The organism is Rhizobium sp. SRDI943, from assembly GCF_057653695.1.
In genome coordinates, this window is sequence record NZ_CM172787.1 from 1,775,292 (window position 1) to 1,831,322 (window position 56,031).

At 60.9% G+C, this 56,031-nt stretch carries 56 protein-coding genes and 1 pseudogene (1 of these 57 cut by a window edge); 42 read left to right on the forward strand and 15 right to left on the reverse strand.

The genetic code is table 11. The features are described from left to right. Positions 1–133: 133 nt before the first annotated feature. Positions 134–784, forward strand: a complete 651-nt coding sequence (locus AC245Y_RS09370; RefSeq protein WP_026157340.1) for a hypothetical protein — start codon at positions 134–136, stop codon at positions 782–784. Between the two features lie 58 nt (positions 785–842). On the opposite strand, the gene AC245Y_RS09375 is transcribed toward AC245Y_RS09370, so the two are convergent. The 4 genes from AC245Y_RS09375 to AC245Y_RS09390 all read right to left on the reverse strand — a co-directional run bounded on the left by AC245Y_RS09375 (position 843) and on the right by AC245Y_RS09390 (position 5,139). Further along, entirely contained in the window at positions 843–1,616 is a 774-nt protein-coding gene (locus AC245Y_RS09375) for an amino acid ABC transporter ATP-binding protein (RefSeq protein ID WP_012757299.1), read from the reverse strand. A gap of 35 nt (positions 1,617–1,651) precedes the next feature. Beyond that, entirely contained in the window at positions 1,652–2,806 is a 1,155-nt protein-coding gene (locus AC245Y_RS09380; protein ID WP_487762866.1) for an amino acid ABC transporter permease, read from the reverse strand. Between the two features lies 1 nt (position 2,807). After that, positions 2,808–4,010: an amino acid ABC transporter permease gene (locus tag AC245Y_RS09385; protein ID WP_017993972.1), complete on the reverse strand. Its 1,203-nt coding sequence runs from the start codon at positions 4,008–4,010 to the stop codon at positions 2,808–2,810. A gap of 103 nt (positions 4,011–4,113) precedes the next feature. Then, positions 4,114–5,139 carry an amino acid ABC transporter substrate-binding protein gene (locus AC245Y_RS09390; protein ID WP_003559026.1) on the reverse strand — a complete coding sequence of 342 codons (1,026 nt, stop codon included), beginning with the start codon at positions 5,137–5,139 and terminating at the stop codon, positions 4,114–4,116. A gap of 361 nt (positions 5,140–5,500) precedes the next feature. On the opposite strand from AC245Y_RS09390, the gene AC245Y_RS09395 reads away from it, so the two are divergent. Beyond that, positions 5,501–6,691: a cystathionine beta-lyase gene (locus AC245Y_RS09395; RefSeq protein ID WP_026157341.1), complete on the forward strand. Its 1,191-nt coding sequence runs from the start codon at positions 5,501–5,503 to the stop codon at positions 6,689–6,691. Positions 6,692–6,722: 31 nt separating this feature from the next. Here the strand turns inward: AC245Y_RS09395 and AC245Y_RS09400 are convergent, their stop codons facing one another. Together AC245Y_RS09400 and AC245Y_RS09405 are read right to left on the reverse strand one after the other, a co-directional pair. Further along, positions 6,723–7,877 (reverse strand): FAD-dependent monooxygenase, encoded by a 1,155-nt coding sequence (locus AC245Y_RS09400; RefSeq protein WP_012757303.1) that lies wholly within the window; start codon positions 7,875–7,877, stop codon positions 6,723–6,725. A gap of 27 nt (positions 7,878–7,904) precedes the next feature. Continuing rightward, entirely contained in the window at positions 7,905–8,150 is a 246-nt protein-coding gene (locus tag AC245Y_RS09405; protein WP_003539274.1) for a zinc-finger domain-containing protein, read from the reverse strand. A 145-nt stretch (positions 8,151–8,295) separates the two neighbouring features. Between AC245Y_RS09405 and AC245Y_RS09410 the strand changes: the two genes are divergently transcribed. The 6 genes from AC245Y_RS09410 (at position 8,296) to clpA (ending at position 14,162) form a co-directional block, all read left to right on the forward strand. Continuing rightward, positions 8,296–9,081, forward strand: a complete 786-nt coding sequence (locus tag AC245Y_RS09410) for an alpha/beta fold hydrolase (protein ID WP_017993974.1) — start codon at positions 8,296–8,298, stop codon at positions 9,079–9,081. 128 nt (positions 9,082–9,209) lie between these two features. Beyond that, on the forward strand, positions 9,210–10,043 hold the full coding sequence (gene cysE / locus AC245Y_RS09415; RefSeq protein ID WP_003539276.1) for a serine O-acetyltransferase: 834 nt from the start codon (positions 9,210–9,212) through the stop codon (positions 10,041–10,043). A gap of 139 nt (positions 10,044–10,182) precedes the next feature. Next, on the forward strand, positions 10,183–10,386 hold the full coding sequence (locus AC245Y_RS09420; protein ID WP_003539277.1) for a DUF3126 family protein: 204 nt from the start codon (positions 10,183–10,185) through the stop codon (positions 10,384–10,386). 274 nt (positions 10,387–10,660) lie between these two features. Then, positions 10,661–11,032 (forward strand): phasin family protein, encoded by a 372-nt coding sequence (locus AC245Y_RS09425; RefSeq protein WP_017993975.1) that lies wholly within the window; start codon positions 10,661–10,663, stop codon positions 11,030–11,032. Between the two features lie 276 nt (positions 11,033–11,308). After that, the gene (gene clpS / locus AC245Y_RS09430) at positions 11,309–11,659 is read left to right on the forward strand and encodes an ATP-dependent Clp protease adapter ClpS (protein WP_017988219.1); all 351 of its coding nucleotides are present in this window, start codon (positions 11,309–11,311) and stop codon (positions 11,657–11,659) included. 10 nt (positions 11,660–11,669) lie between these two features. After that, positions 11,670–14,162 (forward strand): ATP-dependent Clp protease ATP-binding subunit ClpA, encoded by a 2,493-nt coding sequence (clpA, locus tag AC245Y_RS09435; protein WP_017993976.1) that lies wholly within the window; start codon positions 11,670–11,672, stop codon positions 14,160–14,162. Between the two features lie 72 nt (positions 14,163–14,234). On the opposite strand, the gene AC245Y_RS09440 is transcribed toward clpA, so the two are convergent. From AC245Y_RS09440 to AC245Y_RS09460, 5 genes are all read right to left on the reverse strand, one after another. Beyond that, a complete protein-coding gene (locus AC245Y_RS09440) occupies positions 14,235–14,525 on the reverse strand; it encodes a Dabb family protein (protein WP_017993977.1) in 291 nt (96 codons plus the stop codon). 57 nt (positions 14,526–14,582) lie between these two features. Beyond that, on the reverse strand, positions 14,583–15,014 hold the full coding sequence (locus AC245Y_RS09445; protein WP_012757308.1) for an HIT family protein: 432 nt from the start codon (positions 15,012–15,014) through the stop codon (positions 14,583–14,585). Positions 15,015–15,068: 54 nt separating this feature from the next. Beyond that, positions 15,069–16,259, reverse strand: coding sequence for a GNAT family N-acetyltransferase (locus tag AC245Y_RS09450; protein WP_017993979.1), 1,191 nt, complete (start codon positions 16,257–16,259; stop codon positions 15,069–15,071). Positions 16,260–16,438: 179 nt separating this feature from the next. Beyond that, complete coding sequence (locus tag AC245Y_RS09455) at positions 16,439–17,158, reverse strand: glycerophosphodiester phosphodiesterase (protein WP_017993980.1); 720 nt, start codon at positions 17,156–17,158, stop codon at positions 16,439–16,441. Then, entirely contained in the window at positions 17,155–17,625 is a 471-nt protein-coding gene (locus AC245Y_RS09460) for a RidA family protein (RefSeq protein ID WP_012757311.1), read from the reverse strand. The genes AC245Y_RS09455 and AC245Y_RS09460 overlap by 4 nt, the downstream gene beginning before the upstream one ends. Positions 17,626–17,761: 136 nt before the next feature. On the opposite strand from AC245Y_RS09460, the gene AC245Y_RS09465 reads away from it, so the two are divergent. The 14 genes from AC245Y_RS09465 to lpxB all read left to right on the forward strand — a co-directional run bounded on the left by AC245Y_RS09465 (position 17,762) and on the right by lpxB (position 32,158). Further along, a complete protein-coding gene (locus tag AC245Y_RS09465; RefSeq protein ID WP_012757312.1) occupies positions 17,762–18,598 on the forward strand; it encodes a cell envelope integrity EipB family protein in 837 nt (278 codons plus the stop codon). A 324-nt stretch (positions 18,599–18,922) separates the two neighbouring features. After that, on the forward strand, positions 18,923–19,690 hold the full coding sequence (gene rpsB, locus AC245Y_RS09470) for a 30S ribosomal protein S2 (RefSeq protein ID WP_003539287.1): 768 nt from the start codon (positions 18,923–18,925) through the stop codon (positions 19,688–19,690). Positions 19,691–19,931: 241 nt separating this feature from the next. After that, positions 19,932–20,858 carry a translation elongation factor Ts gene (tsf, locus tag AC245Y_RS09475; RefSeq protein ID WP_012757313.1) on the forward strand — a complete coding sequence of 309 codons (927 nt, stop codon included), beginning with the start codon at positions 19,932–19,934 and terminating at the stop codon, positions 20,856–20,858. 96 nt (positions 20,859–20,954) lie between these two features. Then, positions 20,955–21,677 (forward strand): UMP kinase, encoded by a 723-nt coding sequence (pyrH, locus tag AC245Y_RS09480; RefSeq protein WP_003539289.1) that lies wholly within the window; start codon positions 20,955–20,957, stop codon positions 21,675–21,677. A 164-nt stretch (positions 21,678–21,841) separates the two neighbouring features. Then, on the forward strand, positions 21,842–22,402 hold the full coding sequence (gene frr, locus AC245Y_RS09485) for a ribosome recycling factor (RefSeq protein ID WP_011651816.1): 561 nt from the start codon (positions 21,842–21,844) through the stop codon (positions 22,400–22,402). 37 nt (positions 22,403–22,439) lie between these two features. Beyond that, positions 22,440–23,183: an isoprenyl transferase gene (locus AC245Y_RS09490; RefSeq protein ID WP_012757314.1), complete on the forward strand. Its 744-nt coding sequence runs from the start codon at positions 22,440–22,442 to the stop codon at positions 23,181–23,183. Further along, positions 23,183–24,013: a phosphatidate cytidylyltransferase gene (locus AC245Y_RS09495; RefSeq protein ID WP_017993981.1), complete on the forward strand. Its 831-nt coding sequence runs from the start codon at positions 23,183–23,185 to the stop codon at positions 24,011–24,013. Before AC245Y_RS09490 ends, AC245Y_RS09495 begins: the two co-directional genes overlap by 1 nt. A 28-nt stretch (positions 24,014–24,041) precedes the next feature. Then, the gene (gene rseP, locus AC245Y_RS09500; protein ID WP_017993982.1) at positions 24,042–25,175 is read left to right on the forward strand and encodes an RIP metalloprotease RseP; all 1,134 of its coding nucleotides are present in this window, start codon (positions 24,042–24,044) and stop codon (positions 25,173–25,175) included. A gap of 199 nt (positions 25,176–25,374) precedes the next feature. After that, entirely contained in the window at positions 25,375–27,708 is a 2,334-nt protein-coding gene (gene bamA, locus AC245Y_RS09505) for an outer membrane protein assembly factor BamA (protein ID WP_032996633.1), read from the forward strand. Between the two features lie 50 nt (positions 27,709–27,758). Then, positions 27,759–28,823 (forward strand): UDP-3-O-(3-hydroxymyristoyl)glucosamine N-acyltransferase, encoded by a 1,065-nt coding sequence (gene lpxD / locus AC245Y_RS09510; protein WP_017993983.1) that lies wholly within the window; start codon positions 27,759–27,761, stop codon positions 28,821–28,823. Beyond that, positions 28,816–29,283 carry a 3-hydroxyacyl-ACP dehydratase FabZ gene (gene fabZ, locus AC245Y_RS09515; protein WP_003539296.1) on the forward strand — a complete coding sequence of 156 codons (468 nt, stop codon included), beginning with the start codon at positions 28,816–28,818 and terminating at the stop codon, positions 29,281–29,283. Before lpxD ends, fabZ begins: the two co-directional genes overlap by 8 nt. Further along, positions 29,280–30,098, forward strand: coding sequence for an acyl-ACP--UDP-N-acetylglucosamine O-acyltransferase (lpxA, locus tag AC245Y_RS09520; RefSeq protein WP_003559078.1), 819 nt, complete (start codon positions 29,280–29,282; stop codon positions 30,096–30,098). The genes fabZ and lpxA overlap by 4 nt, the downstream gene beginning before the upstream one ends. 3 nt (positions 30,099–30,101) lie before the next feature. After that, entirely contained in the window at positions 30,102–30,983 is an 882-nt protein-coding gene (locus AC245Y_RS09525; protein WP_003559080.1) for an LpxI family protein, read from the forward strand. Then, positions 30,980–32,158 (forward strand): lipid-A-disaccharide synthase, encoded by a 1,179-nt coding sequence (lpxB, locus tag AC245Y_RS09530; protein ID WP_017993984.1) that lies wholly within the window; start codon positions 30,980–30,982, stop codon positions 32,156–32,158. Before AC245Y_RS09525 ends, lpxB begins: the two co-directional genes overlap by 4 nt. 32 nt (positions 32,159–32,190) lie before the next feature. Here the strand turns inward: lpxB and gltA are convergent, their stop codons facing one another. Continuing rightward, a complete protein-coding gene (gene gltA, locus AC245Y_RS09535; protein WP_012757320.1) occupies positions 32,191–33,480 on the reverse strand; it encodes a citrate synthase in 1,290 nt (429 codons plus the stop codon). Between the two features lie 290 nt (positions 33,481–33,770). Here gltA and AC245Y_RS09540 point away from each other — a divergent pair, with 290 nt between their 5' ends. Beyond that, a complete protein-coding gene (locus AC245Y_RS09540) occupies positions 33,771–36,203 on the forward strand; it encodes a ComEC/Rec2 family competence protein (RefSeq protein WP_032996345.1) in 2,433 nt (810 codons plus the stop codon). Here AC245Y_RS09540 and lexA read toward each other — a convergent pair. Further along, positions 36,184–36,903: a transcriptional repressor LexA gene (gene lexA / locus AC245Y_RS09545; protein ID WP_012757322.1), complete on the reverse strand. Its 720-nt coding sequence runs from the start codon at positions 36,901–36,903 to the stop codon at positions 36,184–36,186. The genes AC245Y_RS09540 and lexA overlap by 20 nt on opposite strands. Positions 36,904–37,101: 198 nt before the next feature. Here lexA and AC245Y_RS09550 point away from each other — a divergent pair, with 198 nt between their 5' ends. The 16 genes and pseudogenes from AC245Y_RS09550 (at position 37,102) to AC245Y_RS09625 (ending at position 50,754) form a co-directional block, all read left to right on the forward strand. After that, positions 37,102–37,998, forward strand: coding sequence for a VOC family protein (locus AC245Y_RS09550; RefSeq protein ID WP_026157343.1), 897 nt, complete (start codon positions 37,102–37,104; stop codon positions 37,996–37,998). Further along, positions 37,995–38,840, forward strand: a complete 846-nt coding sequence (gene kdsA, locus AC245Y_RS09555) for a 3-deoxy-8-phosphooctulonate synthase (protein WP_017993987.1) — start codon at positions 37,995–37,997, stop codon at positions 38,838–38,840. The genes AC245Y_RS09550 and kdsA overlap by 4 nt, the downstream gene beginning before the upstream one ends. Positions 38,841–38,977: 137 nt before the next feature. After that, positions 38,978–40,252 carry a phosphopyruvate hydratase gene (eno, locus tag AC245Y_RS09560; RefSeq protein WP_017993988.1) on the forward strand — a complete coding sequence of 425 codons (1,275 nt, stop codon included), beginning with the start codon at positions 38,978–38,980 and terminating at the stop codon, positions 40,250–40,252. A gap of 137 nt (positions 40,253–40,389) precedes the next feature. Then, on the forward strand, positions 40,390–40,710 hold the full coding sequence (locus AC245Y_RS09565; protein WP_012757326.1) for an FtsB family cell division protein: 321 nt from the start codon (positions 40,390–40,392) through the stop codon (positions 40,708–40,710). A 145-nt stretch (positions 40,711–40,855) separates the two neighbouring features. Continuing rightward, positions 40,856–41,902 (forward strand): pyruvate dehydrogenase (acetyl-transferring) E1 component subunit alpha, encoded by a 1,047-nt coding sequence (gene pdhA / locus AC245Y_RS09570; RefSeq protein ID WP_012757327.1) that lies wholly within the window; start codon positions 40,856–40,858, stop codon positions 41,900–41,902. 15 nt (positions 41,903–41,917) lie between these two features. Then, the gene (locus AC245Y_RS09575) at positions 41,918–43,309 is read left to right on the forward strand and encodes a pyruvate dehydrogenase complex E1 component subunit beta (RefSeq protein WP_017993989.1); all 1,392 of its coding nucleotides are present in this window, start codon (positions 41,918–41,920) and stop codon (positions 43,307–43,309) included. A gap of 15 nt (positions 43,310–43,324) precedes the next feature. After that, positions 43,325–44,689, forward strand: coding sequence for a pyruvate dehydrogenase complex dihydrolipoamide acetyltransferase (locus AC245Y_RS09580; protein ID WP_017993990.1), 1,365 nt, complete (start codon positions 43,325–43,327; stop codon positions 44,687–44,689). Between the two features lie 19 nt (positions 44,690–44,708). Next, positions 44,709–45,350, forward strand: coding sequence for an SGNH/GDSL hydrolase family protein (locus tag AC245Y_RS09585; protein ID WP_017993991.1), 642 nt, complete (start codon positions 44,709–44,711; stop codon positions 45,348–45,350). 2 nt (positions 45,351–45,352) lie between these two features. Next, positions 45,353–45,934: a GNAT family N-acetyltransferase gene (locus AC245Y_RS09590; protein WP_017993992.1), complete on the forward strand. Its 582-nt coding sequence runs from the start codon at positions 45,353–45,355 to the stop codon at positions 45,932–45,934. A 16-nt stretch (positions 45,935–45,950) separates the two neighbouring features. Next, the gene (gene lpdA / locus AC245Y_RS09595) at positions 45,951–47,417 is read left to right on the forward strand and encodes a dihydrolipoyl dehydrogenase (RefSeq protein WP_017993993.1); all 1,467 of its coding nucleotides are present in this window, start codon (positions 45,951–45,953) and stop codon (positions 47,415–47,417) included. 119 nt (positions 47,418–47,536) lie between these two features. Then, entirely contained in the window at positions 47,537–47,791 is a 255-nt protein-coding gene (locus tag AC245Y_RS09600) for a GlsB/YeaQ/YmgE family stress response membrane protein (RefSeq protein WP_003539329.1), read from the forward strand. 37 nt (positions 47,792–47,828) lie between these two features. Next, entirely contained in the window at positions 47,829–48,077 is a 249-nt protein-coding gene (locus tag AC245Y_RS09605) for a GlsB/YeaQ/YmgE family stress response membrane protein (RefSeq protein ID WP_003539331.1), read from the forward strand. A 47-nt stretch (positions 48,078–48,124) separates the two neighbouring features. Further along, complete coding sequence (gene lipA, locus AC245Y_RS09610) at positions 48,125–49,096, forward strand: lipoyl synthase (RefSeq protein WP_012757334.1); 972 nt, start codon at positions 48,125–48,127, stop codon at positions 49,094–49,096. Positions 49,097–49,325: 229 nt separating this feature from the next. Next, positions 49,326–49,865: a P-loop NTPase family protein gene (locus tag AC245Y_RS09615; protein ID WP_017993994.1), complete on the forward strand. Its 540-nt coding sequence runs from the start codon at positions 49,326–49,328 to the stop codon at positions 49,863–49,865. Positions 49,866–49,901: 36 nt separating this feature from the next. Beyond that, positions 49,902–50,289: pseudogene (locus AC245Y_RS09620) on the forward strand (P-loop NTPase family protein); the annotation flags it as partial. Positions 50,290–50,298: 9 nt separating this feature from the next. Beyond that, the gene (locus AC245Y_RS09625) at positions 50,299–50,754 is read left to right on the forward strand and encodes a type II toxin-antitoxin system RatA family toxin (protein ID WP_017993995.1); all 456 of its coding nucleotides are present in this window, start codon (positions 50,299–50,301) and stop codon (positions 50,752–50,754) included. A gap of 11 nt (positions 50,755–50,765) precedes the next feature. Here AC245Y_RS09625 and AC245Y_RS09630 read toward each other — a convergent pair whose 3' ends face one another. Then, positions 50,766–51,269: a CinA family protein gene (locus AC245Y_RS09630; RefSeq protein WP_017993996.1), complete on the reverse strand. Its 504-nt coding sequence runs from the start codon at positions 51,267–51,269 to the stop codon at positions 50,766–50,768. After that, the gene (locus AC245Y_RS09635) at positions 51,266–52,483 is read right to left on the reverse strand and encodes a bifunctional 2-C-methyl-D-erythritol 4-phosphate cytidylyltransferase/2-C-methyl-D-erythritol 2,4-cyclodiphosphate synthase (protein WP_017993997.1); all 1,218 of its coding nucleotides are present in this window, start codon (positions 52,481–52,483) and stop codon (positions 51,266–51,268) included. Before AC245Y_RS09635 ends, AC245Y_RS09630 begins: the two co-directional genes overlap by 4 nt. 137 nt (positions 52,484–52,620) lie before the next feature. On the opposite strand from AC245Y_RS09635, the gene dusB reads away from it, so the two are divergent. The 3 genes in view from dusB to ntrC are tightly spaced (each overlapping or abutting the next) and all read left to right on the forward strand, a layout consistent with a single transcriptional unit that may run on beyond the window. Beyond that, complete coding sequence (gene dusB, locus AC245Y_RS09640; protein WP_017993998.1) at positions 52,621–53,637, forward strand: tRNA dihydrouridine synthase DusB; 1,017 nt, start codon at positions 52,621–52,623, stop codon at positions 53,635–53,637. Beyond that, positions 53,634–54,788, forward strand: a complete 1,155-nt coding sequence (locus AC245Y_RS09645; RefSeq protein ID WP_017993999.1) for a two-component system sensor histidine kinase NtrB — start codon at positions 53,634–53,636, stop codon at positions 54,786–54,788. The genes dusB and AC245Y_RS09645 overlap by 4 nt, the downstream gene beginning before the upstream one ends. Next, positions 54,785–56,031 carry the 5' portion of a nitrogen regulation protein NR(I) gene (gene ntrC / locus AC245Y_RS09650; RefSeq protein WP_012757342.1) on the forward strand. It continues 205 nt past the right edge of the window, so only the first 1,247 of its 1,452 coding nucleotides appear in the window; the start codon lies at positions 54,785–54,787; its stop codon lies off the right edge, out of view. The genes AC245Y_RS09645 and ntrC overlap by 4 nt, the downstream gene beginning before the upstream one ends.

Here is a 56,031-nt window from a genome sequence, read left to right on the forward strand (position 1 = left end):
CTTCGTCATCTCTCCACGTTGCCTTGCCATGGAAGTCCTGTAGTTGCAGGCGTCCGATCGATCGAAGGTACGCGCGTTCCTCGATTTTCGACTGCCGGGCAGATCGCTCGGCGGAATGGAAACGGAGGAAAACATGACCCATAACCACAATAGACTCTCCTTTGCAGTGCTCGCATCCGCCTGCGCCCTCCTTGCCATGCCGGCAGGCGATGCGCGTGCGCTCGATGTCGGTGTGTCGGTAAATGCAGGCAATGCCGTCAGCGCCGATGTCGGGGCTTCGATTGGCGGCGGGAGCGGCATCAGCGCCGATGCCAATGTTTCCGCTGGCGGCTCGAATGGCGTCAATGCCGATGCGACCGCCAATGCCGGTAGTGGCCGAGGCATCGATGCCGCTGTCAATGCCAGCGCCGGCGGCAGCAATGGTCTCGACGCAGACGCCAACGCCAGGATCGGTGGTGGGCGCGGCGTCAATGCCGATCTCAATGCACGCGCCGGCGGTTCTGATGGGCTCGATGCCAACGCCACGGCCTCGGTCGGCAGCGGTAATGGCGTCGATGCCGATCTCGCCATCGGCAGGGTAGATGGGGCAGGCAGCAACGGCAGACCCGCGGCTGAGCGCAGCCTCAGCGCGTCGCAGATCCGCACCCTGGAGGCCTTCCGGGCGAGGCCCGTCAATGAGCAGCGCAAGATGCTCGTCCGTTGCGCTGATATCTCCGGTTCAGGCGGCTCCGATTCCGGTCTTGCCGGTCTCTGCAGTCTGCTGCAGGCAACAGCTTCCCGCTGAACGCAAAAGACCCGCCGAACCGGAAGGTGCGGCGGGTCTTTTCAAAGGACGCTTCGATTTAATGCAGGATCTGGCTGAGGAACAGCTTTGTGCGTTCGTGCTGCGGATTGTCGAAGAACTCGGCCGGCGAATTCTGCTCGACGATCTGGCCCTGGTCCATGAAGATAACGCGGTTGGCGACCTGGCGGGCAAAGCCCATTTCATGCGTGACGCAGAGCATGGTCATGCCTTCCTCGGCAAGACCCACCATGGTGTCGAGCACTTCCTTGATCATTTCGGGATCGAGTGCCGAGGTCGGCTCGTCGAACAACATGATCTTCGGGTTCATGCACAGCGACCGGGCGATCGCCACGCGCTGCTGCTGGCCGCCGGAAAGCTGTCCCGGATATTTATTGGCCTGCTCCGGAATCTTGACCCGCTTCAGAAAATGCATGGCCACTTCCTCGGCCTGCTTCTTCGGCATCTTGCGCACCCAGATCGGCGCCAGTGTGCAGTTTTCGAGGATCGTCAGATGCGGGAAGAGGTTGAAGTGCTGGAACACCATGCCGACTTCGCGCCGCACCTCGTCGATCTTTTTCAGATCGTTGGTGAGTTCGGTGCCGTCGACGACGATCTTGCCTTTCTGATGCTCTTCAAGGCGGTTGATGCAGCGGATCATCGTTGACTTGCCCGAACCCGACGGGCCGGCAATGACGATGCGCTCGCCGCGCATGACCTTCAGGTTGATGTCGCGCAGCACGTGGAAATCGCCGTACCACTTGTTCATGTTGACGATCTCGACCGCCACTTCCGTTGCGGAAACGGTAAGCTTTTTCGCTGGAGCTTCAGCCATGACTATTTTCCCTCATTCTTATCGTTGTAGCGTTCTTATCGTTTGTGGCCGGTATCGAGATGGCGTTCCGTGAAACCTGAATAGCGCGACATGCCGAAGCAGAACAGCCAGAAGATGAAGCCCGCGAAGATCAGGCCCGTGATCGGCGTGACGGCGCTTGCCCAGTTGGCATCGGAGAAGTTCAGCTTGACGATGCCAAGCAGATCGAACATGCCGATAATGGTGACCAGCGACGTGTCCTTGAACGTTCCGATGAAGGTGTTCACGATGCTCGGGATGACCAGCTTGATGGCCTGCGGCATGATGATCAGCCGGGTCTTCTGCCAATAGCCGAGGCCGAGCGAATCGGCGCCTTCGAACTGTCCCTTCGGGATCGCCTGAAGGCCGCCGCGGATCACTTCAGCCATATAGGCCGACGTGAAGATCGACACACCGATCAGCGCCCGCAGCAGTTTGTCCACGTTCCAGCCTGTGGGAAGGAAGAGCGGCAGCATGACACTTGCCATGAACAGAACGGTGATCAGCGGAACGCCTCGAATGACCTCGATGAAGGTAACGCAGAGCATCCGGATGACCGGCATCTTCGAGCGGCGTCCCAGCGCAAGCAGAATGCCGACGGGTAGGGAGACGGCAATACCGACAAAGGACAGCACGAGCGTCACCATCAACCCGCCCCAGAGCGGAGTCTCCACCACTTCGAGGCCGAAGCCGCCGTGAAGAAGCCAGAAGGCGATGACCGGCAGGACGGCGAAGAGAAGAATGGCGTTCAGGCCCTTGCGTGGCGCCGACGGGATCAACATCGGAACCAGCAGCAGAATGAACAGGATCCCGACGATCGCCGGCCTCCAACGCTCACCGAGCGGATAGCGGCCGAAGATGAACTGATCGTACTTGGCGCTGATGAAAGCCCAGCATGCGCCACTCCAGCCGTCCGGCTGGATGCCGCCCTGGATCGTCGTCGCGCAGAATGTGCGGTCCGGCCCGGACCATACGGCCTGGATGAACAGCCAGTTGACGAGATGCGGCACGGCCCATGTGATCAGCGCAAGAGCCAGGATCGTCAGGATCACGTCCTTCGGAGTTGCCAGGAGATTGCGACGTATCCAGGCGACGGCTCCCCTCTCGCCGGGGGGCGGCGGTTCGGCGGCTAGGATGGACGTTCTGACGAAGGGTTTATCGGCGACCGACATCTTATCTCTCCACCAGTGCCATCTTGGCATTGAACCAATTCATGAACAGCGACGTGAGAATACTCAAGCTGAGATAGACGATACCCCAGATGCAGACGATCTCGATCGCTTGACCGCTCTGATTGAGGATCGTGCCACCGACGGCAACGAGATCCGAGAAACCGATCGCGATGGCGAGCGAGGAGTTCTTGGTCAGGTTCAGGTACTGGCTCGTCAGCGGCGGGATAATGATGCGCAGCGCCTGCGGCACCACGACAAGTCTCGTCACGCTCGACGGATGCAGCCCCAGCGCGCCGGCGGCCTCGGATTGTCCCTTTGCAACGCCGCGAATGCCGCCACGAACGATCTCGGCGATGAACGAGGCGGTATAGAAGGACAGAGCGAGAAACAGCGACATGAATTCGGGGCCGACGACGGAGCCGCCCGTGAGGTTGAATTTTCCGGCAACCGGAACGTCGAAGGTGAGCGGAAAGCCAGAGACAACGAAGACCAGCAATGGCAAGCCGACGATCAGCGCGATCGCCGTCCATACGGTGTGGAACGGCTGGCCGGTTGCGGCTTGGCGTTTGTGGGCCCAGCGCGCGATGATGATGGTCGCGACAATCGCAATCAGCAGGGCGATGCCGACCGCTATCATGCCTGTCTCGAAGATTGGCTTCGGGAAGGCTAGTCCTCTATTGTTGAGGTACATGCTGAACGGCAGCCCCACCGACTCGCGCGGCTGCGGCAAGACGGAGAGAACGCCGAGATACCAGAAAAAGATGACGAGCAGCGGCGGAATGTTGCGGAAAACCTCGACATAGACCGTGCAGAGCTTGGCAATCAGCCAATTGCGCGACAGCCGGCCGATCCCGATCAGGAAGCCGATGATGGTCGCCGTGAAAATACCGGTCACCGCCACCAGCAAGGTATTCAGAATGCCGACGACAAGTGCGCGCGCATAAGTCGAGTCACTTGAAAAGCCGATCAGCGACTGGCCGATTTCGAAACCGGCGCGACCGCGAAGAAAGCCGAAACCCGATGCCGTATTGCTGCGGGCAAGGTTCACGGCCGTGTTGTGGGCCACCCACCACACAAAGCCCACGAGAATAACAATTGTTAGAACCTGGAAAAATATGCTCCGGTATTTCGGGTCGTACATTGCCGACCGGAAACTCCAGCCGGTGCCATGCAAAGGTGTCGTATCCACAGCCTCATGCGTCATGCCGCGCCAATCCCCTTGTGCCCGTTTTCGGGCTTTCTTTTTGCTTTTTGGAAGATGGGAGGGCGGCTTGGCCGCCTTCCCGGGATTTCATGTCAAAGCTCGATTAACGAACCGGCGGTGCGTACTGGATGCCGCCCTTGTTCCAGAGAGCATTCAAGCCGCGTGCGATCTTGAGCGGGCTACCCTGGCCGATGTTGCGCTCGAAGATTTCGCCATAATTGCCGACGCCCTTGATGACGTTGGCGGCCCAATCATTGGTCAGGCCGAGATCAGTACCAATCTTGGTGTCGGTCTCGCTGCCGAGGAAGCGCTTGATATCCGGGTTCGGCGAGTTTTTCATCTCGTCGACATTTGCCTGGGTGATGCCGAACTCTTCGGCATTGATCAGCGCATAAGCTGTCCAGGAAACGATATCGAACCACTGATCATCACCCTGACGGACGGCCGGGCCAAGCGGCTCCTTGGAGATGATCTCGGGAAGGATGACGTGTTCGTCGGGATTTTTCAGCGTCAGACGCAACGAATAGAGACCGGATTGGTCGGTCGTGTAAACGTCGCAACGACCGGCGTCGTAGGCCGCGTTGACCTCAGGAAGATTTTCGAAGACGACCGGATTGTACTGCAGATTGTTCGTCTTGAAGTAATCGGCGAGGTTCAGCTCCGTGGTCGTGCCCGACTGCACGCAGATTGCGGCGCCGGAGAGTTCGAGAGCCGACTTCACATTCAGGCCCTTGCGAACCATGAACCCCTGGCCGTCATAATAGGTGACAGGACGGAAGTTGAAGCCGAGTGCGGTGTCGCGATTTATCGTCCAGGTCGTATTGCGCGAGAGGACGTCGATTTCGCCGGACTGCAGAGCGGTGAAGCGTTCCTTCGCATTTGTCGGCGTGTACTTGACCTTGGTGGGGTCGCCGAACACGGCCGAAGCGACGGCCTTGCAGAAGTCGACGTCGAAGCCGGCCCAATTGCCGGAAGCGTCAGGTGCGGCAAAGCCGGTAAGGCCGGTATTGACGCCGCACTGAACGAAACCCTTTGCCTTGACGTCTGAGAGAGTGGTGGCGGAGGCAGCCGAGGCGCCAACTGCCAAAACTGCTGCGCCGATGGCGGCGGACAGGAGCTTATTTTTCATTTTCCCAACCTTTTCCGTTGTCTTATCTTTTCTTGTGGAGAGTGCGTGCCGACAATCCGTGCCGCCTCCCCATTTGTCTCGACACCCTCCCGGCGCGAGTGACCCTATCACAGTCGCAAATGTCACTATGGTCAAGTGTCGCGCCTAATAATTGCGGCGAAATGCAACATTTTGGCAGATAGCGCTGCATTCATGGGCGGTTGGCTAGGAAATAGGCGTCCAGTTGCGGAAAAATAACGCGAAAAACGAAATTTCCATCATTTCGGACCGTCGCCTGCAACCGATCTTCAAGGGGTTGACCCGAAACGGCCGGGCGTCCAAAAGTCAGGTTTCGCGACCCCTCGCAAAGGCTATTCCCGACATGAAAGACAAAGACAGCTTGCTACAGAATGCCGGCATCAACACCCGCCTGACCCATATTGGCAACGATCCTTTCGACTATCACGGCTTCATCAATCCGCCGGTCGTGCATGCCTCGACGGTGTTGTTTCCGAACGCCCGGGCGATGGAGACGCGCACGCAGAAATACACCTACGGAACGCGCGGCACCCCGACGACGGATGCGCTCTGCGAGGCGATCGACGCACTCGAAGGCTCGGCCGGAACGATCCTCGTGCCCTCGGGCCTTGCGGCCGTCACCATTCCGTTCCTAGGTTTCGTCGCGGTCGGCGATCATGCGCTGGTGGTCGACTCGGTCTATGGCCCGACGCGCCATTTCTGCGACACGATGCTGAAGCGCCTCGGCGTCGAGGTGGAATATTACGATCCGGCGATCGGCGCCGGCATCGAGACGCTGTTCCGGCCGAACACGAAGCTCGTTCACACCGAGGCTCCCGGCTCCAACACCTTCGAGATGCAGGATATTCCGGCGATCTCGGCGGTCGCGCACCGCCACGGCGCCGTCGTCATGATGGATAATACCTGGGCGACGCCGCTCTATTTCAGGCCGCTCGATCACGGCGTCGACATCTCGATCCATGCATCGACGAAATATCCGTCCGGCCATTCCGACATCCTGCTCGGAACGGTTTCGGCCAATGCCGAGCACTGGGAGCGGCTGAAGGAGGCAAACGGCGTGCTCGGCATCTGCGGCGCACCCGATGATGCCTATCAGATTCTGCGCGGATTGCGCACCATGGGCCTGCGCCTCGAGCGGCATTATGAAAGCGCGCTTGATATTGCGGAATGGCTGCAGGGCAGGGAGGATGTCGCCCGCGTGCTGCATCCGGCTCTGCCGAGTTTTCCCTCTCATCATCTCTGGAAGCGCGATTTCAAAGGCGCCAGCGGCATCTTTTCTTTCGTGCTGGCCGCCGACGGCCCGGAGAAATCAAGAGCAAAGGCGCATGCCTTCCTCGACGCCCTCAGGATTTTCGGTCTCGGCTATTCCTGGGGTGGCTTTGAAAGCCTCGCTTTGCATGCCTATCTCAACGATCGCAAGGTCGCTAAGGCGCCGACGGATGGTCCGGTCATCCGCCTGCAGATCGGCATCGAGGACGTGGTCGATCTGAAGGCCGATATCGAACGGGGTTTTGCGGCGGCAAGCGCGGTCTGATCAGACAAGCTTTGTCGTCGCTTGTGAAACCTCAAGGCAGATCTGCAGCCCGATAGCCGTAGATCCAGTCGAGATCGGCCGCCAGGCTTAGCGGCGGCTTGAGGCCGAGCACGAGATCGCGGCCGATCCGGATCGGCCCTTTCGCATGATAGGCGAACCGGTTGAAGGCGCCGCGCTGGCGAAGTCTCGCAATGCGTGGCGCCCGATGTCTTTCGAAGCGCGCCAGCGCTTCCGCCATGGGGCTATTCGAAAGAAACGCCGCCAGTTCGTAGGCGTCTTCGATCGCCATCGCCGCTCCCTGTCCGGCAAAAGGCATCATCGCGTGGGCGGCGTCGCCGATCAGCACCGTCTTTCGGCCGTCCTGCCATGTGCCTGATGTGGTTTCGAACAGCGGCCAGAACGTTAGCTTATTCTGTCTGTCGAGCAGCGAGACGATTGCGGCATTCCAGCCGGAAAGGCGTGCCCGCAGCTCGGCGCGCTGTTCGGCCGTCGGCTCGCTTTGCCAGGCCTGCGGCGCGGTATTGCCGGCGGTGATCGCCACCATGTTGAAGCTGCCGCTTTCTCTCAGCGGATAGCAGACGAGGTGCGCCGAGCCGCCGAGAAAAGCCGAAACGCTTGCCCTATCGAGGAAACCGGGCGCCTCATTTTCGGCAATGGTGAAGCGGTAGGCGATATTGCCGGAAAAGCGCGGCGAGGGGCTGCCCGAAATGGATTGCCGGAGCTTCGACCAGACGCCGTCGGCGCCGATCACGACGTCGGCCGCCCGCTCGAAAGGCGGTAGGGTCGCATCGATCCGCACGCCGAGGTGAAGCCGGCAGCGCGGATCGGCCGTAACCGCTGCCAAAAGGGCTTTCTGCAACGTAGTGCGGTGCAGAACGCCATAGGGAGCGCCCCAGCGTTCCCGCGCGAATATGCCGGCCGGCACCGCCGCGAGCTGGCGGAGCGACCCGCCCGATATCAGCCGGATCGCGTCCGGCTCGAGCCAGACCTTTGACAGTCCTTCAAGGATGCCGAGTTCGGCAAGGATGTGCGAAGCGTTCGGCGAAACCTGCAATCCAGCGCCGATTTCGGTGAGTTCGCCCGCCTGCTCGAAGATCTCCGAACTGATGCCCCGGCGCGAAAGCGCAAGGGCAGCGGTCAGCCCTGATATCCCGGCGCCGATGATGGCGGCATGTTCGACCGGCATTGTCCGTCCGATCCGAATCTGGACTGACTACGCCGCCTTCACGTGAAAAACGCAACCGGCCGGATTGGTTTGGCTGGGCTTGAGCGCGGAATTGAACCGATAGAGCGTCGAGCAGTAGGAACAGACCTTCTCGTTGTCGTCGCCCATGTCGATGAAGATATGCGGATGATCGAAGGGAGCCGAAGCGCCGGTGCACATGAATTCCTTGACGCCGACTTCGATAACGCGGTGACCGCCGTCGTTCTGGAAGTGGGGAATGTTGTGGCCGGCCATGTCGCTCTCCGAATGCTTTGAAATGTGCGCGAACCTTATAAGCCTTCGCCGCAAATGTGTAGAGCCAAAGCACTGCGCCAGGCACAGTTTTTGGCTTCACGATGAAAGGCCGCTCGATTATGGTCGCGCCAAAAAGGAAGGCCAGATGAACCTGAATACACCCACATTTTCAAGCTTCACCCATGACGGATTGCAGCTCGCCTTCTTCGATGAGGGCGATCCGGCCGGTGTGCCCGTGATGTTGATCCACGGCTTTGCCTCGACTGCAAACGTCAACTGGGTGCATCCGGGTTGGTTGAAGACGCTCGGTGATGCCGGCTTCCGGGTGATTGCCATGGACAATCGCGGCCACGGGGCAAGCGACAAGCCGCACGATGCCGAAGCCTATCGCCCATGGATCATGGCCGGCGATGCAATCGCGCTGCTCGACCATCTCGGCATCCCCGAGGCCAATGTCATGGGCTATTCGATGGGCGCGCGCATCTCCGTCTTTGCCGCGCTTGCCAATCCGCATCGCGTCCGTTCGCTGGTGCTCGGCGGCCTCGGCATCGGCATGACCGACGGCGTCGGCGACTGGGACCCTATTGCCGATGCGCTGCTGGCGCCCTCGCTGGAAGCGGTGACACATGCCCGCGGCCGCATGTTCCGCGCCTTCGCCGAGCAGACGAAGAGCGACCGGGTCGCTCTTGCCGATTGCATCCGCGGCTCGCGCGATCTCGTCGCCCGCTCCGATATGGCCAAGCTCGACATGCCGACGCTGATCGGCGTCGGCACCAAGGATGATATCGCCGGCTCGCCGCAGGAATTGGCGGCGCTGATGCAAAATGCCGAAGCGCTCGATATTCCGGGCCGCGATCATATGCTCGCCGTCGGCGACAGGGTTTTCAAGCAGGCGGTGCTGGCCTTCTATGCAAGGGTCGCCCATTGCTGACAACATCGTGATGCCGAAAAACCATGCTAAAAAACCATGGCGACGGCACCCATTTATGTTATTGCCGTTTTCCTCTATATATTGGCATTCCGAAAACGGCATTCCGGCTGGCAGCGAGGAGAGCGGCGATGGTCGCAAAGACTGACATTCGTGCTTTTGACACAGGCCATCCGCTGAAGGTGATGGATCCCATCTGGGACAGTCTGCGCGAGGAAGCCCGGCTCGCCGCCGAACGGGACCCGGTTCTCGCCGCCTTCCTCTATTCTACGGTGATCAACTACCATTCGCTCGAGGAATGCGTCATCCACCGCATCTGCGAACGTCTCGATCACCCCGACATGCAGGCGAACCTGCTTCGCCAGACTTTCGAGGAAATGCTCCTCGACTGGCCTGACTGGAGCTCCATCTTGCGCGTCGATATCCAGGCGATCTATGACCGCGATCCCGCCTGCCTGCGCTTCATGGAAGCGGTGCTTTATTTCAAGGGCTTCCATGCGCTGCAGACACATCGTCTGGCCCATTGGCTGCTGAACCGCGGTCGGCGCGATTTCGCGCTCTATTTGCAGAGCCGCTCCTCCAGCGTCTTCCAGACCGACATCAATCCGGCCGCCCGTATCGGCAAGGGCATCTTCCTCGATCACGCCACCGGCCTCGTCGTCGGCGAGACGGCCGTCATCGGCGACAACGTCTCGATTCTGCACGGTGTCACACTCGGCGGCACCGGCAAGGAGGGTGCCGACCGCCATCCGAAGATCGGCTCCGGCGTCATGATCGGCGCCGGTGCGAAGATCCTCGGCAATATCGAGATCGGCTATTGCTCACGCGTCGCCGCCGGCTCCGTCGTATTGAAGGCGGTGCCGCCCAAAAAGACAGTCGCGGGTGTGCCAGCCAAGGTCGTCGGCGAGGCCGGTTGTTCCGAGCCGTCGCGCAACATGGACCAGGTGATCGGCGCCGACATCTGAGCGCCCGTTGGAAACAAGGATAGGAAAGTCGGCGGGATCCGAGCGGGGAGAGCCATGAGCAAACGGCAACCTTGCCTTTACACCGCTGCATTTCCTGTGCAAGAAGCGGCCAATCAAGACCGCTTACGGAGATGACAGAGTGAAGCCAGAAGAAATCAAGAAGCTCGACGCCTATTTCAAGCGCATGTTCAATCCGCAGATGATCGTCAAGGCGCGTCCGCGCAAGGATGATTCTGCGGAAGTCTATCTCGGCGAAGAATTTCTGGGTGTCGTCTATATCGATGACGAGGACGGCGACCGCTCCTACAACTTTTCGATGGCGATCCTCGACGTCGATCTCTGATCGCGTTCGAAAGCTTCAAAAGGACCGAACGGCGCGATCCGTTCGGTCCTTTTTTCGTTTTTTCGATTCGCAACGAGAATTTATTCAAAACTTCCGGTTGCGGCATTCTGATATATTTTAGCAAAATCAATCAAAGACGTACGTGCCCCGGCGCGCTGCCTTTGTTATCTTTTTGTAATGCAACCGTTGGATGTTTTGCAGCGCACAAGACTACTTGACTATTTGTGCATTGCAGCTACCCTGCGGCCACCAACAGCCCAACGGAGGATGGCTCATGTTCAACTTTGAAGACGCCAACAAGAAGAGCAAGGAAGCCGTCGACACGGCCCTGAAGACCTATACCGACACGTCCAAGGGCTTTCAGGCAATCGCCACCGAAGCCACTGAATATTCGAAGAAATCTTTTCAGGACGCGGTGACGCATTTCGAAACGCTGGCCGGCGTCAAGAGCTTCGAGGCCGCCTTCGAGCTGCAGACGAGCTACGTCAAGGCGTATTTTGAAGGCTTTGTCTCCGAGACGACGAAGCTCAGTGAGATGTATGTCGATCTCGCCAAATCAGCCTACAAGCCCTATGAGGCACCGATCGCCGCTGCGGTCGTCAAGACCGCAAAGTCGGTGTCGGCGGCGACGCCTGCTGCTGCTTGAACTGATTTCAAAGGCGCAACCTGCGCTACATATTGAAAAATGAAGACCGGCTACGCATCTGTAGCCGGTCTTTTTGTTTCCACTTTCGCTGCAGCGCCCGCATGGGATCGACCGGGGACTTTTTTGGTCTTTCCCGTGCATGCCGGCCATTTCTTGATTGCAGTGTCTGACAGGGGGCTTAAAATCAGCCTATTATGAACTAAGTTAGTGTTTCAGATATTCGGCGGGAAAAGCACCCTCCCATGCTCCGCTGGATTGCTTGAGGAATGAATGACAATGATCGCAAAGCCGATCCGGATGCAGAACGACAGCGAAAGGAACGGGGACAACGCAAATCGAACCTCGGTCATCACGCGCACCAAGCCGAAGACCAAGAAGCCCAATCTTTATCGTGTGCTGCTTTTGAATGACGACTACACTCCCATGGAATTCGTCATTCATATTCTGGAGCGTTTTTTTCAGAAGGATCGTGAAAGTGCCACCCGCATCATGCTCCATGTCCATAACCACGGCGTCGGCGAATGCGGAATATTTACATACGAGGTAGCGGAAACGAAGGTCAGCCAGGTGATGGACTTCGCCCGGCAGCACCAGCATCCGCTGCAATGCGTCATGGAAAAGAAGTGAGGATCTGAACGTGCCAACATTTTCGCCTAGTTTAGAGAAGGCGCTCCATCAGGCACTGACCTTTGCCAACGAGCGGCACCACGAATATGCGACGCTCGAGCATCTGCTGCTCGCCCTGATCGACGATGCCGATGCGGCCGCGGTCATGGGTGCCTGCAATGTCGATCTCGACGCGCTGCGCAAGACGCTCGTCGAATATGTCGACAACGAACTTTCCAACCTGATCACCGGTTATGACGAGGATTCGAAGCCGACCTCCGGCTTCCAGCGCGTCATCCAGCGTGCCGTCATCCACGTGCAATCGTCCGGCCGCGAAGAGGTGACCGGCGCCAACGTGCTCGTCGCGATCTTCGCCGAGCGCGAAAGCCACGCCGCTTATTTCCTGCAGGAGCAGGAGATGACCCGCTACGATGCCGTCAACTACATCTCTCACGGCATCGGCAAGCGGCCGGGCGCTTCGGATGTGCGTCCCCCGCGCGGTGCTGAGGACGAAGCCGAAAGCAGCAAGCCGACGGCGCGCGGCGGCGAGGAAGAAGGCGGCCCGAAGAAGCAGCAGGATGCGCTCAAGGCCTATTGCGTCAATCTCAACGAGAAGGCCAAGGGCGGCAAGATCGATCCGCTGATCGGCCGTCACGCCGAGGTCAGCCGCACAATCCAGATCCTGTGCCGCCGTTCGAAGAACAATCCGCTCTATGTCGGTGATCCCGGCGTCGGCAAGACGGCGATCGCCGAAGGCCTTGCTAAGCGCATCGTCGAAGGCAAGGTTCCGGAAGCACTCGCCGATGCGACGATCTTCTCGCTCGACATGGGCACGCTCTTGGCCGGCACGCGCTACCGTGGCGACTTCGAAGAGCGGCTGAAGCAGGTCGTTAAGGAACTGGAAGAATATCCGGGCGCCGTGCTCTTCATCGACGAGATCCACACGGTGATCGGCGCCGGCGCCACTTCGGGCGGCGCGATGGATGCATCGAACCTCCTGAAGCCGGCCCTGTCATCGGGCGCGATTCGCTGCATCGGTTCGACCACCTATAAGGAATACCGCCAGTTCTTCGAGAAAGACCGGGCGCTGGTCCGTCGTTTCCAGAAGATCGACGTCAGCGAGCCGTCGATCGAAGATGCGATCGAGATCATGAAGGGCTTGAAGCCCTATTTCGAAGAGTATCACCACCTGCGTTATTCGAACGACGCCATCAAGTCGGCCGTCGAATTGTCGGCCCGCTACATCTCCGACCGCAAACTGCCCGACAAGGCGATCGACGTGATCGACGAAACCGGTGCGGCGCAGATGCTGCTGCCGCCGTCCAAGCGCCGCAAGCTGATCACCGAAAAGGAGATCGAGGCAACGGTCGCGACGATGGCGCGCATTCCGCCGAAGACCGTCTCCAAGGACGATGAAGCCGTGCTTGCCAATCTCGAGAAGGAACTGCGCTCGGTCGTCTACGGCCAGGATATCGCCATCGAAGCGCTTTCGACCTCGATCAAGCTGGCGCGCGCCGGTCTTCGTGAGCCGAACAAGCCGATCGGCGCCTATGTCTTCTCCGGTCCGACCGGCGTCGGCAAGACCGAGGTGGCAAAGCAGCTGGCATCGTCGCTCGGCGTCGAACTTCTGCGCTTCGACATGTCGGAATATATGGAGCGGCACACGGTTTCGCGTCTGCTCGGCGCGCCTCCCGGCTATGTCGGCTTCGACCAGGGCGGCCTTCTCACCGATGGCGTCGATCAGCACCCGCATTGCGTGGTTCTGCTCGACGAAATCGAGAAGGCGCATCCCGACATCTACAATATCCTGCTGCAGGTCATGGACCACGGCACGCTGACCGACCACAACGGCAAGAAGATCGACTTCCGCAACGTCATCCTGATCATGACGACCAATGCGGGTGCATCCGAAATGGCCAAGGCGGCGATCGGCTTCGGCTCGTCCAAGCGCACCGGCGAGGACGAGGAGGCGCTCACCCGCCTGTTCACGCCGGAATTCCGCAACCGTCTCGACGCGATCATTCCTTTCGCGGCGTTGCCGACGGCCGTCATCCACAAGGTCGTGCAGAAGTTCATCATGCAGCTGGAGGCCCAGCTTTCCGAAAGGAACGTCACCTTCGACCTGCACGAGGATGCAATCGCCTGGCTGGCGGAAAAGGGTTACGACGAGAAGATGGGCGCCCGCCCGCTTGCTCGCGTCATTCAGGATACGATCAAGAAGCCGCTCGCCAACGAAATCCTCTTCGGCAAGCTGAAGAAGGGCGGCGTCGTCAACGTCACTGTCGGCCCGAAGGAAGACGGCAAGCCCGGCATCGTGCTCGAAGCCATTTCGGAAACGGCGCCGATCAAGCCGAAGCCCGAAGCCGAGGTCGTGCATCCCGAAGGCGATGATGGGGATGACGGCGAGCTGAAGACGAAGGCGGCCCGCAAGACCCGCGCCAAAGCAGTGCCGCAGGCCGAGCCTGAGGTTCGCGACGCCCCGAAGAAGGGAAGCGCGGTTCCGAAGGTTCCACGCAAGAAGTAAGATACCGTCACCGAATTGGAAAAGGCCGCGTCACTGCGGCCTTTTTCGTTTTCGGATCTGCATGCGCCCTTTCTAGAGCCTGGTGTAGTCGATCTCGAGAAAATCGGCGACCTCGGGCACCCAGCGGTCGCGCACGAAGGCGACATGCAGGGGATGGAGGTTGTACGTGTCGTAGCCAGCCTGATCGTCGAATTCCATCGAAAAGCCGAAGGCAAAAGCATTCTTTGGACTCGTCTGCCGAAGCTGCTCGAAATTCCGCACGCTCGGGATCTTGGCAAGCACCAGCGCGTCGGCGAGGAACGACGTTTCTTCAGCCGAGCCGGCTTCGTGCTTCAGGCGGAATGCGACAGTATGGCGGATCATGATTTTGTTCCAAATGATTGTCCGGATTGAATTCTCTGAAATCGACGGGTGTTGACCCTACGCCAGTGCGGCCCTGATCTTTTCGGCATTGGCGGCGAGCACGGCACCGTCCTCCATCTTGCCGGAATGCGGCTTCAGCGCCGCGCCCTCATGCCGCGGGATGACGTGGAAATGCAGATGGAACACCGTTTGCCCGGCGGCCGGCTCGTTGAACTGGGCGATGAACACGCCATCGGCTTCGAAGACGTCCTTCACCGCATTGGCGATCTTCTGGACGACAGTAATTGCGTGGGTGAGGGTGGCTGGATCGGCATCGAGGAGATTGCGGGACGGCGCCTTGGGAAGGACGAGCACATGGCCCGGCGCCTGCGGCATCACATCCATGAAGGCGACGGTATGCTCGTCCTCGTAAACCCGGTGCGAGGGGATTTCGCCGCGGAGGATCTTGGCGAATATGTTGTTGTCGTCATAGGCGGCCGGGCTGGTCATCACGAAGTCTCCTCAGTTCATGGTTGATCGGGTAACGCGGCCGGTGCGGCGGCGTCAATCCTCCTGCAGGCGCTCGCCCTTGCGGAAAGGACTGTGTTCGGTCAGCAGTTCGCTCATCTGTTCGACATCGGCGCGCTCTCGCGCGAGATAGTCGCCGATCGCCCGGCGAAGGCCGGCATGCGCGACATAATGGGCGGAATGCGTCGTCACCGGCAGGTAACCGCGGGCAAGCTTGTGTTCGCCCTGCGCGCCAGCCTCGACCCGTTTCAACCCTTTCGAAAGGGCGAAGTCGATCGCCTGGTGATAGCAGACCTCGAAATGCAGGAAGGGATGATCCTCGATGCAGCCCCAGTGACGGCCGTAGAGCGTGTCGCCACCGATGAAGTTGATCGCGCCGGCGACATAGCGCCCGTCGCGCTTGGCCATGACGAGCAGGATGTCGTCGGCCATGCGTTCGCCGATCAACGAATAGAACTTACGGGTGAGGTAGGGCCGGCCCCACTTGCGCCCGCCGGTATCCGTGTAAAACTTGAAGAACTGGTCCCAGATACGTTCCGTCAGGTCGCGGCCGGTCAGCCAGTCGATGCTGATACCGTTTTCGAGTGCGGCGCGGCGCTCCTTGCGCAACGCCTTGCGTTTGCGCGAGGCGAGCGTTTCGAGAAACTCCTCGTGATTGGCATAGCCGTCGTTGATGAAATGGAACTGCTGGTCGGTGCGGTGCAGATAGCCGTCCATCTCGAAGACGCCGATCTCTTCGTCCGGCACGAAGGTGATATGGGCCGAAGAGATGCCGAGCCGGCGCACCACCTCCTTCAGGCCTTCGGCGATCGCGCCCTGGATCGGCAGCCGCTGCAGCCCCTCGGCGACAAGAAGACGCGGGCCTGTCGCCGGGGTGAACGGGATCGAGCACTGAAGTTTGGGGTAATAACGCCCGCCGGCCCGCTCGAAGGCGTCGGCCCAGCCATGGTCGAAGACATATTCGCCCTGGCTGTGGTTCTTGAGATAGCCGGGCAGGGCGCCGATTAACTCGCCGCGCCCGGTCTCAAGCAGCAGATGGTGGCCGAGCCATCCGGTCTCGGCGTCGGCCGAGCCGGATTCCTCCAGCGACGATAAAAAGGCGTGCGAAACGAAAGGGTTGTAGGCAATCGTATCACAGGTTTTCGACGCCCCGGAAAGCTTGGACCAGCTCTCCGGGGAAATCGCGGTGAAGGAGCGTTCTACGCGAATGGATAATTCATCAGTCATGGGACAAATGCGAAACCTGTGGGAGGGTAGTCTCGGCTCTGCCTTACAGCGCTGCGAGTCTTTCAGACGCGCAAAGGACGCTGTAACACTTTGAGCTCCTGCATAATTTTATCCTGAAATCGATCCGACTTAAGGAATTATGCAGTAGTCTGCGCATGATCTTGGCCAAAAAGCGAGCGTCAAGCAGCCACACGCGGATCGAAGCCTTCGAAGGTCATCTGGTCTGCGTTTGCAAATGTAAGCCGGCGCGCCTCTTCGTCACGCACCGTCCAGGTGATGACAGGAATGCCCTTTTCGCGTTCGCTGGTGATAAAGGGGTTCGGCAGGTCGCCATAGTGATAAGAGATGAAATCGAGACCGATCTCCATCGCCTTCGCATGTGTCTTGAACGCCTCCGGCGTGTTGCCGTCGGCCGTCAGCCCGAGCGGGTAGGGTGAGCCAAGCGCCCTCAGATCGCGCAGCAGCCAGTGGTCAAAACTCATCAGCGCCACCTTGCCCTCATAGCCTTCGAGCACCTCGAGAACAGCTTCGGCGAAACCTTCGTCGTCGGCCTCGCGCCCCTTGAGCTCCAGCACCAGCGGCACCTTGCCCTCGACGAGGTCGAGGAGTTGGCGCAACGTCGGCACCTTGTCGCTGGTGCCGCCAACGGCGATCAGTCCGAGTTCCCGAGAGGTGCGCTCGCGGATGTCGCCGTGGAGGTTGCACAGGCGCTGCAGATCCTCGTCGTGAAATATGACCGGCACGCCGTCGGAGGCGTAATGCAGGTCGCATTCGATCGCAAAGCCCGCTTCGACGGCGCGCGAGAAAGCCGAAAGCGTGTTTTCCCAGACCTGCGTGTTGAGGTCGTGATAGCCGCGATGGGCAACCGGCAGGTCCCTGATCCAGCCAACATTGGTCATTCTGCGATTTCCATGATAGCGTCTATCTCGACGGCGGCATTCAGCGGCAGGGCCGCCATGCCAACGGCGGCACGCGCATGTTTGCCGGCTTCGCCAAGCACGCCGGCAATCAGGTTCGAAGCGCCGTTGATGACGAGATGCTGCTCGACGAAGTCGGGCGCCGAGGCGACGAAGCCGTTCAGCTTGATGACGCGCCGGATACGGCCGAGTTCGCCGCCAAGTGCCGCCTTCGCCTGGGCAAGGATGTTGATGGCGCAGAGTTCGGCGCCGCGCTGGCCCGTTGCTACGTCGACGGTCTTGCCGAGATGGCCCGAGACAGTGACCTTGCCGCCTTCGAGCGGCAGCTGACCGGAGATGTAGAGAAGATTGCCGCTGATGACATAGGGAACGTAATTTGCAGCAGGTGCTGCAGCTTCGGGCAGGGTTATCCCCATCTCAATCAGGCGCGCTGCAATTTCATCGGACATTTTCGTCTCCGCTTTTGTTGTCAATTCTTCAAAAATTATGCATCAAGACTAGAATCTTTAATATGACAGTTTCGAGCCTCGATTTGGCCGAAAGCGTTCTTATAACATCGCGACCGAGTCCAACAGGAGTTAATGAATGTTCCGATCGAGTCTTGTCGCTCTGCTTTTCGCCAGCGTTTCCGCCAATGCATGGGCGGCTGCGCCCGCGGTTAGCGCTGCGATCGCGACCGGCCTCGTCGCCCATCGCGCGGTCTACGATCTGGAACTGAAGGACGCTTCGGACCGCTCCGGCATCGCCGCCATGTACGGTCGCATGGTCTATGAATTCGACGGCAGCTATTGCCAGGGCTTCACCACCAACTTCCGCTTCGTGACGCAGATCGACACCGGCGACAGCGTGCGTGTCAGCGACCAGCAGACGAAGACCTTCGAGAACCTGAAGGACGGCAAGTTCACCTTCGACACCAAATCCTTCACCGACGAGCAGCTCGATAAAGAGGTCAACGGTGCGGCTCAGGACCAGCCTGATGGTGTCAAGGTAGATCTCAAGCAGCCGGCGAGCCGCGAGCTGCAGCTTTTAGAAAGCCGCTTTCCCACGGAACATATGCTCGATGTGATCCAGCACGCCAAGGACGGCAAGCGCTTCTTCGAGGCGCGCGTCTTCGACGGTTCCGATGACGGTGACAAATCGCTGGCGACGACTACGATCGTCGGCAAGCAGGAGACACCGATCGCCGAGGAAGCCGATGCCGGCAATGCCGGCGCCTTCTCCAAGACGGCCTTCTGGCCGGTGACGATCGCCTATTTCAACGAGAGTGCGAAATCGGATGCTTTGCCGGTCTACCGCATGTCCTTCAAGCTCTATGAGAACGGCATCACCCGCGACCTGACGATGGATTACGGCGATTTCGTCCTGACCGGCAAGCTCGCCAAGCTGGAGTTGCTCGACCGCAAGGCCGAGGTTTGCAAGTAGGCCTCGTTGCCTTCCGCAGCCCCTGAGACTGATATTCATCCTGTCGATGTTGCTGCCGACGCTGGCAGGCTGAGTGCGGCATTCCAAGGGCAGGCAGTCGCCTTTGTCTCTTTTATTGAGATCCACGCGCCGTGGCCGGTGCGTGAGCCAGGTTTTTTCGGCATAAGCCTTGCTTTTGCGCCAAATCGAATGTATGGGCACCCGCATTCCACACGTAAGGCATGGGATCGTCCGGGAGAAATCCGGACTGTTCCGCCCGGTGGCATTCTCGAAGAGGATGCTGTTCGCCTTGCGGAGGTTCAACCGGAAAAGGAGTAACAAGGCATGGCATTGCCTGATTTTTCTATGCGTCAGCTTCTTGAAGCAGGCGTCCACTTCGGCCACCAGACGCATCGCTGGAACCCGAAGATGAAGCCGTACATCTTCGGCGATCGCAACAACATTCACATCATCGATCTGGCCCAGACCGTTCCGATGCTGTCGCGCGCCCTTCAGGTCGTCAGCGACACCGTTGCCCGCGGCGGCCGTGTTCTCTTCGTCGGCACCAAGCGCCAGGCGTCTGAGATCATTGCCGACAGCGCCAAGCGCTCGGCCCAGTACTACGTCAACTCGCGCTGGCTCGGCGGCATGATGACGAACTGGAAGACCATCTCCAACTCGATCCAGCGTCTGCGCAAGCTCGACGAGATCCTGAACGGCGAAGCCCAGGGCTTCACCAAGAAGGAACGCCTGAACCTCGAGCGCGAACGTGAGAAGCTGGACAAGGCTCTTGGCGGTATCCGCGATATGGGAGGCACGCCCGACCTGATGTTCATCATCGACACCAACAAGGAAAAGATCGCGATCGACGAAGCCAAGCGCCTCGGCATCCCGGTTGTCGCCATCATCGATTCGAACTGCGATCCGGACCTGATCGACTATCCGATCCCGGGTAACGACGACGCATCGCGCGCCATCGCTCTTTATTGCGAGCTGATCTCCCGCGCCGCCATCGACGGCATCGCGCGTCAGCAGGGCTCTTCCGGCCGCGATCTCGGCGCATCCTCCGAAGTTCCGGTCGAGCCGGCTCTTGAGGAAGCAGCCGAAGGCTGATGAAAGCGGGCGGATCGAAAAGGTCCGCCAATGCTTACAGAGACTGGGAAAGGCCGCTCGCGACTCATCGAAGTTCGGCGGCCTTGCCTGTTTCAAGGGGAGGGCGTCAGGCTCTCCGCCCGATAAGTTTCGTTATGACGCGTCTTCATCACGCTGTCATACATACAGGTACATTTCGTGCCTCAATCCGGTGCCGAGCCGCGCGTTGCGGCCCACCGTATGAACCGACAAGAGGAAGCTAATGAGCGAGATTACGGCTGCAATGGTGAAGGAACTGCGCGAAAAGACCGGCGCAGGCATGATGGACTGCAAGAAGGCTCTTGCTGAAACCGGTGGCGACATGGAAGCGGCGATCGACTGGCTGCGCGCCAAGGGCATCGCCAAGGCCGACAAGAAGTCCGGCCGCACCGCTGCCGAAGGCCTCATCGGCGTTGCGAGCCAGGGCACCAAGGCCGTCGTCGTCGAAGTCAATTCCGAGACCGACTTCGTCGCCCGTAACGATGCCTTCCAGGAACTCGTCCGCGGCATCGCCAAGGTCGCCGCCTCGACCGACGGAACCGTCGATGCCGTTGCCGCTGCGACCTACCCGGCATCCGGCAAGTCCGTGTCCGACACGATCAAGGATGCGATCGCAACGATCGGCGAGAACATGAACCTGCGCCGTTCGGTCGCTCTCTCGGTCGAAGACGGCGTCGTCGCCACCTATATCCACAATGCTGTTTCCGACGGCCTCGGCAAACTCGGCGTTCTCGTCGCGCTGAAGTCGACCGGTGACAAGGATGCCCTGAACGCCATCGGCCGTCAGGTCGCCATGCACATCGCCGCCACCGCGCCGCTGGCAATCCGCCCGGAAGAAGTCGATGCCGCTGTCGCCGAGCGCGAGCGCAACGTCTTCATCGAGCAGTCGCGCGCTTCCGGCAAGCCGGACAATATCATCGAGAAGATGGTCGACGGCCGCATGCGCAAGTTCTTCGAGGAAGTCGCCCTTCTCTCGCAGGCTTTCGTCATCAATCCGGATCTGACGGTCGCTGCCGCCATCAAGGAAGCTGAAAAGGCCGTCGGCGCGCCGATCGAAGTCGCAGGCATGGCCCGTCTTCTGCTCGGCGAAGGCGTCGAGAAGGAAGAGACCGACTTCGCGGCCGAAGTCGCGGCTGCCGTCAAGGGTTGATCTTCCAGCCATAATTGGGAAAACACGAAGGGCATCGCGTGACAACGCGGTGCCCTTCGTGTATCGGGCATTCACGGCAATTTACGAGGAGCCAAGATGTCTTTAGAGCCTGTCTATAAACGCGTTCTACTCAAGGCCTCCGGCGAAGCGCTCATGGGTGGCCAGGGTTTCGGGATCGATGTGACGGTGGCGGACCGCATCGCATCAGACATCGCCGAGGCACGGCATATGGGCGTGGAAGTCGGCGTCGTCGTCGGTGGCGGCAATATCTTCCGCGGTGTCGCGGTAGCGTCCAAGGGCGGCGACCGGGTCACCGGCGACCATATGGGCATGCTCGGCACCATCATCAATGCGCTGGCGCTGGCGACCTCGCTGCGCAAGTTGAATATCGATACGGTGGTGCTTTCGGCCATCTCCATGCCCGAGATCTGCGAGAGCTTTTCGCAGCGCGCGACCCTTTATCATCTGTCGATGGGACGCGTGGTGATTTTTGCCGGCGGCACCGGCAACCCCTTCTTCACCACCGATTCCGCCGCAGCACTTCGCGCCGCCGAAATGGGTGCGGAAGCGATCTTTAAGGGCACGCAGGTCGACGGCATCTACACCGCCGACCCGAAGAAATATCCTGATGCGACCCGCCTCGACCGGCTGACGCACCAGGAAGTGCTGGACAGGGGGCTGGCGGTGATGGACGTTGCCGCCGTGGCGCTGGCCAGAGAAAATTCCATTCCGATCATCGTCTTCTCGATCCACGAGAAGGGTGGTTTTGCTGAAATCTTGACGGGCGGTGGCCTCAAGACCATCGTCTCCGACAACTGATAAAGCTGCGCCGCGGTTTCGGCGCAGCCCTCGCTAGAACATGATGATTTTAGGCCCGTTTGGCCTGAAAGCTGAATCATGTTCTACATTAAATAGTAAGAGCATGATGTCGCCCGAAAACCGCTGACACTTTTCGGCATCATGCTCTGGACGGGAGCATCGACATGAGTGAAGGTATCGACATCAAGGAACTGAAGCGCCGCATGGACGGCGCGATTTCCGTATTCAAGGGCGACATCGCATCGCTGCGCACCGGCCGTGCTTCGGCCAACATTCTCGACCCGGTCACGGTCGAGGCCTATGGTTCGCGCATGCCGCTGAACCAGGTCGCCAACATCACCGTGCCTGAGCCGCGCATGCTGTCGGTTTCCGTCTGGGACAAGTCGATGGTCAGCGCCGTCGAGCGCGGCATCCGCGAATCCAATCTCGGCCTCAACCCGATCATCGACGGCCAGAACCTGCGCATTCCGCTGCCGGAGCTGAACGAGGAGCGCCGCAAGTCGCTCGTCAAGGTGGCGCACGACTATGCCGAAAAGAGCAAAGTGGCGATTCGCCATGTCCGCCGCGACGGCATGGACGGCCTTAAGAAAGCCGAAAAGGACGGCGTAATCGGCCAGGACGAGAGCCGGGCGCAGTCGGAACGTGTACAGAAGATGACGGACGAGACGATTTCCGAAATCGACCGCTTGCTTGGCGAGAAGGAAAAGGAAATCATGCAGGTCTAGTGGATCTGTGCCTTTGCCTGGAAAGACCGGACGGGAAATGTCGGAATCTGTATTTGTGACTGTGCCAGAGCATGTTGCCATCATCATGGACGGCAATGGCCGTTGGGCCAAGCAACGTGGCCTGCCGCGCACGATGGGCCATCGCAAGGGCGTCGAGGCGGTGCGTGAGACAGTCCGCGCCGCTGGTGCGGCCGGCATAAAATATCTGACCCTCTTTGCCTTCTCCTCGGAGAACTGGCGCCGGCCCGAAGCAGAGGTCTCCGATCTGCTCGGCCTGCTCAAGGCTTTTATCCGGCGCGACCTCGCCGAGCTTCATCGCCAGAACGTGCGGATCAAGGTGATTGGCGACCGCGACAGCCTGCGCAGCGACATTCTGGGCCTCTTGCTGGAGGCGGAGGAGACGACCAAGGACAACACGTCGCTGACGCTCGTCATCGCCTTCAACTATGGCTCGCGCGACGAGATCGCCCGCGCCGTCGTCAGCCTCGCCCGGGATGTCGAGGCCGGCCGCCTGAGAGCGCAAGATATTACGCCGGCGCTGATCAACGCCCGTCTCGATACGGCCGGCATCCCCGATCCGGATCTCATCATCCGCACCAGCGGCGAGGAGCGGCTTTCCAACTTCCTCCTCTGGCAGGCCGCCTATTCGGAATTCATCTTCCTTCCGGAATATTGGCCGGATTTCAGCCCCGAGATCTTCCGCTCGGCGCTCGATACATTCGCCTCTCGTGACCGGCGCTTCGGCGGCCTGTCGTCGCAGGCGGCCGCGGTCGGCACCTGATGCAGCAGGAACTGAAGCTCCGCATCGTTTCAGGACTGATTCTTGCGGCCATCGTTCTTGCCGCCACCTGGTATGGTGGCCTTGCCTTCCGTATCCTGGCGGTCGTGATCGGCCTGCTGATCTATTATGAATGGTCGAAAATGACAGGCATCGCGCGGGATTGGATCGCCAATGCCGTCGGCTGGATCGGCGAGGCGGCGATTGCCTTTCTCGTGCTTGTCGGCAATTTCGAATTCGCCGCCGGCATGCTGGCCGGCGTCACCGCCGTCGGCATCGCCCTGATCATCCTGCAGGGCACGAGCCGCTGGTTGCCAGTGGGCCTGTTTTATGCCGGCGCCACCGGCCTGTCGCTTGCCGCGATCAGAAGCGATGACGGGCTTGGCCTTTACGCAATGCTCTTCGTCTTTGCTGTCGTCTGGGCAACCGATATCCTTGCCTATTTCGTCGGCAGGGCGCTCGGCGGGCCAAAGCTTGCCCCTTCGATCTCGCCCGGAAAGACCTGGTCGGGTGCAATCGGCGGCGCCGTTTCGGCGGTCGTAGCCGGCGTCGTTCTCGTCCATTTTCTCCTTCCGGGCGCTGAAATCATCGCCGCCGGCGTGGCATTGGTTCTCTCGGTTTGCAGCCAGTCGGGCGATCTTTTCGAATCGTTCATCAAGCGAAAATTCGGCGTCAAGGATTCGAGCCGTCTCATTCCGGGTCATGGCGGCGTCATGGACCGTGTCGACGGACTGATTTTCGCCTGTTTTTCGGCGTTCTTGCTTGCTGGGCTTTTTTCCCTGATAAAGGGGGCCGGAATGACGTCGCTTGGTGCGGCATTGTTCGGACTCTGACAACGCGGCAGTCTGACGGAAGGGACTCATGGAAACGATGAGCGGCATATACGCATTTCTGATGGGGAACATCGTTACCTTCATCCTCGTGCTGTCACTGCTCGTCTTTGTGCATGAGATGGGCCATTACCTCGTCGGGCGCTGGAGCGGCATTCGCATCCTTGCCTTTTCCGTCGGCTTCGGTCCGGAGATCTTCGGCTTCACCGACCGCCACGGGACACGCTGGAAGATTGCGGTAATCCCGCTTGGCGGCTACGTCCGGTTCTTCGGCGATGAGGATGCCTCGAGCAAGCCCGACACCGACAAGATCGCCGCCATGTCCGAGGAGGACAGGGCGCGCTCCTTTGCCGGCGCCAAGCTGTGGAAACGCGCTGCAACCGTCGCGGCTGGCCCGATCGCCAATTTTCTGCTGGCGATCGCCATCTTCACCATTCTTTTCTCGGTCTATGGCCGCACGATCGCCGATCCCGTCGTTGCCGAGGTCAAGCCAGACGGCGCAGCCGCTGCCGCCGGCATCCTTCCAGGCGATCTGCTGGTCGCCATCGACGGCGGCAAGGTCGAGACCTTCGACGACGTGCGCCGCTATGTCGGCATCCGCCCGAGCCAGAAGATCGTCGTGACGATCGAGCGCGCCGGCCAGAAGCTCGATGTGCCGATGGTGCCGCAGCGCGTAGACCAGACCGACCAGTTCGGCAACAAGGTCGAGCTCGGCCAGATCGGCATCGTCACCAGCCGGGAGGCCGGCAACTTCCGTCTGAAGACCTACACGCCGCTGGAGTCGTTGCGCGAGGCTGTGATTGAGACCCGCGACATTGTCACCGGCACTTTCAAATATATCGGCAACATCTTCAGCGGAACGATGCGCGCCGATCAATTGGGCGGGCCGATCCGCGTGGCGCAAGCTTCGGGCCAGATGGCGTCGCTTGGAATAGGCGCAGTGTTGCAGCTTGCGGCGGTGCTTTCCGTTTCGATAGGATTGCTTAACCTGATGCCGGTTCCGGTACTTGATGGCGGCCACCTGATGTTCTATGCGGTGGAAGCGGTGAGGGGGAAACCGCTCGGCTCTTCGGCCCAGGAAATTGCATTTCGCATCGGCCTGGCGATGATACTGACATTGATGGTTTTCACGACCTGGAACGACATTGGCTCGTTAAGAGGGTAAACGAGCAAGGCGAGGCTAATTACTATTTATTTACGATGTTTCAAGGCTGTAGTGGCGAATGGGTCACGCTTGCAAATGAAGTAAACAGAAATTAACGACCTGCCTTGCTTGTATGTCAAAAGCGGGTAAAACGACACACGTGACCGGAATCGGGGTTTCCTGAAGCCGGGGACGAGGGAAACAAAAGGTAATGGGTGAAATGAAGGCTGGTTCAAAGTTTTTGAACGCAGTATCGGCGGTTGCGCTGTCTGCTAGTGTTGTTGCTTCGGGCGCAGGTGCTTTGACGTTCGTTTCCGCTACGGCCGCTGAGGCCGCGGTTATCCAGCGCATCGATGTGCGCGGCGCAAGCCGTGTCGGCGCGGAAGCCGTTCGGTCGAACCTCACCATCGCTCCCGGAAAGAGTTTTTCGAACAGCGATATCGATGCCTCGGTCAAGCAGCTCTACGGCACGGGTTACTTCTCCGACGTCAAGATCTCGGTTTCCGGAAGCACGCTGGTTGTCAACGTTCAGGAAGCCCAGCTGGTCAATCAGGTCGTCTTCAACGGCAACCGCAAGATCAAGGACGACAAGCTCGCGACGATCGTCCAGACCCACGCTGCCGGTCCCTACAGCGACACCCAGATTCAGGCCGACATTCAGTCGATCAAGGAAGCTTACGCTGCCACCGGCCGCAGCGAGGTCGAAGTCACGACGCAGGTGGTGCCGCTCGGCGAAGGCCGTGTCAACCTCGCCTTCGTCATCAACGAGGGCGACCGCACCAAGATCGATTCGATCAACTTCGTCGGTAATAATGCTTACAGCGCCGGCCGCCTGGCTGCCGTCATCGCCACCAAGCGTTCGAACTTCCTGTCGTTCCTGACCCGCAAGGACGTCTACAACGAAGACAAGCTCCACGCCGACGAAGAAGCGCTGCGCCAGTTCTACTACAATCGCGGCTACGCCGACATGCGCATCGTCTCTTCCGATGCCACCTTCGACGACGCGACCAACAAATACACGCTCACCTTCAACATCGAGGAAGGCCAGCGCTACGACTTCGGACCGGTGACCGTCCAGTCGACCGTCGAAGGCGTCGGCTCAGAGCAGCTGCAGCCGCTGGTGCGCACCCGCGAAGGTCAGGTCTACAACGCCAAGGAAGTCCAGAAGTCGATCGAGGCGATCTCCGATCAGGTGGCGTCAGCCGGTTATCCCTTTGCGCGCGTCACGCCGCGCGGTAACCGCGACCTCAACAACAACACGATCGGTGTCGAATATCTGGTCGACCAGGGCGAGCGCGCCTATGTCGAGCGCATCGAGATCCGCGGCAACAGCCGCACGCGCGACTACGTCATTCGCCGCGAATTCGACATGAGCGAAGGCGATGCCTTCAATCAGCAGATGATCACCAAGGCCAAGCGTCGCCTCGAGGCGCTGGGATACTTCTCTTCCGTCAATATCTCCACCCAGCCGGGCAGTTCGCCCGACCGTGTCGTGGTGGTCGTCGACGTGCAGGATCAGTCGACCGGTTCGTTCGGTGTCGGCGCGGGTTATGCCGCCGGCGGCGACGGCTTGCTGCTCGAAGCATCGATCGAGGAAAAGAACTTCCTCGGTCGTGGTCAGTACATCCGCATCTCGGCCGGTGGCGGCCAGGAAGGCTCGCGCGCCTACGGCGTCAGCTTCACTGAACCCTATTTCCTCGGCTACCGTCTGGCGGCAGGCTTCGACGTCAACCGCAGCGAAACGTCGAGCAACGACGACTACGATTACGAGGAAACCAGCGTCGTCCTGCGTGTGACTGCGCCGATCACCGAAGATCTGGCGACGACCTTCCGTTATAACTACAAGCAGATGAAGTATGACGGCGATACCTCTGATCTTTCGGCGACCTACGCCAATCTGGTCGACGAGAGCCCGTGGACACGCTCTTCCGTCTCGCAGACGCTGACCTACAACACGCTTGACGACACCGTCCTGCCGCGTGAAGGCATCTATGCGACGGCGACGCACGAACTTGCCGGCCTCGGCGGCGACTCGCAGTTCTACAAGATCTACGGCAAGGCCCGTTATTACCACCTGCTCGCTGACGATGCCGATATCATCGGCTCGGTCTCCGCTTCGGCTGGTTATGTCGTTCCCTTGGGCGACCATCTGAACGTCTTCGACCAGTTCACGCTGACCAACGGCGATATTCGCGGCTTCGAGAACAAGGGTATCGGCCCGCGCATCCGCGGGGATCACGATGACCCGCTCGGTGGCACGACCTATTTCACGGCGTCTGCAGAAGCCACCTTCCCGATGCCGGGCTTCCCGCGTGACTTCAACCTGCGCGGCGCAGTCTTTGCCGATGCCGGTACGCTGTTCGGCAATGACGTCGAGCTTCTTGGGTCAGACCAGGCCGACGGTACCAGCGCTTCGCTGCGCGCCTCCGTCGGTGTCGGCGTCGTCTGGCAGTCTCCCTTCGGTGCATTGCGTCTGGATTACGCGATCCCGGTTCTCAAGGAAGACTTCGACAAGACGCAGAACTTCAAGTTTGGCATCAACAACCAATTCTGATATCGGCAGTCCGGAACTGTAAGACTCAATTCCGTTCTGGAGCATTGCCGATGGAGCAAAACGTTTTTTTTCTGCCCCATAAAGGTCTGAAGCTCGCTGAGCTGGCAGAGTTTCTTGGGGCGGAACTCGCCAATTCCGACCATGCCGATGTTGTCGTCAGGTCCGTTGCCCCCATCAGCCGGGCTCGGGCGGGAGACGTCTGCTATATCCTGTCGCGTCGTAACCGCGATGAACTGGCGACATGCGAGGCCTCGGCAGTGATCTGCGATAAGGCGCTCGCCGATCTCGTACCCCCCCATATCCCGGTCATCCTGTCGTCCAATCCACATGCGGCTTTCGCGATGGCGGGCGGCCTGTTTTATCCCGCGGCATTGCGCCCGGTCGTCTTTTCCGGTGAAAGCGAGATCGCGCCAAGCGCGGTGATCGATCCGAGCGCCAAGCTTGAAAAGGGCGTGATCGTCGAGCCGATGGCCGTCATCGGAGCGCATGCCGAGATCGGCGAAGGGACGCGCATCGGCGCCCAAAGCATCATCGGTCCGAATGTCAAGATTGGCCGGGATTGTTCGATTGCGGCCGGCGCCAGCATTCTCTGCGCGCTGCTCGGCAATGGCGTCATCATCCACAACGGCGCCCGCATCGGCCAGGATGGTTTCGGTTATGCGCCGGGCCCGCGCGGCATGATCAAGATCGTCCAGATCGGCCGAGTGATCATCCAGGATAATGTCGAGATCGGCGCCAACACCTCGATCGACCGTGGCACCATGGACGATACGGTCATCGGCGAAGGCACCAAGATCGACAACCAGGTACAGATCGGCCACAACGTTCAGATCGGCCGCCATTGCGCGATCGTTGCGCATGTCGGCATCGCCGGCAGCGCGAAGATCGGCAATGGCGTTCAGATCGGCGGCCAGGTCGGTATCAAGGGGCATGTGACGATCGGTGACGGCGTGCAGATCGCCGCCCAAAGCGGTATCATGACCGATCTTGCCGCCGGCGGACAATATGGTGGTACACCTGGGCGCCCGCTGAATGACTATCTGAGAGATGTCGCGCAACAGATGTCAAGGACGAAGCTGCGCGGGACGAAACCTGGAGGCAAGCAAAATGACTGAGGAAGCCACGACAACGCTTTCTTCGGCTGACATCATCGAGATCATGAAACTGCTGCCGCATCGCTACCCGTTTCTCATGGTCGACAAGATCATCGAGATTGACGGCGACAACACGGCGATCGGCATCAAGAACGTCACGGTGAACGAACCGCATTTCACCGGTCATTTTCCGGAATCTCCGATCATGCCCGGCGTTCTCCTGATCGAGGGCATGGCCCAGACCGCGGGTGCGATCTGTGCCAAGAAGGATGGCCAGCCAGGCAACCTCGTCTATTTCATGACCATCGAGAATGCGCGCTTCCGCAAGCCCGTCGTACCCGGCGATCGTGTTGAATTCCATGTCAGGAAGCACAAGCAGCGCGGCAATATCTGGAAATTCCATTGCGACGCCAAGGTCGACGGCGCACTTGTCGCCGAAGCCGATATCGGCGCGATGATCGTTCGTAAGGATCAGGCATGAGCACTATCGCCGAAAGCGCTCGCATTCATCCGATGGCTGTCGTCGAAGACGGCGCGACCATCGGTGAGGGCGTCAAGATCGGTCCCTTCTGCCATGTCGGGTCGCACGTCGTCCTGCATGCGAATGTCGAGCTTTTGTCGCATGCGGTCGTGACCGGCCGCACCGTGGTCGGCAAGGGCACACGCATCTTCCCGATGGCGGTCGTTGGCGGCGATCCGCAGAGCGTGCATCACGGCGGCGAGGAGACGACGCTGACGGTCGGCGCCAACTGCACGATCCGCGAGGGCGTGACGATGAATACGGGCACGGCCGATTTCGGCGGCCAGACGATCGTCGGCGACAATAACCTCTTCCTTGCCAATTCGCATGTCGCGCATGACTGCCGGGTGGGCAACCATGTGATCATGTCGAACAACGTCATGCTCGCCGGCCATGTCGTCATCGAAGATCGCGTCATCCTGGGCGGCGGCTCGGCCGTTCACCAGTTTACCCGCGTCGGCCGTCAGGCCTTCGTCGGGGGGCTCTCGGCAGTGAGTTACGACGTCATTCCGTACGGCATGCTGAACGGCAATCCCGGGCTGCTGAGCGGCCTCAACGTCGTCGGCATGACGCGCGCCGGCGTGGACCGCGCCGTCATTCACAGGGTGCGGCGCGCCTACAAGTCGATCTTCGAAGGACCGGGCTCCGTCCGCGAAAACGCCGCCGCCATCCGCGAAGAATATGCTGATTGCGAGCAGGCGGTCCACATCCTCGACTTCATCGCCGCCGACAGCGACCGCGCCTTGTCCTCGCCAACTCGGGGGCAGAAGGGCTAGTCCGTGACTCTTTCCGGCGATACCGCTGCGGGCCGGCTGGCGATCATCGCCGGCGGCGGCCTTCTGCCTTCCTATGTCGCCGAAGCTGCGCGCGCGGCGGGCGAAAATCCCGTCATCGTCGCGCTGAAGGACGAAAGCGACCGGCGCTGGGAAGGGTATGACCATGCCGTCATCGGCGTCGGCGATTTTGCAGCTCTCGAGGGCCTCTTGAACCGCTACGGCATCGGCCGTGTCGTCATGTCCGGCAGCGTGCGGCGCCGGCCGGAATGGCGCGAGGTGCGCCCGACGCTGCGCACTCTGATGAAGATGCCGGCCGTGATCCGCACCTTGCTGTCCGGTGGCGACGATACGGTGCTGCAGATGGTGATCCGGCTGATCGAGGGAAACGGCCGCCGGGTCGTCGGCGCTCATGAGATCGCTCCCGACCTTCTTGCCTACGTCGGTCCGCTTGGCGCTGCAGCGCCTGGCGAGGAAGACCGGCGCGATATCAGGCGCGCAGCCGATGCCGCTGAGATGCTGGGCCGGCTCGATGTCGGTCAGGGCGCCGTCGCCATCGGCGGGCGTATCGTCGCGCTGGAGGGTCTTGAGGGCACGGACGAGATGCTGGAGCGTGTCGCGGGTCTCAGAGCCGCCGGGCGCATCTCGCCGCGCCGCCGTGGCGCACTCGTCAAACTCTGCAAGCCGCAACAGGATATCCGCGCCGACTTGCCGGCGATCGGCGTTTCCACGGTTCTGAACGCGAGGAAAGCCGGCCTTGCCGGCGTCGCCGTCGAGGCCGGCCGCTCGCTGGTGCTCGATCGCGCCGCCGTCATCAAAGCCGCCGATGAGGCTGGGCTCTTCGTCTGTGGCATCGATCGCGGCCTGCCGGCATGGGGGCTTGAATGAACGGGGCGCCGCTGAAGATCGCCGTCATTGCCGGCGAGGTGTCGGGGGATCTGCTCGGTGCCGATCTCATCGCCGCCCTGAAGCGGGTTCATAGCGGACCGGTGGAGCTCGTCGGTGTCGGCGGCGAGGGGCTGCAGGCGGAAGGCTTGCGATCCCTGTTCGATTTCTCCGAGCTGTCGATCATGGGTATCACCCAGGTGCTGAGCCGGCTGCCAAAGCTCTATACGCTGATCCGCCAGACGACGGCTGCCATCATCGCCGCAAGGCCGGATATTCTTCTGATCATCGACAGCCCGGATTTCACCCATCGCGTCGCAAAGCGTGTCCGCATCGCTCTGCCGGATCTGCCGGTTGTCAATTATGTTTGTCCAAGCGTCTGGGCCTGGAAGGAATATCGCGCCACGCGCATGCTCACCTATGTCGATCATGTGCTCGCCGTCCTGCCCTTCGAGCCGGCAACAATGCGTGCGCTCGGCGGGCCTGAGACCACCTATGTCGGCCATCGCCTGACCGCCGATCCGGCGCTGCTCGAAGTGCGGCGGCAGCGCGCCATGCGCGCACCCGTCGAGGGAGCCGGCAAGGCGATCCTGATGCTTCCTGGATCAAGATCCTCCGAAATCGCCAAACTGCTTCCGTTCTTCGAGGATGCGGCCAAAGAACTTGTCGCCCGCAACGGCCCGATGCGATTCCTGCTGCCGACCGTGCCGCACAACGAAGCGCTGGTGAAAGGGCTCGTCGCCGGCTGGGCCACGCCGCCGGAGGTGGCGGTCGGGCCGGCGCAGAAGTGGAAGGCCCTTGCCGAGGCGGATGCGGCGATGGCAGCTTCCGGCACGGTGATCCTCGAACTCGCCCTTGCCGGCGTGCCGACGGTGTCCGTTTACAAGACGGATTGGATTATCCGCCTGCTCGCCCGGCGCATCAAGGTATGGACGGGCGCATTGCCCAATATCATCGCCGATTATGCCGTCGTGCCGGAATATCTGAACGAGATCGTCCGCGGCGCCAGCCTGGCGCGCTGGATGGAGCGGCTGTCGGCCGACACGTTCCAATTGAAGGCGATGAACGAGGGTTATGATCTCGTCTGGCAACGCATGCAGACCGAAAAGCCGCCCGGCGAACACGCTGCCGAGATCCTTCTCGACGTGCTGAAAAAGAAAAAACCCGGTCGTTTCTGACCGGGTTTTCTTTTGGGTTCTTTCTGAAGCGATCAGCGCTTCGAAACCGGAATGTAGTCGCGCTTCGGTTCGCCGACATAAAGCTGGCGCGGACGGCCGATGCGCTGTTCCGGATCCTCGATCATCTCGTTCCACTGCGCGATCCAGCCGACGGTGCGGGCGAGCGCGAAGAGCACGGTGAACATGGTCGTGGGGAAGCCCAGCGCCTTCAGCGTGATGCCGGAATAGAAGTCGATGTTCGGATAGAGCTTCTTCTCGATGAAATATTCGTCGGTGAGCGCGATGCGCTCCAGCTCCATCGCCACTTCGAGCAACGGATCGTCCTTGATGCCGAGTTCGCCGAGCACTTCATGCGTCGTCTTCTGCATGATCTTGGCGCGCGGATCGTAGTTCTTGTAGACCCGGTGACCGAAGCCCATCAGGCGGAACGGATCATTCTTGTCCTTGGCGCGGGCGACATATTCCGGAATGCGGTCGACCGTGCCGATTTCCGTCAGCATGTTGAGGGCTGCTTCGTTAGCACCGCCGTGAGCGGGCCCCCAGAGGCAAGCAATGCCGGCGGCGATGCAGGCGAACGGGTTGGCACCCGATGAACCGGCGAGACGGACGGTCGAGGTCGAGGCGTTCTGCTCATGATCGGCATGCAGGATGAAGATGCGGTCCATGGCGCGGGAAAGCACCGGATTGACCACATATTCCTCGCAGGGCACAGCAAAGCACATGCGCAGGAAGTTCGAGGCATAGTCGAGGTCGTTCTTCGGATAAACGAAGGGTTGGCCGATATGGTATTTGTAGGCCATCGCGGCAAGCGTCGGCATCTTGGCGATCATGCGCAGGCTGGCGACCATGCGCTGGTGCGGATCGGTGATGTCGGTGGAGTCGTGATAGAAGGCCGACAGTGCGCCGACGCAGCCGCACATGACGGCCATCGGATGCGCATCGCGGCGGAAGCCGGTGAAGAAGCGGCTCATCTGCTCGTGTACCATGGTGTGGTGCGTAACGCGGTAATCGAAATCCTTCTTCTGCACGGTGGTCGGCAGTTCGCCGTAAAGCAGGAGATAGCAGACTTCGAGGAAGTCGCCATGCTCGGCGAGCTGCTCGATCGGATAGCCACGATGCAGCAGGACACCTTCGTCGCCGTCGATGTAGGTGATTTTCGATTCACAGGATGCGGTCGAGGTAAAACCCGGATCGTAGGTGAAGGAAGCGGTGTTCTTGTAGAGGGCACCGATATCGATGACGCTCGGGCCGATCGTGCCGCTTTTGACAGCAAGGTCGACAGACTTGTCACCGATTTTTATTGTAGCGCTTTGATCCGTCATGCTGATCCTCCGAAATGGCGGTGGCGCCATAAAAGCGCCATAGGGGTTAAGCGTCCTCACCGATAGCTATATGATCGCGAAGCTAATGCCAAGTTACTGTGATGGCATTTTGTGCAATGCGGTATCACCTTTTAGGCACTGCAGCGATGAGCCACACGCATATCGGAAGCCGATGATTCGACTGGTCTTTTGGGGCTCGCGATTTTGCCTCATATTTCAATCGATTATGCTTGCCGGATTTGATTGGAGGTTGCATTCTGACTGCCTTCGCAGCCGGGCTTGGGCGGTTCATGCAGGAGTTGACGTCAGTCGAATTGCGGCCGGAAACAGGCGAAGGCCTTGCCGGCTCCTCCAATTTTTCACCACCAGTCGTGGTGACGCGACCGGCAAGGACGCAGTCGGCAATACCATTGCGCCACCGGCTGCCGGCCGCAGCCTCGCACTTGCTGCGTGCCGGCATGCGCATGCTGGGCGAGGAGACGGACCATGGCCGCCTGCTGCTGTTCTCGCCGGTCTTCCTCGGCGCCGGGTCAGCCATCTGGTTTCTCGCGGCATCGGATTTTCCGCTCACTGCATCGCTGCTCTGCCTGTTGGTGCTGACCGTCGCAGTTCTCATCGCCAGCCGCAACCGGGCGGCATTGCGGGCAGCGCTGCTGGCGCTTTCGCTCGTGGCTTGCGGCATAGTCTCGGCGCAGTTCGAGAGCTGGCGGGCTTCGACCGTGATCCTCGATTCATCAGTGACGACGACGGTGACCGGCCGCGTCGAGCGGCGCGAAGGCGATGGTCGCGGCCGGTGGCGCTACATTCTTACCGTCACCGGCACTGAAGCGCCTCAGGTCAAGCGGCCGCCGGAACGCATCACCGCCATCGCCCGCGGTGCGGACGCAGCCTTCGAGATCGGCGATATCATCACCGGCAGGGCGCGGCTGACGCCGCCGGCGGGCCCAGCACTTCCCGAGCTCAACGACTTCTCCTTCAGTGCCTATTTCGACGGCATCGGCGCCAACGGCTTCTTCTACGGTGCACCGACGAAGGACGATGCGCAGGCAGGTCCGCAGGCTGCAAGATCGGCGGTGGAAGCGCTGCTCGAAGGGCTCTACCGGCTGCGCAGCGGCATTGGCGACCGGATAAGGTCGATCCTGCCCGGCGATACCGGCGCTTTTGCCGCCGCACTGGTGACGGACGAGCGGCGCGCCATCTCGGATGCGACGACGGAGGCACTACGCCAGTCCGGTCTGGCTCATATCATCGCCATCTCCGGTCTCAACATGGCGCTGTCGGCCGGCATCTTCTTCGTCGGCTTTCGGATGCTGCTCAGCATCTTTCCCGGTATCGCTGAGGCCTACCCGACGAAGAAGATCGCTGCCGCCGGCGCGCTCATCGCCGTTACTGCCTATTTCCTGATTTCGGGCTTTGCGGTCTCTGCCGAGCGCGCTTTCATCATGATGGCCATCATGTTGATTGCCGTCTTCTTCGACCGGCCGTCGATCAGCCTGCGCAATGTCGCGCTTTCCGCCCTCGTCATCATCCTCATTTCACCGTCCGAGGTCTTAGGTCCGAGCTTCCAGATGTCCTTTGCCGCGACATTAGCGCTGGTCTCGGGCTATCAGTTGTGGAAGGACCGGCGCGTCCGCGAAAACGCCTTTCTGAAGCTACCTATCATCAGGCCCGTCGTTACGGTTGCCGGTTTCTTCGGCGGCGTCTTCCTGACTTCGCTGATCGGCGGTCTTTCCACCGCGCTGTTTTCGATCGAGCATTTTCATCGCCTGACCGCCTACGGCCTGCCGGCAAACCTCGCGACGATGCCGATCATCTCCTTCATCGTCATGCCGGCCGGCTTGCTGGCGATGCTGCTCATGCCTTTCGGTCTGGATGTTTTGCCCTGGAAGGTCGTCGGATTCGGCCTCGATCTGGTGATCGCGGTCGCAAAGACGGTGTCCGGCTGGGATGGCAATATCGACGTCGGCCGCTTGCCCGCCTGGTATTTCGCGGTCGCCGTGGCAGGCTTTCTGCTGCTGACGCTGCTCCGCACCCGGCTGCGCCATATCGGCACATCAATCATCGCGGTCGCAACGCTCATCCTGTTGCTTCTACCGGTTCCCCGGCCGCCGGATCTGGTGATTTCGGAGGATGGCAGTCTCGTCGCGGTGGTCGAAGCGGCAGCAATGGCTTCCAACCGTGAAAGACCACCGGATTTCATCTTCGACCAGTGGCAGAGAGCCCTGGTCCTGCCGAGACATGATCCGCCGAAGATGCTGGATGGTCCTGCTATCCCGCAGGTAGGAGAAGACCGCCGCGTCAAGCTTTCCCGCGATCAGCAGAACGAAGCGAGGACAGCGATGCGGGCGGCCGCAGCGGCCGGTGAAGCAAACCGCTTTTCCTGCGTCAAGAGGGCCTGGTGCGCATCAAGGCTTGGCAATGGTCGTGTGGTTGCTGTCATCGACAATGCCGCCTATCTCGGCCCGGCATGCGACGCGGCCGATATCATCGTGACGTCGGTCCGCCTGCGTTTCAACAGCTGCCGCTCAGGTGCGACGCTCTTCACCGGCGAGACGCTGCGCAGGACCGGATCCATCGAGTTGCGCTTCGCGGACGCCGGCCTGGAGGTGGCAACCGCATTTGACGCATTGTCGCGACCATGGATGCGCCATCGCGCCTTTGACTGGCGCAGCAACAGCTTTACCGAATCCGGCCTAACCGATGTCAGTGATAGCGGCGAATGAGGCCGACGAGTTTGCCCTGCACCTTAACACGGTCTGGTCCGAAAATCCGGGTCTCGTAAGCCGGGTTGGCCGCTTCCAGTGCGATCGAGGCGCCCTTGCGGCGGAAGCGCTTGAGTGTCGCTTCTTCGTCATCGACGAGTGCAACAACAATGTCGCCAGGACTTGCGGTGCTGCCATTGCGGATGATCACGGTGTCGCCGTCGAAGATGCCGGCGTCGATCATCGAATCGCCCTTGACCTCGAGCGCATAATGTTCACCGGAGCCGAGCATGTCGGCCGGAACGGCGATGTCGTGGGTGTTGTTCTGGATCGCCGAAATCGGCACACCGGCGGCGATTCTGCCCATGACCGGCACGGAAACCGAGTTGCCGTTGTCGGCGACGGGTTTTGCGGGAGCAGGGGCGGCGACCGGCTGAGGTTTGCCCAGGCTGCCTTCGATGACGCTCGGCGAAAAGCCGCGCCGCGGCTGGATGCTGGGGCTGTAGGCCTCCGGAAGCTTGATGACCTCGAGCGCGCGGGCGCGGTTCGGTAGGCGGCGAATGAAGCCTCGCTCCTCTAGCGCTGTAATCAAGCGATGAATCCCGGACTTCGAGGCGAGGTCCAGAGCATCCTTCATTTCGTCGAAAGACGGTGGAACGCCGGATTCTTTCATGCGCTCGTGAATGAAAAGGAGAAGCTCCTGTTGTTTGCGCGTGAGCATCGACGTTGTGACCTCGTGATTGAAACAAATCCAGAACAGACACTATATGTTCCATATGTGTTCCGCAAGTAGCTAAATTTCCGTAAAACTTGGCGCCAACTCGTTGAGATTTTTATTTTCATTCGCCGGATTGGGACACATCTCTTGTATTGAGGGGCGCGCCGTCGCACATCTCTTGCCGTTTCCAGGAGGGATATGATGAACGAGCATTCCGCCAAACCGCACCCGCTGGATCATGTCGTGCTGCCGGTCGTCAATATCGATCTGGCGCGCGAGAGGCTCGGCAAGCTCGGCTTCACCGTTGCCGCCGATGCGCGCCATCCCTTCGGAACGGAAAACGCCTGCGTCTTTTTTGCCGACAAGACCTATCTGGAGCCACTCGGGATTGCGAGCGTCGAGGAGAGCGAGGCATCGGCGCGCCAAGGCAATGTCTTCACTGCCCGCAACCAGGCCGTCCGTTTCCGCTGTGGCGAGGAGGGGCTTTCGGGGCTGGCTTTCGGCAGCAAGGATGCCGGCATCGATCATCAGAATTTCGTCGGCAACGGATCGAGCGCCGGCGAGATGCTGCAGTTCACCCGGCCGATGACGATGCCGGACGGTTCCGAGACGATTGCCGGCTTCAAGCTGGCTTTCGCCGCCGACCTGCGCGCGCCGGATCTCCTGCTTTTCACCGTCGAGCGCGTCAATCCGCTACCGGCCGAGCGCGCCGCGCTGGAGACGCATGCCAATGGCGTGACCGGCATAGTCGAGATAGCGCTTTGCGCGCCTGATGCTGCCGCCTTCGCAGCCTTCGTCAGCCTTGCCGTGGCGCAATCGGCAGTCGAGAAAACCGGTTTCGGCGCCAATATCGCGGCATCGAATGCGAAAATCAGCCTGATGACGCGGGAAGGGCTGGAGGCCTATTTCGACATCGCCGACTCATCCGCAGATCGCGGCCTGCGCGGCCGGGCAATCCTCTTCGCTGTCGCCGATCTTGCCGTGACAGAAGCGCATTTGGCTGCTAACGGGGTGACATACACGCGCAAGAACAATCGCATTCTGGTGAAGCCCGCGCCCGGGCAGGGCACGCTCTTCGCCTTCGAGGAAACACGATGAGCACTGATACGAATTCCGAAGTCAGGGTCGGCGAAGGCCAAGGCCAGGTCACCTTTTCCAATACCGGCCGCCTGTCGCTGATTGCCGGTCCCTGCCAGATGGAGAGCCGCGACCACGCCTTCATGGTTGCCGGCACGCTGAAGGAGCTTTGCGGAAAGCTCGGCATCGGCCTCGTCTACAAGAGCTCCTTCGACAAGGCGAACCGGACCTCGCTGTCGGCCGAACGCGGTATCGGGATCGAGAAGGGCATGGAGGTCTTTGCCGACCTCAAGAAGGAATTCGGTTTTCCCGTCCTGACCGACGTTCATACCGCCGAGCAATGCGCGGAGGTGGCAAAGATCGTCGACGTCCTGCAGATCCCGGCCTTCCTCTGCCGCCAGACCGACCTTCTCATCGCCGCCGCCAAGACCGGCCGCGTCGTCAATGTCAAGAAGGGCCAGTTCCTCGCTCCCTGGGATATGAAGAACGTCCTTAAGAAGCTCAATGCCAGCGGCAATCCGAACGTGCTGCTGTGCGAGCGCGGCGCCTCATTCGGCTACAATACGCTGGTCTCCGACATGCGCTCGCTGCCAATCATGGCGGCGATGGGTGCGCCCGTTATCTTCGATGCGACCCATTCCGTGGCGCAGCCGGGCGGGCAGGGCGAATCCTCCGGCGGTCAGCGGGAATTCGTGGAAACACTGGCGCGCGCAGCGGTGGCTGCCGGCATTGCCGGCGTCTTCGTCGAAACCCATCAGGACCCCGACAATGCCCCTTCCGACGGCCCGAACATGGTCTATCTCAAGGACATGCCGCGGCTTCTCGAAAAGCTGCTCGCCTTCGATGCGGTCGCCAAGGCTTGACGTTCAACAGTCTGACATGATCGTGCTATAGGCCACATCCGAACGCTGGTCCGACGGCTATTGCAGCATTGTAATTTGCACGCCTTCGACTAAGACAGGTTTCGAACCATTTATCACCCACCGAGCAGGAAGAACCCATGACTGCAATCACCGATATCATCGCCCGCGAGATTCTCGATAGCCGTGGCAACCCCACCGTCGAAGTCGATGTCTATCTCGAAGATGGCAGCATGGGCCGCGCGGCCGTTCCCTCGGGCGCCTCGACGGGCGCGCATGAGGCGGTCGAACTGCGTGACGGCGGCAAGCGCTATCTCGGCAAGGGCGTCGAAAAGGCGGTCGAAGCCGCCAACACCGAGATCTTCGACGCGATCGGCGGCATCGATGCCGAAAACCAGATCCAGATCGACAACATCATGATCGAGCTGGACGGCACGCCGAACAAGTCGCGCCTCGGTGCCAACGCCATCCTTGGCGTGTCGCTCGCCGTCGCCAAGGCTGCCGCCCAGGCGTCCGGCCTGCCGCTCTACCGTTATGTCGGCGGTGCTTCCGCCAGCCTGCTGCCAGTGCCGATGATGAACATCATCAATGGTGGTGCCCATGCCGACAACCCGATCGATTTCCAGGAATTCATGATCCTGCCGGTCGGCGCCGATTCGATCGCCGAAGCCGTGCGCATGGGTTCGGAAGTCTTCCATACGCTGCGCAAGGAACTTGCCGCACAGGGCCACAACACCAATGTCGGCGATGAAGGCGGTTTCGCACCGGGCCTGAAGAGCGCGCCGGAAGCTCTCGACTTCATCATGAAGTCGATCGAGAAAGCCGGCTACAAGCCGGGCGACGACATGTGCCTCGGCCTCGACTGCGCCTCGACGGAATTCTTCAAGGACGGCAAATACGTTCTCGAAGGTGAGGGCCGCACGCTGGAATCCGGCGCCATGGCCGAGTACCTGGCCGAGCTCGCCGCCAACTATCCTATCATCTCGATCGAGGACGGCATGGCCGAAGACGACTGGGACGGCTGGAAGACGCTGACCGACCTGGCCGGCAAGAAGACCCAGCTCGTCGGCGACGATCTCTTCGTCACCAACTCCGCCCGTCTTCGCGACGGCATCCGCATGGGCGTCGCCAACTCGATCCTCGTCAAGGTCAACCAGATCGGCACGCTGACGGAAACGCTCGATGCCGTCAACACGGCACACAAGGCGGCCTATACCGCCGTCATGTCCCACCGCTCCGGCGAGACCGAAGATTCGACCATCGCCGATCTCGCGGTCGCCACCAACTGCGGTCAGATCAAGACCGGCTCGCTGTCGCGCTCCGACCGTCTTGCCAAGTACAATCAGCTGATCCGTATCGAAGAGGGCCTCGGCCCGCAGGCCCAGTATGCAGGCCGCTCGATCGTTCGCGGCTGATCGGATCTGATTTTCAACGGCTTGACCCGCGCCTTCCCGGCGCGGGTTTTTTGTTGCCCGTTTTTTAGAGTCAACGAACGGTTAATCTCTGCACGTTAGATTGAACGAATTGGTAATGCGTTCAAGAGCATGCGTGTATGTGGACAAAGCATCATAAGAAGAGAAAGATCGGTCGCTTCGTCATTCCGGCCATGACGGTCGCCTTCCTCTCCTATTTCGGTTATCATTGCATCCATGGCGATTACGGCCTGCGCGCAACGGAGACGTTCGAGCATCAGCGTGTCGCGCGTGAAAAAGAGCTTGCGATCTTGAAGGCGAAGCGCGAACATCTGGAAAATCAGGTCGCGCTCTTGAGTGACGGGTCGCTCGATAAGGATATGTTGGACGAAAAAGCGCGTTATCAGCTCAACATGTCGCGCGCCGACGAGATCGTCGTATTCAATCATTATTCCAATTAACCGGAAACAGGTTAATTGGAATTTTCAATGTTTTTCCAATAATTTAGCACCGAATACGAGCCATGCAATTATGGCATTGCTGTGCTCATATTTCTTCCCTATGGTACGCGCCACCAAGAAACGACAAACCCATAGGGAGGGTTGAATGGCGCCGCGAAAGACCGCGACCGTTTCCAGCCGCAAAACTGCAGCAAAACCGGCAGCCAAAGCATCGAATGGAGGCCCGGTAGCCGACTTCGATCGCAATGAAGAGCTGAAGGCCTATCGCGAGATGCTGCTGATCCGCCGCTTCGAGGAGAAGGCCGGCCAGCTTTACGGCATGGGGTTCATCGGCGGCTTTTGTCACCTCTACATCGGTCAGGAAGCTGTCGTCGTCGGCATGCAGATGGCGCAGAAGGATGGCGACCAGGTCATCACCGCCTATCGCGACCACGGTCATATGCTGGCAACCGGCATGGAAGCGCGTGGCGTCATGGCGGAACTGACCGGGCGCCGCAGCGGCTATTCCCACGGCAAGGGCGGCTCGATGCACATGTTCTCGAAAGAGAAGCATTTCTACGGCGGTCACGGCATCGTCGGCGCCCAGGTCTCGCTCGGAACGGGTCTTGCCTTCGCAAACCGCTACCGCGGCAATGACAATGTCTCCATCGCCTATTTCGGCGACGGCGCTGCCAACCAGGGCCAGGTCTACGAGAGCTTCAACATGGCTGCTCTCTGGAAGCTGCCGATCGTCTACATCGTCGAGAACAACCGTTACGCCATGGGCACCTCGACTGCCCGCGCCACCGCGCAGTCGAATTACTCGCTTCGCGGATCCGGTTTCGGCATCCCCGGCATTCAGGTCGATGGCATGGACGTCCGCGCCGTTAAGGCGGCCGCCGACGAGGCGCTCGAGCATTGCCGTTCCGGCAAGGGTCCGATCATTCTCGAAATGCTGACCTATCGTTATCGCGGTCACTCGATGTCCGACCCGGCGAAGTATCGCTCCAAGGACGAAGTGCAGAAGATGCGCTCCGAGCATGACCCGATCGAACAGGTCAAGGCACGCCTCGTCGAAAAGGGCTGGGCTTCCGAAGACGATCTGAAGGCGATCGACAAGGATGTTCGCGACATCGTCGCCGATAGCGCCGATTTCGCCCAGGCCGATCCGGAGCCGGATGCATCCGAGCTCTATACCGACATTCTGCTCTAATCGGGGAGGGAACCCATGCCTATCGATATCCTCATGCCCGCCCTCTCTCCGACCATGGAAGAAGGCACACTGTCCAAATGGCTGAAGCAGGAAGGTGACAAGGTCACCTCCGGCGACGTGATTGCCGAAATCGAAACCGACAAGGCGACGATGGAAGTCGAAGCCGTTGACGAAGGCGTCATCGGCAAGCTTCTGGTTCCTGCCGGAACCGAAGGCGTCAAGGTGAACGCCAAGATCGCCGTTCTCCTGCAGGACGGTGAATCCGCATCCGACATGTCTGCGTCCGCTCCGGCAGCAGCGCCGGCTGCTGCACCGCAGGCCGCGCAGGAGGAAAAGCCGGCTGCCGCAACTCCGGCATCCGCGCCCGTTTCGGCCGAGCCGAAAGCCCAGGTGCAGAACGATCCGGAAATCCCGGCCGGCACCGAAATGGTGTCGACGACCGTGCGCGAAGCGCTTCGTGACGCCATGGCCGAGGAAATGCGCGCCGACGAAAACGTCTTCGTCATGGGCGAGGAAGTCGCCGAATATCAGGGCGCCTACAAGGTCACGCAGGGCCTGCTGCAGGAATTCGGCCCCCGCCGCGTCGTCGATACGCCGATCACCGAGCATGGCTTTGCCGGCGTCGGCGTCGGTGCAGCCATGGCCGGCCTTCGCCCGATCGTCGAGTTCATGACCTTCAACTTCGCCATGCAGGCGATCGACCAGATCATCAACTCCGCTGCCAAGACGCTTTATATGTCCGGCGGCCAGATGGGCGCTCCGATCGTCTTCCGCGGCCCGAATGGTGCAGCGGCCCGTGTCGGCGCCCAGCACAGCCAGGATTATGCAGCCTGGTACAGCGCCATTCCCGGCCTGAAGGTCGTCATGCCCTACACGGCATCTGATGCCAAGGGCCTGCTGAAGGCTGCGATCCGCGATCCGAACCCGGTCATCTTCCTCGAAAACGAAATTCTCTACGGCCAGCACTTCGATGTGCCGAAGCTTGACAATTTCGTCCTGCCGATCGGCAAGGCCCGCATCCATCGTCCGGGCAAGGACGTCACCGTCGTCTCCTTCGGCATCGGCATGACCTATGCGATCAAGGCTGTCGCCGAACTCGAAAAGCTCGGCATCGATGTCGAACTGATCGACCTTCGCACTATCCGCCCGATGGACCTGCCGACTGTCATCGAATCGGTGAAGAAGACCGGCCGTCTGGTCACCGTCGAGGAAGGTTATCCGCAATCATCAGTCGGCACCGAAATCGCCACCCGCGTCATGCAGCAGGCCTTCGACTATCTCGATGCGCCGATCCTGACGATCGCAGGCAAGGACGTCCCGATGCCTTACGCCGCCAATCTCGAAAAGCTCGCCCTTCCGAACGTCGGCGAAGTGGTCGATGCGGTGAAGGCTGTTTGCTACAAATAAGGGGAGGGTGTTTCGATGCCGATCAATATCACGATGCCCGCCCTCTCTCCGACCATGGAGGAAGGCAATCTTTCCAAATGGCTGGTCAAGGAAGGCGACAAGGTCAAGTCTGGCGATGTGATCGCCGAGATCGAGACCGACAAGGCGACGATGGAAGTCGAAGCCGTCGATGAAGGCACGGTCGCCAAGCTCGTCGTTGCCGCCGGCACCGAAGGCGTCAAGGTCAATGCGCTGATCGCGGTTCTCGCCGCCGATGGTGAGGATGTCTCCGCTGCCGCAAGCGCTGCGGGTTCCGCCGCCCCGGCGCCGAAAGCTGACGGTGCAGCCGCGCCGAAGGCCGAAGCTGCACCGGCTGCGGCCCAGTCTACTCCGGTTGCGGCACCTGTAGCCGCCGCCGCAACCGCCTCAGCTTCACCTGATGGCAGCCGCACCTTCTCTTCGCCGCTTGCCCGCAGGTTGGCCAAGGAAGCGGGTATCGATCTTGCGGCAGTCGCAGGCTCCGGCCCGCACGGCCGCGTCGTCAAGAGCGACATCGAAGCCGCCGTTGCCGGTGGCGGCGCCAAGGCCGCAGCCCCGGCCGCTGCTGCTTCCGCTCCGCAAGCCTCCGCAGCTCCGGCTCCCACCGCCGCTGCACCGAAGGGCGCGTCCGAAGAAGCCGTGCTCAAGCTCTTCGAACCTGGCTCCTACGAGCTCGTGCCGCATGACGGCATGCGCAAGACGATCGCCAGGCGCCTGGTCGAATCCAAGCAGACGATCCCGCATTTCTACGTCAGCGTCGATTGCGAGCTCGATGCGTTGCTGGCGCTACGCGCCCAGCTGAACGATGCGGCTCCGCGCAAGGACAACGCTCCGGCCTACAAGCTTTCGGTCAACGACATGGTCATCAAGGCCATGGCGCTGTCGCTGCGCGACGTTCCGGATGCCAACGTCTCCTGGACCGACAGCAACATGGTCAAGCACAAGCACGCCGATGTCGGCGTTGCTGTCTCGATCCCCGGCGGCCTGATCACCCCGATCATCCGCAAGGCCGAGGAAAAGACCCTGTCGACGATCTCCAACGAGATGCGCGATCTCGGCAAGCGGGCCAAGGACCGCAAGCTGAAGCCTGAGGAATATCAGGGCGGCACCAGTTCGGTCTCGAACATGGGCATGATGGGCGTGAAGAATTTCGCAGCCGTCGTCAACCCGCCGCATGCGACAATCCTCGCGGTCGGCGCCGGCGAACAGCGGGTCGTCGTCAAGAAGGGCGAAATGGCGATTGCCACCGTGATGTCAGTCACGCTCTCGACCGACCATCGCTGCGTCGATGGCGCACTCGGCGCCGAGCTGCTCCAGGCCTTCAAGGGCTACATCGAGAACCCGATGGGCATGCTTGTCTGATAGCGTCGCGGAGGCGGAAATGACCAGGACCGTTCTTTGCTATGGTGACTCGCTGACCTGGGGTTATGACGCCGAGACGATCGGCCGTCATGAATACAAGAATCGCTGGCCGAGCGTGCTTCAGGCAGCGCTCGGCGGTGACGCGCGTATCATCGCCGAAGGCTTGAACGGTCGCACCACCGCTTTCGACGACCATCTCGCCGATTGCGACCGCAACGGTGCACGCATCCTGCCGACGATCCTGCAGACGCATGCGCCGCTCGACCTCGTCATCCTTCTGCTCGGCACCAATGACATGAAGCCGGTTGTGGCAGGCTCCGCCTTTGCCGCATGCCAAGGCATCAGCCGGCTCGTGCGGCTGATCCGCAATCATGCCTGGCCCTTCGAATTCGATGGGCCGGAGATCCTGATCGTGGCGCCGCCGGCGATCCGCGCGACGGGCAATGTGCCCTTCGCAGCATCATTTCCCGGCGGCATCGAGGAATCGGCAAAACTTGCAACGCTTTATCGTGACCTTGCCGACGAACTCGGTTGTGGCTTCTTCGACGGCAATTCGGTCGCCAAAACCACGCCGATCGATGGCATTCATCTCGATGCGGAGAATACGCGTGGGCTCGGCCGCGGGCTGGAGTCGATCGTGCGGATGATGCTGGGGATCTGACCATGGCCTCCTTCATCGCCCTCCGGCAGGCCTCACGGCGGGATGCCTCGGAGCTGGCGATTCTGGCGGATATCGCATCGCGCGGTTTTGCCTCCTGGCTCTGGTTTGCCGGTGTGGAAAACGGCGTGAGCGACACGCCGCTGGAGCGGGGCCGGCTGAAGATGAGCGAGGAGGAAGCTGTCGGCAGTTGGCCGGATGCCGTCATTGCCGAGGCCTATGGCGAGGTCGCTGGTGTGGCGATCCGCCATGCGCTGGGTGAGGGGATAGGCGATATCGAGGCGACGATTCCGGCGACCGCACCGATGCTCGCCTTGCAGAAAACGGTGGTCGGAAGCTGGTTCATCGGCAGTCTTGGCGTCTATCGCCACCTGCGCGGCATCGGCATCGGACGCAGGCTGCTGGACGATCAGATCGAAAGGGCCGATCGGCGGCCCGTCAGCCTGATCACCGCCAGCGACAATGAAGCGGCTTTGTCGCTTTATGGAAGAAACGGATTCCTGGAGGCTGCGCGCGCCGATGCCGTGCCGCTCTTCGAAAGCAGCAAGAGACATGCGTGGGTGCTCATGACCCGCAGCGCAGCGTAACAAAGGCAGGAAACACATGGCTGAATCCTACGACGTCATCATCATCGGCTCGGGTCCCGGCGGCTATGTCGCCGCCATCCGCGCCAGCCAGCTCGGCCTGAAGACCGCGATCGTCGAGCGCGAGCATATGGGCGGCATCTGCCTGAACTGGGGCTGCATACCCACAAAGGCGCTATTGCGCTCGGCCGAGGTGCTCGACCACGCCAATCACTTCAAGGATTTCGGCCTCGTTCTCGAAGGCACGGTCAAGCCGGATGCCAAGGCCGTCGTCGGCCGCTCGCGCGCCGTCTCCGCCCGTCTGAATGCCGGCGTCGGCTTCCTGATGAAGAAGAACAAGATCGACATCATCTGGGGCGAGGCAAAGATCACCAAGGCTTCGACCGGGACCCAGGCGGGCGAGATCGTCGTCGGCAAGTCGTCGAAGGCCGTCGTCGAGCCGCAGCATCCGCTGCCGAAGAACGTCAAGAGCGGCGAGGGCACCTATACCGCCAAGCACATCATCATTGCCACCGGTGCCCGCCCGCGCGCGCTGCCCGGCATCGAGCCGGATGGCAAGCTGATCTGGACCTATTTCGAGGCGCTGAAGCCGGATGTGCTGCCGAAGTCGCTGATCGTCATGGGCTCGGGCGCGATCGGCATCGAATTCGCCAGCTTCTATCGCTCGATGGGCGTCGATGTGACCGTCGTCGAAGTCATGCCGACCATCATGCCGGTCGAGGATGCCGAGATCACGGCGATCGCCCGCAAGCAGCTTGAAAAGCGCGGCCTCAAGATCTTCACCAGCGCCAAGGTTTCGAAGGTCGAGAAGGGCGCCGGCAGCGTCACCGCTCATGTCGAGACGACCGATGGTAAGGTGCAGCAGATCACTGCCGACCGGTTGATTTCGGCCGTCGGCGTTCAGGGCAATATCGAAAACCTCGGCCTCGAGGCACTCGGCGTCAAGACCGACCGCGGCTGCGTCGTCATCGATGGCTACGGCAAGACCAATGTCGCGGGCATCTATGCGATCGGCGATGTCGCCGGCCCGCCGATGCTGGCGCACAAGGCAGAACATGAGGGCGTCGTCTGCGTCGAAAAGATCGCCGGCCTCCCGAACGTTCATCCCACAGACAAGGGCAAGGTCCCGGGCTGCACCTATTGCAATCCGCAGGTCGCCTCTGTCGGCATCACCGAAGCGAAAGCCAAGGAGCAGGGCCGTGACATCCGCGTCGGCCGCTTCTCCTTCGCAGCGAACGGCAAGGCGATCGCGCTCGGCGAAGACCAGGGCATGGTGAAGGTGATCTTCGACAAGAAGACCGGCGAACTGCTCGGCGCCCACATGGTCGGCGCCGAAGTCACCGAGCTCATCCAGGGTTTCGTCGTTGCGATGAACCTCGAGACGACCGAGGAAGAACTGATGCACACGATCTTCCCGCATCCGACCGTGTCGGAATCGATGAAGGAAGCGGTGCTCGATGCTTACGGTCGCGTGCTGAACGCTTGATAATTTCCCAATCCGCCCTTTATCTCAGGGCGGCAAAGCCGTCCCGCCGGGGTGGAGAATCCATCCCCCCGGAGTGGAAAGCCACTCCGCTGGGGTGGAAAAAACGAAAGGAAATCATCATGTCTATGGAGACGCAGGCGTTGCTGGTATTTTTGCTGATCGGCCTGGTTGCAGGCTTCCTCGCAAGCCTGGTCGTCGGTGGCGGCGGGCTGATAAGATGCCTGCTGAGCGGCATCATCGGCGCCTTCGTCGGCGGCTATCTGTTCAGCGCGCTCGGCATTTCGCTGGGCATTGAAAATGCGCTGGTGGTGCAGATCATCCACGCCACGGTCGGCGCCATTATCGTGGTTCTGATCGCGAGAGCGGTCGCTTGAAGCGTAACTGAGGGCCAACTTGAGGGTAGGCGAAGGCATGGAAAGCGTCGGCTGGATTTCGGCAATCATCATCGGCGGGCTTGCAGGCTGGCTCGCCGGCAAGCTGATGGAAGCGCGATACGGGATTTTCCTGAATATCGTGCTCGGCATCGTTGGCTCGGTCGTCGCAAGCGCCATCCTCGCGCAGTTTCATCTCGAGGTGGTCGGCGGCCGGCTCGGCTACTTCGTGACGGGTTTCCTCGGCGCCTGCTTGTTGATATTCCTTGCGCGGTTGGTGCGGCGCTAGATCCGAATGAGATTTGCCGCATAGGGCGGTAGAAGGCTGAAACTGCAATGGTGACCATCCTCGACACGATCAATCCCGACGCCAAGCGCGTGCGGCATCCGGAGAAGGCGCATCGGCCGGACACGGAAGTCATGCGCAAGCCGGACTGGATTCGCGTCAAGGCGCCGACCTCCAAGGGTTATGCCGAGACGCGCGCGATCGTGAAGGAGCACAAGCTCGTCACCGTCTGCGAGGAGGCCGGCTGCCCGAATATCGGCGAGTGCTGGGACAAGAAGCACGCGACGTTCATGATCATGGGCGAGATCTGTACCCGCGCCTGCGCTTTCTGCAATGTCGCCACCGGCAAGCCGAATGCGCTCGACATGGCCGAGCCGGAGAATGTCGCCAAGGCGGTCAAGGAGATGGGCCTCAGCCACGTCGTCATCACCTCGGTCGACCGTGACGACCTGGAGGACGGCGGCGCCGAACACTTCGAAAAGGTGATCTGGGCAATACGTGCCGCCTCGCCGATGACGACGATCGAGATCCTGACGCCCGACTTCCTGAAGAAGCCGGGTGCGCTGGAACGCGTCGTCGCCGCCAAGCCCGACGTCTTCAACCACAATATGGAAACGGTGCCTGGCAATTATCTGACGGTTCGCCCCGGCGCCCGTTACTTCCATTCCGTTCGCCTGCTGCAGCGGGTGAAGGAACTCGATCCCACCATGTTCACCAAATCGGGCATCATGGTCGGTCTCGGCGAAGAGCGAAACGAAGTGCTGCAGCTGATGGACGATCTGCGCACCGCCGATGTCGATTTCCTGACGATCGGCCAATACCTGCAGCCGACCCGGAAGCACCACAAGGTCGAAAGCTTCGTCACCCCCGACGAGTTCAAGTCGTATGAGACGGTCGCCTACAGCAAGGGCTTCCTGATGGTCGCCTCGAGCCCGCTGACCCGCTCCTCCCACCATGCCGGCGACGACTTTGCCCGGCTGAGAGCTGCGCGCGAAAAGAAGCTGCTGATCGCCGCCGAGTAAGCGCCGGCACTTGCTTTTTGTGTCGGCAGCGGCGATTTTCGCCGCAGTTCAGTTTGTTGGCAAACCTCGATCTTGACTCGACGTCATGCTCGGGCTTGTGCCGAGGATCTGCTGCGCCGGTTGCAGATGCTCGGGACAAGCCCGAGCATGACGAAAGAGGAATGGCCGATTTTATCAGCAGGCTGAGCCGCGGGGATTTTCGCAGCGGTTTTTCATGGGAGTTGCGGCCATGCCCGTCGACGGAGCAATGCTCCGGCATGCGAAACGCATTCTGGTGATTGGCTGCCCCGGTGGTGGAAAGAGCGTGCTTGCACGGGCGCTGTCGACCTCGCTCGATCTTCCCTATATCTCGATGGATCGCGATTTCTATTGGCTTCCCGGCTGGAGGAAGCGGGATCGCAGCGACATCGATCGGCTGATATTGGAGGTCGTGGCGCAGGAGAGGTGGATCATGGATGGAACTGGCCTCGGCTCGTTTCGTCTGCGTCTTTCGAGGGCGGATCTGGTGATCTGGCTCAGGCTTCCAAGAACGGCCTGCCCGTTGGGAGCGATCTCGCGCGCGATTCGGTATTTCGGTCGTAGCCGCCCTGAAATGCCCGAAGGCTGCCCGGAGCGGCTGACGTCCGACATGGTCGGCTATATCTGGAATTTCGAAAGGCGTGCCGCCCCGAAGATCGAGGCCGCATTGCATGAGTTCGGCCTTGCAAATTCCACCGTCATCATAAGATCGCGCAAAGCAGCTAGCCGGTTCGCCGCTCCTGGCGCTTAGGAGCATACCGGCGAAGCGCACGTCTGGCTCGAGGGAGTGCGCGCGAGGGCCGAGCAGAGAAATATCATCGTCAGCCGGATCCTCGAAGAACGTTGGATTCTGGACGGCACGCCCGTCTTCCCTAGACATTCGGCTGCCGCGCACCGATTTCGTCGTCTGGGTCCGCATGCCACGGCTTCTCTGCATCTGGGGCGCAATCAGCCGGTGGGCGAAATGGATCGGCCGCACTCGCCCCGAAATGGCGCCGGGCTGTATCGAGAAGATCGATTTGGAATTCCTCCGCTTCATCTGGACCTTCGAGGAGAAATTCGCGCCGCGCCTCGTCGCGGGCATCGCCGCACATGGTCCCGATGTACCGGTTCTTCAGCTAAAATCCCGCCGCCAGATGCGCGAGCTTCTTGATCTTCTCGGCCGGCCCGATTAATTGCCGATTATGCCGCAATTCGAAACGCACCGTCCCGTCCCGCATACGCCCGAGCAGATGTTCGACCTCGTCGCCGATGTCGAGCGCTATCCGGAATTCCTGCCGCTCTGCGAAGCGCTCGCCATCCGGAGCCGCAAGGAGCGCGACGGCAAGATCCTGCTCGTTGCCGACATGACGGTCGGCTACAAGGCGATCCGCGAGACCTTCACGACACAGGTGCTGCTGAACCGGGCCGAACACGTCATCGAGGTCAAATATATCGATGGCCCGTTCAAATATCTCGACAACCGCTGGCACTTTGCCGAGACGCCGTCTGGCGGCTGCACCGTCGATTTCTTTATCGATTACGAGTTCAAGAGCCGCATCCTGGGTGCGTTGATGGGCTCGATGTTCGACCGCGCCTTCCGCATGTTCACCGAAGCCTTCGAGACGCGCGCAAACAGGATCTACACGCCGGCCCGATGAGCGAACCGGCGTCAGGCAGCAAGGAGCGAGCGCACCATTTCCAGCGCCGTCCTGATCGTCGCCAGCCGAACCTCGCTGCGGCTGATATCGCCATAGAGCATCTTTCGATGGATGAGCGCGCCGTCGCGCGATTTGGCGGCGAGATGCACGAGGCCGACCGGCTTTTCCGCCGATCCGCCGCCGGGGCCGGCAATGCCTGTGACGGCAACGGCGATCTCGGCGCGTGAGCGGAAGAGGGCGCCATGCACCATCTGCCGCGCCGTTTCCTCGGAGACCGCCCCGAAGCGCAGCAGGGTTTCCGGCTGCACGCCGAGCATCTCGATCTTCGCGCTATTCGTATAGGTGACGAAGCCGCGGTCGACGACGGCGGACGAGCCTGAAATCTCCGTCAGCGCCCCGGCGATCAACCCGCCGGTGCAGGATTCGGCGGTCGAGACCATCAGCCCTGCGGCCGTGAAGTCACGGATGATCGTCTCCGCCGCCGAAAGGATATCGTCGGGAAAAAGGCTCATCATTTCCTCCCGCGATAGACGACGGTCGCCGTGGCGATCGCCGCGATGCCTTCGCGCCGGCCGACGAAGCCGATCGTCTCGTTGGTCGTCGCCTTGACCGAGCAACGGTCGATATCGATGCCGAGATAATCCGACATTTTTTCCCGCATGGCGTCGCGATGCGGCCCGACCTTCGGCGCCTCGGCGATCAGCGAGACGTCGGCATTCATGATCGTGCCGCCGCGCTCGCGCACGATTGCGGCGGCATGCTCGATGAAGATCCGCGAAGGCGCCCCCTTCCATTGCGGGTCGGACGGCGGGAAATGATCGCCGATATCGCCAGCGCCGCAGGTGGCAAGCAGCGCGTCCGTCAGCGCATGCAACGCGACGTCGGCATCCGAGTGTCCTTTCAGCTTCTGGTCATGCGGAATGAACACGCCGCATAGCGTCACCCCATCGCCCGCTACCAGTTGGTGCACGTCGTAGCCGTTGCCGGTACGCACGTCCGGAAGCAGCGACGTCGACAGCTTGTCGTCGGCCATGGCGATATCGTTCTTGACCGTCAGCTTGACGTTGTCGGCCGTGCCCTCGACGATCGTCACCGGAATGCCCAGCCATTCGGCGATCGAGGCATCGTCGGTGAAATCGCTTCTTCCGCTTGCCGCCGCCTTCTCATGCGCATCGAGGATCGTTTCGAAGGCGAAGGATTGCGGGGTCTGCGCCGCGTAGAGATGCTCGCGTGAAACAGTCGTCAGCACAGTGCCGGCGCTGTCGGCGCGTTTTAGCGTATCGGTGACCGGGATCGCCGGCAGGACCGCCTGCGCGCCAGCATCAAGGCTCTCGGCAATACGATCAAGAAGATCATGGTCGAAGAACGGCCGAACGGCATCGTGGATCAGCACATGGCTGATTTGCTTGTCCTTGAGGTATCTGAGGCCGGCAAGCACGGATTGCTGCCTAGTCGCACCCCCATGCACCGTTTCGATCGGTGTTGCCGAGATGATGTGGCGGAAGGCTCTCGCAAACAGCGCCTCGTCATCGGGATGGATGACGACGACGATCTCAGTTGCCGCTTCCCATGTCATGAAGTTTTCAAGCGTATGCACGATAACCGGCTTGCCGCCGATCATGCGATACTGCTTGGGGCCTTCCTTGGATGATCCTGCGCGCTCGCCGCGGCCGGCGGCCACTATGACAATTCCAGCCGATATCGGTTGCTTAGAAGGCATTTGCAGCATAAATCCCCTAAATTATGCGGAATTGACCCGAGTGCTCTACCGTCTTGCTTTGGCCTTTTCCAGCATCTGCCCGAAAAATATCAATTCCCGCCCTTGGCAAGCCAGAGAATAGTGGCTAAAAATAATGCAGTTCTATTGTGTGCCCGAAAGATAATCATTTGATTTCCAAGGACCTCGCAGCGCCTTTCCAAATCGGACCCGTGTCCGTGCGGAACCGCGTTGTACTGGCGCCGATGTCCGGCGTCACGGATATGCCCTTCCGCGAGCTTGCCTGGCGCTTCGGCGCCGGCCTCGTCGTCACCGAGATGGTGGCGAGCCGCGAACTGGTCAACGACACGGCCGAATCCTGGTCGCGGCTCAGCGCTGCGGGCTTCCGGCCGCATATGGTGCAGCTTGCCGGGCGCGAGGCGCACTGGATGGCGGAGGCGGCCAAGATCGCCGCCGATCACGGCGCCGATATCATCGACATCAACATGGGTTGCCCGGCAAAGAAAGTGATCGGCGGTTATTCCGGCTCGGCGCTGATGCGCGATCCCGATCACGCGCTCGGCCTCATCGAGGCGACGGTCAAGGCCGTCGACATTCCGGTGACGCTGAAGATGCGCCTTGGCTGGGATGAGAATTCGATCAACGCGCCTGATATCGCCCGCCGCGCCGAGGCGGCGGGCATCCAGCTTGTGACCATTCATGGGCGCACCCGCATGCAATTCTATGAAGGCCGCGCCGATTGGGATGCGATCCGCGCCGTCCGCGAGGTGATCTCCATTCCGCTGATCGCCAATGGCGATGTCGAAACCGCAGGCGACGCGCAGGAAATATTGCGCCGCTCCGGCGCCGATGCCGTGATGATCGGCAGGGGCTGCCAGGGTAGGCCGTGGCATGCCGGTGTCATATCGGGAGCGCCCGAGCCGCTACCGCAGGAGATCGCCGAGATTGCCGTCGAGCATTACCGGATGATGCTGGATTTCTATGGCGAGGCGGTGGCAATCCGCCACGCCCGCAAGCACCTTGGCTGGTATCTCCAGCGTTTCGCGCCTGATCTGTCAGGCGCTGAAAAGGCGGAGATCATGACCTCGCGCGACCCGCACGAGGTGGCCGCGCGCCTTTACGATGCGCTTGCGGCCAGTGTTGTCGACAGCCGGGAGGCGGCATGATGAAGGATATGACATCTCCGTCCGATCACGCCGGCGGGACCGTCGCCATGGCCGTGCTGAACGCCATCCAGAACCCCGTCATCATGGTCGACGAATCCGGCTTCGTCGTTTTCGCCAATTGGGAGGCGGAGGCCTTCTTCGGCGCCAGCGCCTCGCATCTGGCGCGTTACCGGATTTCGACCTTCATTCCTTTCGGCAGCCCGCTGCTTGCCCTGATCGACCAGGTGCGCGAGCGCAAGGCGCCGGTCAACGAATATCGCGTCGACCTGAGTTCGCCCCGCCTCGGCCAGGACAAGCTCGTCGATCTCTACGTCGCCCCGGTGCTCAGCGAGCCCGGCGCCGTCGTCATCGTCTTTCAGGAACGCTCGATGGCCGACAAGATCGACCGGCAGCTGACGCATCGCGCCGCCGCCCGCTCGGTGACCGGCCTTGCCTCGATGCTGGCGCACGAGATCAAGAACCCGCTCTCCGGCATACGGGGTGCTGCCCAGCTGCTCGAACAGTCCGCGGTCGATGAGGACCGTGCGCTGACCCGGCTGATCTGCGACGAGACCGATCGCATCGTTTCGCTGGTCGACCGGATGGAAGTCTTTTCCGACGAACGCCCTGTCGACCGCATGCCGGTCAATATCCATTCCGTGCTCGATCATGTGAAGGCGGTCGCCAAGGCGGGTTTTGCCCGCAACATTCGCGTCACCGAGAGTTACGACCCCTCGCTGCCGGCCGTCTATGCCAATCGCGACCAGCTCGTCCAGGTCTTCCTCAATCTGGTGAAAAACGCCGCCGAAGCGGTCGGCGATCGGTCGGACGGCGAAATCATGCTGACGACGGCCTATCGCCCTGGCATCCGTCTTTCGGTCGCCGGCACGCGTGAAAAGATCTCGCTGCCGCTGGAATTCTGCGTCCATGACAACGGCCCCGGCGTCCCCCTCGATCTGGTGCCGCATCTCTTCGATCCCTTCATCACCACCAAGCCGAACGGCAGCGGCCTCGGCCTGGCGCTGGTCGCCAAGATCATCGGCGATCACGGCGGCATCATTGAATGCGACAGCCAGAACAGCCGCACGACATTCCGCGTTCTCATGCCGGCGTCGAAGGACGCCTCGCTTGAAGACGCCTCTATAGCAAGCTCGACAGGACCTTCTCGATGACAGCCACGATCCTCGTTGCAGATGATGATGCGGCCATCCGGACCGTGCTCAACCAGGCTTTGAGCCGCGCCGGTTATGACGTCCGTATCACCTCCAACGCCGCTACCCTCTGGCGCTGGATTTCGGCAGGTGAGGGCGATCTGGTCGTCACCGATGTGGTGATGCCCGACGAAAACGCCTTTGATCTGCTGCCGCGCATCAAGAAGGCGCGGCCCGACCTGCCGGTCCTCGTCATGAGCGCCCAGAACACCTTCATGACCGCCATCAAGGCCTCGGAGAAGGGCGCTTACGATTATCTGCCGAAGCCCTTCGACCTCACCGAGCTGATCGGCATCATCGGCCGGGCGCTCTCCGAGCCGAAGCGCAAGCCCGCCAAACTCGAAGACGACATGCAGGACGGCATGCCGCTCGTCGGCCGCTCGGCGGCGATGCAGGAAATCTATCGCGTGCTCGCCCGACTGATGCAGACCGACCTGACGCTGATGATCACCGGCGAATCCGGCACCGGCAAGGAACTCGTCGCCCGCGCGCTGCATGATTACGGCAAGCGCCGCAACGGCCCGTTCGTCGCAATCAACATGGCGGCGATCCCGCGTGACCTGATCGAATCCGAACTCTTCGGCCATGAGAAGGGCGCCTTCACCGGCGCGCAGACGCGCTCGACCGGCCGCTTCGAGCAGGCCGAAGGCGGCACGCTCTTCCTCGACGAGATCGGCGATATGCCGATGGACGCCCAGACGCGGCTCTTACGCGTCCTGCAGCAGGGCGAATATACCACCGTCGGCGGCCGCACGCCGATCCGCACCGATGTGCGCATCGTTGCCGCCACCAACAAGGACCTGAAGCAGGCGATCAACCAGGGCCTTTTCCGCGAAGATCTCTATTACCGCCTCAATGTCGTGCCGCTGCGCCTGCCGCCGCTGCGAGACCGCGCCGAGGACATTCCCGATCTGGTGCGCCATTTCATCCAGCAGGCGGAAAAGGAAGGTCTCGGCTCCAAGCGCTTCGATCAGGAAGCGCTCGAACTGATGAAGGCCTATGCCTGGCCGGGCAACGTCCGCGAACTAGAGAACCTCATCCGCCGCCTGATGGCGCTCTATCCGCAGGATGTGATCACCCGCGAGATCATCGACGCGGAACTTCGCTCCGACGTGCCCGACAGCCCGATCGACAAGGGGCCGATGCGCAGCGGCTCGATGACGATCGCGCAAGCCGTCGAAGAGAACATGCGCAGCTACTTCGC

Excerpts from the sequence above, each read along its gene's own strand:
- AC245Y_RS09370 (WP_026157340.1), top strand. The coding sequence starts at position 134 with ATGACCCATAACCACAATAGACTCTCCTTTGCAGTGCTCGCATCCGCC.
- AC245Y_RS09375 (WP_012757299.1), bottom strand. The coding sequence starts at position 1,616 with ATGGCTGAAGCTCCAGCGAAAAAGCTTACCGTTTCCGCAACGGAAGTG.
- AC245Y_RS09380 (WP_487762866.1), bottom strand. The coding sequence starts at position 2,806 with ATGTCGGTCGCCGATAAACCCTTCGTCAGAACGTCCATCCTAGCCGCC.
- AC245Y_RS09385 (WP_017993972.1), bottom strand. The coding sequence starts at position 4,010 with ATGACGCATGAGGCTGTGGATACGACACCTTTGCATGGCACCGGCTGG.
- AC245Y_RS09390 (WP_003559026.1), bottom strand. The coding sequence starts at position 5,139 with ATGAAAAATAAGCTCCTGTCCGCCGCCATCGGCGCAGCAGTTTTGGCA.
- AC245Y_RS09395 (WP_026157341.1), top strand. The coding sequence starts at position 5,501 with ATGAAAGACAAAGACAGCTTGCTACAGAATGCCGGCATCAACACCCGC.
- AC245Y_RS09400 (WP_012757303.1), bottom strand. The coding sequence starts at position 7,877 with ATGCCGGTCGAACATGCCGCCATCATCGGCGCCGGGATATCAGGGCTG.
- AC245Y_RS09405 (WP_003539274.1), bottom strand. The coding sequence starts at position 8,150 with ATGGCCGGCCACAACATTCCCCACTTCCAGAACGACGGCGGTCACCGC.
- AC245Y_RS09410 (WP_017993974.1), top strand. The coding sequence starts at position 8,296 with ATGAACCTGAATACACCCACATTTTCAAGCTTCACCCATGACGGATTG.
- cysE (WP_003539276.1), top strand. The coding sequence starts at position 9,210 with ATGGTCGCAAAGACTGACATTCGTGCTTTTGACACAGGCCATCCGCTG.
- AC245Y_RS09425 (WP_017993975.1), top strand. The coding sequence starts at position 10,661 with ATGTTCAACTTTGAAGACGCCAACAAGAAGAGCAAGGAAGCCGTCGAC.
- clpS (WP_017988219.1), top strand. The coding sequence starts at position 11,309 with ATGATCGCAAAGCCGATCCGGATGCAGAACGACAGCGAAAGGAACGGG.
- AC245Y_RS09440 (WP_017993977.1), bottom strand. The coding sequence starts at position 14,525 with ATGATCCGCCATACTGTCGCATTCCGCCTGAAGCACGAAGCCGGCTCG.
- AC245Y_RS09445 (WP_012757308.1), bottom strand. The coding sequence starts at position 15,014 with ATGACCAGCCCGGCCGCCTATGACGACAACAACATATTCGCCAAGATC.
- AC245Y_RS09450 (WP_017993979.1), bottom strand. The coding sequence starts at position 16,259 with ATGACTGATGAATTATCCATTCGCGTAGAACGCTCCTTCACCGCGATT.
- AC245Y_RS09455 (WP_017993980.1), bottom strand. The coding sequence starts at position 17,158 with ATGACCAATGTTGGCTGGATCAGGGACCTGCCGGTTGCCCATCGCGGC.
- AC245Y_RS09460 (WP_012757311.1), bottom strand. The coding sequence starts at position 17,625 with ATGTCCGATGAAATTGCAGCGCGCCTGATTGAGATGGGGATAACCCTG.
- AC245Y_RS09465 (WP_012757312.1), top strand. The coding sequence starts at position 17,762 with ATGTTCCGATCGAGTCTTGTCGCTCTGCTTTTCGCCAGCGTTTCCGCC.
- rpsB (WP_003539287.1), top strand. The coding sequence starts at position 18,923 with ATGGCATTGCCTGATTTTTCTATGCGTCAGCTTCTTGAAGCAGGCGTC.
- tsf (WP_012757313.1), top strand. The coding sequence starts at position 19,932 with ATGAGCGAGATTACGGCTGCAATGGTGAAGGAACTGCGCGAAAAGACC.
- pyrH (WP_003539289.1), top strand. The coding sequence starts at position 20,955 with ATGTCTTTAGAGCCTGTCTATAAACGCGTTCTACTCAAGGCCTCCGGC.
- frr (WP_011651816.1), top strand. The coding sequence starts at position 21,842 with ATGAGTGAAGGTATCGACATCAAGGAACTGAAGCGCCGCATGGACGGC.
- AC245Y_RS09490 (WP_012757314.1), top strand. The coding sequence starts at position 22,440 with ATGTCGGAATCTGTATTTGTGACTGTGCCAGAGCATGTTGCCATCATC.
- AC245Y_RS09495 (WP_017993981.1), top strand. The coding sequence starts at position 23,183 with ATGCAGCAGGAACTGAAGCTCCGCATCGTTTCAGGACTGATTCTTGCG.
- rseP (WP_017993982.1), top strand. The coding sequence starts at position 24,042 with ATGGAAACGATGAGCGGCATATACGCATTTCTGATGGGGAACATCGTT.
- bamA (WP_032996633.1), top strand. The coding sequence starts at position 25,375 with ATGAAGGCTGGTTCAAAGTTTTTGAACGCAGTATCGGCGGTTGCGCTG.
- lpxD (WP_017993983.1), top strand. The coding sequence starts at position 27,759 with ATGGAGCAAAACGTTTTTTTTCTGCCCCATAAAGGTCTGAAGCTCGCT.
- fabZ (WP_003539296.1), top strand. The coding sequence starts at position 28,816 with ATGACTGAGGAAGCCACGACAACGCTTTCTTCGGCTGACATCATCGAG.
- lpxA (WP_003559078.1), top strand. The coding sequence starts at position 29,280 with ATGAGCACTATCGCCGAAAGCGCTCGCATTCATCCGATGGCTGTCGTC.
- lpxB (WP_017993984.1), top strand. The coding sequence starts at position 30,980 with ATGAACGGGGCGCCGCTGAAGATCGCCGTCATTGCCGGCGAGGTGTCG.
- gltA (WP_012757320.1), bottom strand. The coding sequence starts at position 33,480 with ATGACGGATCAAAGCGCTACAATAAAAATCGGTGACAAGTCTGTCGAC.
- AC245Y_RS09540 (WP_032996345.1), top strand. The coding sequence starts at position 33,771 with ATGCAGGAGTTGACGTCAGTCGAATTGCGGCCGGAAACAGGCGAAGGC.
- lexA (WP_012757322.1), bottom strand. The coding sequence starts at position 36,903 with ATGCTCACGCGCAAACAACAGGAGCTTCTCCTTTTCATTCACGAGCGC.
- AC245Y_RS09550 (WP_026157343.1), top strand. The coding sequence starts at position 37,102 with ATGAACGAGCATTCCGCCAAACCGCACCCGCTGGATCATGTCGTGCTG.
- kdsA (WP_017993987.1), top strand. The coding sequence starts at position 37,995 with ATGAGCACTGATACGAATTCCGAAGTCAGGGTCGGCGAAGGCCAAGGC.
- eno (WP_017993988.1), top strand. The coding sequence starts at position 38,978 with ATGACTGCAATCACCGATATCATCGCCCGCGAGATTCTCGATAGCCGT.
- AC245Y_RS09565 (WP_012757326.1), top strand. The coding sequence starts at position 40,390 with ATGTGGACAAAGCATCATAAGAAGAGAAAGATCGGTCGCTTCGTCATT.
- pdhA (WP_012757327.1), top strand. The coding sequence starts at position 40,856 with ATGGCGCCGCGAAAGACCGCGACCGTTTCCAGCCGCAAAACTGCAGCA.
- AC245Y_RS09575 (WP_017993989.1), top strand. The coding sequence starts at position 41,918 with ATGCCTATCGATATCCTCATGCCCGCCCTCTCTCCGACCATGGAAGAA.
- AC245Y_RS09580 (WP_017993990.1), top strand. The coding sequence starts at position 43,325 with ATGCCGATCAATATCACGATGCCCGCCCTCTCTCCGACCATGGAGGAA.
- AC245Y_RS09585 (WP_017993991.1), top strand. The coding sequence starts at position 44,709 with ATGACCAGGACCGTTCTTTGCTATGGTGACTCGCTGACCTGGGGTTAT.
- AC245Y_RS09590 (WP_017993992.1), top strand. The coding sequence starts at position 45,353 with ATGGCCTCCTTCATCGCCCTCCGGCAGGCCTCACGGCGGGATGCCTCG.
- lpdA (WP_017993993.1), top strand. The coding sequence starts at position 45,951 with ATGGCTGAATCCTACGACGTCATCATCATCGGCTCGGGTCCCGGCGGC.
- AC245Y_RS09600 (WP_003539329.1), top strand. The coding sequence starts at position 47,537 with ATGTCTATGGAGACGCAGGCGTTGCTGGTATTTTTGCTGATCGGCCTG.
- AC245Y_RS09605 (WP_003539331.1), top strand. The coding sequence starts at position 47,829 with ATGGAAAGCGTCGGCTGGATTTCGGCAATCATCATCGGCGGGCTTGCA.
- lipA (WP_012757334.1), top strand. The coding sequence starts at position 48,125 with ATGGTGACCATCCTCGACACGATCAATCCCGACGCCAAGCGCGTGCGG.
- AC245Y_RS09615 (WP_017993994.1), top strand. The coding sequence starts at position 49,326 with ATGCCCGTCGACGGAGCAATGCTCCGGCATGCGAAACGCATTCTGGTG.
- AC245Y_RS09625 (WP_017993995.1), top strand. The coding sequence starts at position 50,299 with ATGCCGCAATTCGAAACGCACCGTCCCGTCCCGCATACGCCCGAGCAG.
- AC245Y_RS09630 (WP_017993996.1), bottom strand. The coding sequence starts at position 51,269 with ATGATGAGCCTTTTTCCCGACGATATCCTTTCGGCGGCGGAGACGATC.
- AC245Y_RS09635 (WP_017993997.1), bottom strand. The coding sequence starts at position 52,483 with ATGCTGCAAATGCCTTCTAAGCAACCGATATCGGCTGGAATTGTCATA.
- AC245Y_RS09645 (WP_017993999.1), top strand. The coding sequence starts at position 53,634 with ATGATGAAGGATATGACATCTCCGTCCGATCACGCCGGCGGGACCGTC.